This window comes from Paractinoplanes ovalisporus (assembly GCF_016834655.1).
Lineage (GTDB): Bacteria > Actinomycetota > Actinomycetes > Mycobacteriales > Micromonosporaceae > Actinoplanes > Actinoplanes ovalisporus.
On record NZ_JAENHP010000006.1, the window covers coordinates 1 to 56,701 of the forward strand.

Sequence of the window (56,701 nt, forward strand, 5' to 3'; positions counted from 1 at the left end):
GGAGGGGAAACGCCCGGTCTCATTCCGAACCCGGAAGCTAAGCCCTCCAGCGCCGATGGTACTGCACTCGGGAGGGTGTGGGAGAGTAGGACGCCGCCGGACTCAACGTGAACAGTAGGCCCACCCCACACGGGGTGGGCCTACTGCTTTTTGTGCCCAAAACGCGTTGCCGGGTTGATGCATGCGCGGGCTACCGTGGGTTGTTCAACCGGCGGTCATCCGCACGCCAGGTTTATCGGGGAGTGTCACTGGCTATGCGTCGTACCGTGGGGATCGTTGCCCTTGTCGCCTTGAGCACCGCCGTTGCCGCGCCTGCGCATGCTGGGGAGCGGCCCACCGAGAGCCAGCTGCTGGAGATCACGGCGTCGGTCGAGACGCCGGCGCTCTTCGACGACGAGGCCGGTGGGGATGCGGACGCCGACGATCCGGCGATCTGGGTCAACCGGGCCGACCGTGAACGCAGCCGGGTGATCGGCACGGCCAAGAACGGCGGGCTGCGGGTCTATGACCTGGCCGGCCGCGAAGTGCAGTCGATCTCGCCGCCTGAGGGTGGACGGTTCAACAACGTCGACCTGGTGACCGGGTTCGGGCGAGGGCGCCAGGACTACGCCGTCGTCACTGACCGCGGGCTCGACAAGCTTCGTATCTTCCGCATCGAGGCGTCGGGACGGCTCACGGACGTGACCGCGGTCGACGCACCGCTGCTGTTCTCGAAGGACGACGCCGAGGTCGAGACCCAGGCGACCGGGTACGGCCTGGCGACGTACGGGAAATATGCCATTGTCAGCCGTCGTCACACCACGCGTCTGGGAATCTTCCGGCTCGAGGAACGGAAGAACACCGTCTCCTACCGGATCACCGACACCCTCGACCTGCCCAAACAGTTCCCCCTCGCGAACGGCACGACCTGGACGCCGTGCCTCGAGCCGGGTGAGGAACCGCAGATCGAGGGCATGGTTGTCGACGCCGATGCCGGTGTGCTCTACACCGCGCAAGAAGACGTCGCGCTGTGGAAGATCCGGCTCGACCGGGATCAGTTCGCCGGCGTGCCGCGGATCGTCGAACGGGTCGCCGAGTTCGGGGCGAAGGGCACCTACGACCCGGAGACCGAGGAGTGCACGCTCGGCGAGCCCGCCCCCGAGGCCGGCCGCATCCGGGCCGACGTCGAGGGCGCCACGATCTATCCGACCGGCAAGCGGGACGGCTACCTCGTCGTGTCGAGCCAGGGCGACAGCAAGTTCTACGTCTACGACCGGCGCACCAACCGGCCGATCAAGAGCTTCCAGGTGATCGACGGCAAGCGGGCCGACGGTGTGCAGCACTCCGACGGCGCGGCCGCCACCAGCGTGGCGTTGCCCGGCTACCCCAACGGTCTGCTCGTGCTGCACGACGGCGAGAACAAGCCGGACGACGGCCGGGTCAGCACCAACTTCAAGTACATCGACTGGAAGAAGCTGGGCCTGAAAGGCTAGGAAGGCCCCGGCTGAGGAAGAAGAAGCTGGGCCGAAGGGCAGGGGCAGGGGCTGAAGGGGAAGCTGGGCCCGTGCGGCGGGGCTGAAGGGGAAGCTGGGTCGCCGGGGCCGGTCCCGCCCAGTCCCGCGTCGCCCAGCTGGAGGAAGCTGGACCCCGGGAAGGGCTATGCCCCGAGCAGAGACTTCCGCACCCGGCCCCGGGCTTGGTGGATGCGCGACTTCACGGTGCCCTCGGGCAAGTCGAGGTGGCCGGCGATCTCCCGGTAGTCGAGCTGGCAGATGTCCCGCAACACCAGCGGGGCCACCAACTCGGGCCGGTCGCTCTCCAGCAACTCCAGCGCGTCCAGCAGGTCGAGCCGGGAACCGGCGATCACGCTGGTCGTCCGCGGGTCGGCCACATCCACCGGCGGGAGCGCGTGGGCCTGCTCGGCCGCGCGGCGTTTCAACGACCGGTACGTCTGCCGGGAACAGTTCGCGATGATCACGTGCAGCCACGTCGAGAACTTGGACCGGCCCTCGAAGCGGCCGATGTTGCGGGCGACCTGGAGCAGAACGTCCTGTGTGGCCTCTTCGGCGTCCTGCCAGCAGGGCAGGAACCGCGAGCACCGCCGCAGCACGTTGGGCCGGATCTTGCCGAGCAACTGTTCGAGAGCCACGGCGTCGCCGCCCGCGGCCCGCAATGCGAGCTCTTCTTCCACGCTGCCCCCGTAAAGATCATCGACGGCCTCATAATGACGGTCGTGTCCATGCCCAGCAAGATCGGTCGATACCGCGTGGAACGGCGTCTCGGCGCCGGTGCCTTCGCCACGGTGTGGCTGGCCGAGGACGAGGCGCTGGAATCGTGGGTCGCGATCAAGGTGCTCGCCGACAACTGGTCGCACCACCCCGACGTACGGGCGCGTTTCGAGCAGGAGGCCCAGATCCTGCGCCGGGCCGACTCCGAACGGCTGGTGCGGGTGCTCGACATCGGGGAGCTGCCGGACGGGCGTCCCTATCTGGTGATGACGTATGCCGACGGGGGCACCCTGGCCGAGCGGATCGAGGCCGGTCCGCTGCCGATCACCGCCGCCGTGGCCATCGCCCTCGACATCACCCGGGCCGTGGCCGTGCTGCACGACTCCGGGGTGCTGCACCGTGATCTCAAGCCCTCCAACGTGCTGTTCCACACCGTGCGCGGCCGGCGCCGGGTGCTGGTGGCCGACCTGGGGCTGGCCAAGGAGATCGCGCACGCGTCGGGCTTCACCGTGGTGGCCGGCACGCCCGGCTACATGGCCCCCGAGCAGCAGGTTCCGGGCGGCGGGCTCGACGTGCGGGCCGACGTGCACGCGATCGGCGCCATGCTGTTCCAGATGCTCACCGGCCGTACGCCGAGAAAAGGCGGGACCGCGCCGGGAAAAGGCGGGACCGCACCGGGGAAAGGCGGCTCCGCGCCGTCGAAGCTGCGTCCCGGCGTACGGGGAAATCTTGATCGGGTTGTGCAGCGGGCGTTGGAGACTGATCCCGCCAGGCGCTGGCCCACCGCCGCGGCCCTGGCCGACGCGCTGGAGGGGGCCGCCGCGCCGCCGCCGGCACCGAGACGCTGGCCTCTTCGTGTCGTCGGAGTGGCCGTCGCGAGTGCCGCCGTCCTCGCGACCGGGAGTGCGGCCCTGGCCCAGCCGACCGCCGAGGGCTGGCAGCGGGTGACCGACGCCAGCGGTGTGCTCTCGGTCGCGGTGCCGGCCTCGTGGGCGCATCAGTTCGCCGACGGGGGCTGGGATCCGGCGGCCGTCGGCCTTCCGGCCGGACGATCACCGGGGCTCGCGGTGGGTGTCGACCTCACGGACTGGGCCAACCCTTCCGGTACGTCACCAGGTGTCTTCGCCGGCCTCAGCGACGCGGCGTCCGGGGCGGTGCTTCCCCCGCACAACGGCTGTGCCCGGGCCCCCGACCGCCGGATCGTCATCGACGGCCTGACCGGCCGGGTGCAGCGCTGGACGGGGTGCGGGGGCACGTCCACGTCGTACAGCGAAGTGGTGTTGTCGGCGTCCGGTGGCCGGGGTGTCTATCTGCAGATCAGGCAGGACGACCCCGGCGACCGCACGGACGAGGTGCTCCGCGGGGTGCGGATCATTCGTAGCAGCCGTACTTCTTCGACTGGAGCGCGACCGAGGTGACCTTCCCGTCACGGGAGATGTCGAGGCGGTAGACGGCGTCGTTGTTGCCGGGCACGTCCACCGTGCCGTGGCCGAACTTCACGCCCGGGTCGGCCGCGTTCTGCCAGTTGTTGTAGGCCATCATCACGTCGGCGTAGGTGCTGCCGATCCGGATCCCCTCCGGCGTGTGGATCGTGCCGTGCACGACGATGGCCGCGATGCCGCCGTCCTTGTTCCAGTAGACGTCGTTGACCGGGCTCGGGGTGCCGGTCACGGTCTGCTTGAGGCGCGCCCGCCACGGGCAGTTCGTGTCCGGCTGCGCCGCCCACCGCGTGATCAGGCCGGTCGCCGTGGCTTCGTCCCGGGTCATGCCGAGTTTCAGAGCGCCGTAGCCGGTCGGCCCGATCACCTTGGGGGTCGAGGGCTTCGACGACTTGGAGGTGGCGGGCGGGGCCGACGGAGACGACGGGGACGGGGACGACGACGGGGGCGGGGTGGTCGGCGCCGCGGAGGTGGCGGACGGCGGCACGGCCGGGGCGGCCACGCCGCTGACGTGCTCGACCCCCTTGGTGCATCCGGTCAGCAGGACGGCGCCGGCAACAGCAACGGCCAGGAGGGTGGTACGCATGATCGGGGTCCCCGTTCTCGTTCATCGCATGACGGTGTCGTTCAGTGCGATGCGGACCCCGGCAGACTAGTTCTCGAGATCAGGTCACGAAAATATAACGGCCTCAGAAGTGTTCGACCGTCATCGTTCCCACGCCCGACGTGGCGTCGACGTCGTAGCGTGCGGCCGCGCCGTCCCAGCCGTCCTGCACCCAGGACGACCCGCCGGCGACCCCGGTGTGGGTCTCCCCGTTGATCGTCACGCTGCCCGCACCCCCTCGGGCCGAGACCCGCACGGGCGCCTGGCCGGCCACCCGTACGGAAAGAAGGCTGGCACCGCCGCCCAGAGTGACCTTCTGGGTCCCGTCGGCGGCCGGCAGCACCACCGACGCGCGCGCCGTGCCGGCACTGAAGTTGACGTCGCCGCCACGCCCGCCGCTCAAGTCGACCGTCTCGTCCTGGGCGCCGCCCGCGAGCCGGACCTGCCACCGCACATCGTCGCTGAGCACGACGTCGAGAACCGCGGGACCACCCCGGCCGGTGTCGCGCAGGCCCGCCACCAGGTCGATCCCCTCGATCGCGGCCGTCGGCGCCACCTTCGAATCGTCCGGAGTGGACAATTCGTACAGATCGCCGCCGAGGTCGCCGAGCCGCACCCGGACGACGTCGGCGCCGCCGAAGAGCTGGAACGAGGACACGTCGCCGTCACCGCGGATGCGGTGCGAGGTGCCCTGGTGTTCACCCAGGACGTAGCCCGGCCGGTTCTCCGGGTTGCGGTCACGGCCGTCACCGCCCGCCCAGTCGCACCCACCGACCAGGCTGACCACCAGCACCAGCGCCACCGCCCGCGTCCTCACAGCGGGAAGGTACCCACCGCGTACAGCTCCTAGTCGTTTGACCAGCGTTCGGGATCCGGCCACGACTCGTACGGTGTGAAGGACATCGAAGACGCCCATCGTGACTGCATGCGAGTCGCTCTGGTCACGGAGTCGTTCCTCCCCGATGTGAACGGCGTCGCCAACTCGGTGGTGCGCACGGCCGAACACCTGCTTCGGCGCGGGCACCAGCCGATGGTGATCGCACCGCAACCACCCCCCGCGGTGCGCGATACTCCGGTCTCGGTCCCCTATCCGGTGGTCCGCATCGCTTCCCTGCCCATGCCCGGCTATCCCCAGATCCGGCTCGGCCTGCCCACCCCCACCCTCACCGGTGCCCTGCGGGCGTTCGGCGCCGACCTCGTGCACCTGGCCAGCCCGTTCGTGCTCGGCGCGTGGGGCATGCTGGCCGCCCGCACACTGCGCCTGCCCACGGTCGCGGTCTATCAGACCGACGTCGCCGCGTACGCCCGGGCCTACAAGGTCGGGATGACCGAGGGCGCCGCCTGGAAGTGGATCAAGACGGTCCACAACCTGGCCTCCCGCACCCTGGTGCCGTCGACCGAATCGGCCACCGCCCTGGACGCGCACGGCGTCGAGCGGGTGCATCTGTGGCGGCGCGGCGTCGACGACGAGCTGTTCCACCCGAGCCGGCGCAGCACCCAGGTCCGCCGCGAGCTCGCCCCGGACGGCGAGGTGGTGGTCGGATTCGTCGGCCGGCTCGCCGTCGAGAAGCAGATCGACCTGCTGGCCGACGTGAGCCGCCTGCCCGGCGTACGGCTGGTGATCGTCGGGGACGGACCGGCCGCGCCGCAGCTGCACAAGGCGCTTCCGGCCGCGACCTTCCTGGGTGTACGGCGCGGGGTCGAGCTGGCCGCGCTCTACGCCAGCTTCGACATCTTCGCCCACACCGGCCCGTACGAGACATTCGGTCAAGCCGTGCAGGAGGCCATGGCCAGCGGGCTGCCGGTGGTCGCGCCCCACGCGGGCGGGCCGGTCGACCTCGTCGACGACGACCGCACCGGCTTCCTGGTGCCGCCGTTCGTGGCCGAGGGCTTCACTTCCGCCGTACGGGATCTGGTCTCGGACCCGGGGAGGCGTGCGAGGTTCGGCGCCGCCGGACGGCAGGCGATCGAGGGTCGCAGTTGGTATGCGGTGGGCGAAGAACTGCTCGGCCACTACGGTGAGGCGTGCAATGTCGGTTACGTCGAGCGACGGGCGGTTGCCGCGTGAGAATTGTCCGGGTGGCGAACTTCGTGACGCCCCGGTCCGGAGGCCTTCGCACGGCATTACGCCACCTGGGCGCCGGTTATCTGGCTGCGGGACACGAACCCGTCCTGGTCGTTCCCGGTGCCGGCGAATCCGACGCGATGACCGATCAGGGCCGGGTGATCACGCTGCCCGGCCCGCTGGTTCCGGGCATGGGTGGTTACCGTGTGTTGCTTGACCGCGGCCGTCTAAGTTCGACGCTGAGTGAGCTGCGACCCGACCGCATCGAGGTGTCCGACCGGTCGACGCTGCGCTGGCTCGGGCGCTGGGCCAGGCGGCGCGGCATTCCGTCCATGATGGTCTCGCACGAGAGCCTCGACGGGCTGCTGCGGCTGTTCGGGCCCGGGATCAGCCGGCGCGCGGGTGACCTGATCAACGCGCGGACGGCGGCCGAGCACGACCAGATCGTCTGCACCACCCGGTGGGCGGCGTCGGAGTTCGCGCGTCTCGGCGTGACCAACCTGCGGCAGGTTCCCCTCGGTGTCGACCTCGACCGTTTCAGCCCCGCGAACCACGACGTGCGGATGCGTACGCTCTGGTCGGCCGCCGACGACGTGCTCATCCTGCACTGCGGGCGGCTCTCGCCCGAGAAGAAGCCACGCCGCTCCCTCGAGGCCGTGGCTGCCCTGCGCCGGTCGGGTGTCCCCGCCGTGCTCATCGTGGCCGGCGGTGGCCCGATGCGCAGCGCGCTCCAGTCCGAGGCAGCCGATCGGGGCCTTCCCGTACGGTTCCTGGGGCACCTCACCGACCAGGCGAAACTCTCCGCCCTGCTGGCCACTGTGGACGTGGCGATCGCACCCGGCCCGATCGAGACGTTCGGCCTGGCCGCCCTCGAGACGCTGGCCAGCGGCACCCCGGTGGTCGTCAGTGCCGAGAGTGCCCTGCCCGAAGTGATCGGCGACGCCGGCGTGGCCGCCCCCGGCGAGGGCCCGGCCTATGCCGAGGCCGTGCGCTCGCTGATGTCCCGCCCGGAGGCTGCCCGCCGGGCTGCGGCCCGCGCTCAGGCCGAGCTGTTTCCGTGGGCGCAATCGGTGGCCGGATTCCTGGCCGCACACGAAGCGCACCAACTACTTTTCCGTTTTCCGGCAAGCGAAACGTATTAGTGGCACTCGTCTTTTCGGCTATCAATCGTCCGGGTTACCCGGCGTGTTGAATGCCCTATTTCGCGGCTTCGGGATGCTTTCCTGATCATGCAACACGGAATCGGAAAGACATCCGCCCGGAAAGGGGAATCACCATGAACAAGATGACGCGAATCCTGATGACGGCCGGTCTGGGTCTGCTGGCCGGCGCGGCCTTCGGCGTCGGGCCGGCACAGGCGGCGGACGCCTCCTCCGCGGCTGCGGCCAAGTCTCAGCCGAGCCGGACGGCGCAGGCCGACCAGCACCGCGGCCGTGACGTGGTGGTCGGCTACTACCGCTCCTACCGCGCCTGTGAGCTGGCCGGACGCATCGGTGAGCGGTTCGGCCGGTGGAACGACTACGACTGCGACTACCAGCGCCGGGGCTTCAAGCGGGGCCTGTTCGCGCTCGAGGTCGAGCGGGGCTGGGGCTGGAACGACCGGGGTCACAACCGGGGTCACAACCGTGGCTGGGACCGCGGCCACCGCTGACAATTATTCCCCGCGCTTTGGTGAGCGACGCTGAGAAGGAGGCGCCCCGGAAGCCATTTCGCTGAGCACTCCCCGCAGGTCCCCGATCGTGGGCCGGACGCATTTGCGCCCGGCCCACGATTTGTTTTCGGGTCTTATTCCGGGAGGGGTTCGAGCATGGCCGCCTCGGCCGCGATCGCCTGCTGATAGAGCGTGTTCCACGCCGCGGCCTGAGCGGCCGCGTTCTCGCGCTCGCGCTGCCAGTCGGTGCGCGCGTCGAGCGAGGTCTCGGCGATCGTCAGCCAGTTGTCGCTGGTCGAGGTGGCCGCGGCCTGCGAGATCAGCAGCCAGGTGTCGGCCTGACGCAGGGCGACCTGCTCGGCGTCGGCCCACGCCACCTTGGCCGGACCGGTCTGCGCGCCCACCGCGTTCCAGGCGCGGGCCGCGGCGGCCCGCATCTGGGCCTGGGCCTCGCCGGCCGTCTCGCGCGCGGCCTTCTCGGCGGCCTGCGCCTCGATGACCAGCTTGGCCGACTGCACCCGCCAGCGGCGGTCCTCGTCGGCCAGCCGGGTGCGGAACATCTGCATGTCCAGGCCGGAGGCGCTGACCCAGCCGTAGCGGAAGAACTCGGCGACGTCGGCGTCGGTGGTGCCCGGCGCGACGGCCCGGCCGGCCCACGCGCGCACCTGGGCGCCCGGGTCTTCCGTGCTCAGCATGGTGACGTAGTCGCGGTCTTCCTGACGGATCAGCTCGGCCGCGTGGTTGTCGAACTCGATGTTGCGGCGGTCGAGATCGAGCGCGACCGCGTAACCGGTGCTGGAGAACTCGGCGAGCTCGGCGTCGGTGCCGATCAGTGCGTGCTTGGCCGCGGCGTTGACCCACGGGTAGGTCGTCGGCGGGTGGGTGTTGAGCATGCGGGTGGCGTAGGCCACGTTGCGGCTCCTGGTCGTGGCGGCCCGGGCGATGGCCGCCTCCCACCCGACGTTCAGGAAGTCGGTGATCGCCTGGGCGCCGGCGCTGGAGAGCAACGCGCTCCGGGCGGCGCTGCGGACCTCGAGGCGGGGCTCGTCGGTCGACAACCACTTGACGAAGAGGCGGTCGGCCTCGGCCGGGTCCCACTCGTCGGCCATGACCGACGCGCCGGACGGCACCGCGGCCCAGGACACCGCCGGGACGGCGACGACGCCCATCACCGCGGCCAGCGCGAGCGCTGCTGCACGCGTACGCATATTCAGTTCCCCCGTGGATACATTTCACTAGATCGATCGCTCTGCGGTCGCGCCATTGAAGCATGAAAGCCCGTGCCCCGGGGGTGCGGTCCAACGACGTTGGTCACAGCGTTGCGGCCTTGTGCCCGAGGGTGACCGGCGGCTAACGTACCCGCCGACATCGATCTCCATTGCTCTCGTGTGGCTGTCCCCTGCGTGCGAACGCCAGGTCGAAGGCTGCCCGGGGCCGGTGGAGCTTTCGAACTCACCACGGGGACTAATTTCATGACATCGATGCACCGCTCCACTTGGGCGCGGCCGTTGCTGGCTGCCGGTGTTGCGGTGGCCGCTCTCACCGTCACGACCACCGGCGCCGCGCAGGCCGCACCTCGCCTGTCCGCGCAAGCCCTCGCCCAGGCCGCGGCCACCTATGAGCAGAAGCTCGCCGTCGCGGTGAAGTTCGGCCGCGGCGACGACTTCGCCCTGCCCGAGCTCGCCGACCGCGACTTCGTCGTGGCGATCTGGAATCTGGTCAAGGACGACGCGGACCAGGCCGAGGTCCGCCTCGCCGCCGAGGCCGCGTTCAGCGCCGAGCCCGACTCCATCGACCAGGCCTGCCTCCAGTTCATCGTGACCGGGGTCTACGAGGCGTTCGACCGTGACCTGGCCCGCGAGAAGCGTGAGGCGGACGAGAAGCGCGCCAGCGACGTGGCCCGCAGTGCGGCCGCGGCCAGCATCGACGTGGTGGCCGACGCGGCGCTGCTCAACGGGAGCGACGCTGACTTCGTACGGCTGATCTGGGAAAGGGTCGCCGACGACGTCAAGTGGCCCAAGGTGAAGGCGGCGGCGCGGGCGGCTCGCGACGGCAGCGACTCGGACCGGACGGCGTTCATCGCGGCCGGCATGGCCGCCGCCGCCCGGCAGGACGTCGACGACCGGATCGCGGCCGACGAGGCCAAGACCGAGGCCGAGAAGGCGGCGGCCCGGGCCCGCGAGGCCAAGAAGGCGGCGGCCAACCGGATCGGCCTGACGGTCACCGAGGAACTGCTCAACCTGCCCGACCGTGACTTCGTCACCGTCGTCTGGAACTTCGCCACCGACGGCACCGAGGTGCAGGCCGCGGCCATCATCGCCGCCCGCAGCCTCGACCCGGCCGTGTGGAAGGCGTTCATCGACACCGGCATCCACGACGCCAAGAACGCCGACATCCGGATCGCCCTCGAGCGCGAGGAGGCCGAGGACCGGCGGCTCGTGCAGGCCATCGTCGACCGGGCCGTGGCCAGTTCGCAGCGCGGCCTCGCCGCCGCCGCCCGCGCCGCGTTGGCCGGCGACGCGGCGACGGTCGCCTACTTCCTGCGCGTCGGGCAGTACCAGGTCGGCCAGGACGTCACGCAGTTCGCGCTCACGACCACGCGACTCGGCATGCTCACCGCGGACGGCACCGCGTACGTCAAGGAGGGTGGTCTCGACGCCCCCTGGGTCAAGCAGTACACGAACGTCAAGCAGCTGGTGCTGACCAGCAACCGGATCGGCGTGCTCACCAACGCCGGCGTCGCCCTGGTCAAGCTGGGCGGCCTGAGCGCCGGTTGGACGCAGCAGCACACCGGGGTCAAGCAGCTTGTGATGTCGGCCGACCGGATCGGCGTGGTGCGCACCGACAACATCGCCTGGGTCAAGCAGGGCGCACTCAACGCGGGCTGGGTCAAGCAGTACGACACCGCCGTCACGCAGCTGGCCCTGTCCGGCACCCGGATCGGCATCCTGCGCCCCGACCTGGTCGCCCTGGTCAAGGACGGCACCACCGCCTCGACGAACTGGAGCGTGCAGCAGGGCGCGGTCAAGCAGCTCGTGCTCTCCGGGACCCGGATCGGCGTGCTGCGCACCGACAACGTCGCCTACGTCAAGGAAGGCGCACTCAACGCGAGCTGGGTGACCGAGCACAGCGCGGTCCGGCAGCTGACGCTGGCCGGCACCCGCATCGGCGTCGTGCACACCGACGGCATCGTGCGGGTCAAGGAGGGCGGGCTGTCCGCGCTCTGGACCCAGGTGCGCACCAACTCGTACACGATGGCGCTGGAGACCAACCGCATCGCGGTGATCGCCAACGACGGTGTCGGCTACGTCAACTCCGGGACGGTCGCGTCGGAGTTCACCACCTTCAAGATGGCGGCGAACCCCTCATGAAGAAGCTCGCCCTGGCCGCCGGAGTAGCGGTCTCCCTGGTTCTCGGTGTGCAGCCCGGGTCGGCTCTGGCCGCCCCCACCTCGGTTGTCCTCGCCGCCTCGCAGGCTTCCTGGGACCAGAAGCTCGCCGTCGCCGTGAAGTTCGGCCTCGGTGACGACTTCGCCCTGGTCGAGCTGCCCGACCGCGACTTCGTCATCGGCATCTGGGACCACGTCAAGGACGACCCCGAGCACGTCGAGGTGCGGGTGGCGGCCGAGACGGCGTTCGCCGCCGCGCCCGAGGACACCGACCAGCTCAGCTACGAGTTCATCATCACCGAGGTGTACGCCGCGTTCGACCGTGACGTCGAGCGCGAGCGGCAGGAGGCCGAGGCCAAGCGGCAGAGCGACCTGGCCCGCAGTGCGGCCGCGGCCAGCATCGACGTGGTGGCCGACGCGGCGCTGCTCAACGGGAGCGACGCTGACTTCGTACGGCTGATCTGGGAAAGGGTCGCCGACGACGCCAAGTGGCCCAAGGTGAAGGCGGCCGCGCGGGCCGCTCGCGACGGCGCCGACTCGGACCGCACGGCGTTCATCGCGGCCGGCATGGCCGCCGCCGCCCGCCAGGACATCGACGACCGGATCGCCGCCGACGAGGCCAAGACCGAGGCCGAGAAGGCCCTGGAGCGGGCCCGGGCGTCGAAGAAGCTGGCCGCCAACCGGATCGGGATGCCCGTCACCGACGAGCTGCTCAACCTGCCCGACCGTGACTTCATCATCCGGGTCTGGAACTTCACGCCCGACGGCTCGGAGGTCCAGGCGGCCGCGATCGCCGCGACCCGCAGCCTCGACCCGGTGGTGTGGAAGGCCTACATCGACACCGGCCTGCACGCGGCGGTCGAGCGGGACATCCAGATCGCGCTCGAGCGCAAATACCAGGCCGACCGGGCGCTGGCGCAGCAGATCAAGGCGACGGCCACCAAGAACAAGGACCTGAACCTGGTCTACTGGACCGACAAGGCGCTGGCCGGCACCCCGACCCAGCTCGACGACTTCCTGCGCGCCGGCCAGTACGACCTCGACCTGTCCACCAGCTTCGGCGCCGGCGAGGTGCTGCCCAGCTGGTCGAACACGGTGGCGTGGACCGGCGGCATCGTCAACGTGAAGCCGATCTGCTGCACCCTGACCGGGCCCGAGCTGGGCGTGCGGAACGAGCCCGGGCACACCGGCTCGACCTCGCTCATGTACTCCGGCCTGGACAACAACACGACCAAGTCGTACGCGTACCTGAAGTCGATGGCGCTGAGCCGGATCACGGTCAAGTCGTCGACCAGGCTCTCGTACTGGATCTATCCGCAGTCCAACACCGTGCGTCCCGAGGTGAAGCCCGCGAACAGCACCTGCGTGGCGATCGACCTTCTGTTCAGCGACGGGAAGAACCTGCGGGACAGCTTGCTGAAGGACACCAAGGGCAACCGGGCGCACCCGGCGTTCCAGTGCAACAAGGTGACGGTCGGCAAGTGGAACGAGATCGTCGTGCCGTTGGGCGCGCTGGCCGGCAAGAAGGTCACGACGCTGGTGGTGGGCTACGACCAGCCCGGCAACACGGGCGGTTACCGCGGCCTGATCGACGACATCAAGATCGCCGACTGACGTTCGCTTCACTGTGGAGGGCGCGGAGCTTCGGCTCCGCGCCCTCTCGCCGTCTCAGCTGATGGTCAGGGTGTCGGCGACGTGGCTGGTGACGAAACCCCAGGCCGTGCTGCTGGTGTCCACCCGGTTGGCGAGCCCCTGCCAGCCGGCCGCGGTGGGGTCGGTGGTGCTGCCACCCTGGACGTTCCGGGTTCCCATGGTGACCCCGACGAGGCCGTAGCTGCCGCTCGGGAACCGGAAGAGCACCGCGCCGCCGCTGTCACCGTTCGCGCCGCCGCCCCGGACGCTGGTCGTCACGAGAAGGCCGTTGTCCCAGGCGTTCGTGGCTTCGATCGAGCGCCGGACGTCCCGCGTCGGGTCGCCGCCGCCGCTGGGCGAGGTGGTGCCGAATCCCCACCGCTCGACCTGGTCGACCCCGAGGAAGCGGGAACCGCTGAGCACCGGCATCGGCGGCACGTTCTTGACCGGATTCCGCAGGTGCAGCAGGGCGACGTCACAACGGCCGCCGCGGCGGCGCTCAGAGCGGCGATTCGAGACTTCATGGTGGTCCTCCGAGGTGGTGGTCGCGCTGATTCACTGCCACCACGGGGCCCGGGCCAACCCGGTTCACGAGATCGCCCGGGAGTGTGAAACAAGCGGAACTACTCGGCCGTTCGGGTTGGAGGGCCGGACCCAGGGTGGGTCGGAATCGGCCTGGGAACTGCGGAGAACGACGCTCGGCGGCCGGGCGTCGGACGTTGAGCCCATGAACAGAGATCGACCCAAGCCACTACGGTGAGTGCGCCGAACCAGGGGACCGACGAAGGACGGTGGCTGCGGGTGGGCGTCTACACGAGCGTTCATGGATCGCCGTCGCCGTTGCCGGCCGTGCGGCTGGCCGGAGAACTGCGCGGCCTGATGCGTGGCCGGACGGTTGCCGACGTTGTGCTCGACTCCCGTGGTCGTGTGACGCGAGACGACATCGACCGCCTGCTCAACGGCGAACGGATGCCGGAACCGGTGGTGGAGTCGTTCCTGCTGGCATGCCGGGTTCCGACCCCCGAGCTCCGGCACTGGCTGCTCCGATATCGCGAGGTCCACGACGCGCCCGAACCGGCGGCGCCGGCCGAGCGGGCCGGCTTGGACGCGCCGGCCGAGCGGGCCGGTCTCCTCCATCGGATCGAACGGCGGCCCGGGCTGACTGCCCTGGTGGCTCTGGCGACATTCGCCGGGCTGGTGGTTGCGGTGCTGGCGGCCGTGCCGGACTGGCGGGACATGCTGCTGAAGGACGACGAGGCACAGGTCGGCCCGCCCAGCCCGCAACCGAGCACCGCCCCGGCCACGCCGGCGCCGGCGGTCAGCGTCAACAACGGCAACTTCTGCGTCTTCTACGGCGACAACAATCACGACAACTGCAATGCGCTGACCCTCGCGAGCGTCAAGCCCAGCGAGACGTCGGTGCTCTGGGTGTGGTTCAACGGGTCGCCGTCGGAGCTGCCCACGCCGCCCGCCTACACGTCGACGAACTATCCGTGCGGTGACTGGATCGACTGGCTGCGCGCGAATCCGAGGTTCTACTTTCCCGATCTCCACAAGGCGATCGTCCTCACCGGGGGCAGCAGCGAGATCGTCAGCATGAGCAACATGCGGGTCGACACCGTCGGACCGGTCGAGCCGGCCCGGGCCGGCACCTGGATCAAGTGCGGTTTCTTCGGCGGTTCCGACGACCGGTTCCATGTCCGGTACAGCACCCTCGACGGCACCACCCAGGTGCAGGAGGGCGAGGAGGACAACCCCGGCAGTTACGGCCCGTGGGAGCCGATGCCGGAACGCAAGATAACGCTCGACGGTGTGCAGGTCACCGACGTCGGCTTGCAGGTCGTGTCCCGGCCGGGCATGCGGTACAGCGGAACCGTCACGGTCAGCGTGCAACTCAACAAAGCCGGCCGTGCGGTGCAGATCGGCAACAACAAGCAGCCGCTGCGGTGGATCGGAATGGCGCCCGGCACGGGGCCGGACGAGAGCGAGATGTACGCGTACAACCAGACGAGCCAGGCGTGGGTGAAGGGCTACAACCCGATGTACGACACCGTCGAATGAGAGAGCGCGGCCGGGACGACCTTCGTCCCGGCCGCGCTTTCTGGTCAGGTGTTGATGGCGCCCAGCACGGCGGCGTTCGTGGTGCCGCTGGCTGCCCGGTCTCCGGCGGCCTTGGCCTGTTCCGGGGTGGCGCCGCGCGCCATTGCCTTGGCTACGGCCTCGGTACGCAGCTGTTCTCTTTTGTCGCTGCGCCTCTTCTTGAACCGGCTCCAGATAGACATCTTTGAGATCTTCCCGGGTGTGGGCGGCTCAAACCGGCACCGCCGGAGCCGAAGCCGCGGCGTTGCGGGCGCGACGGATGGGCCAGCTCACGCCGCCCAGCAGCACCAGAGCTCCGCCCAGGGAACCCCAGATGTACGGCGCGGCCTGCCTCACTTGAGTTGTGCGCCGCCCCGCTTCGCGGAGTCCCCGTGGCGCCGCCGGACGCTATCAGGATCTGGCTGGTGAAGGGCGACCCCGGCGACGACCAGGACCACGCCGGCGATGTCGCGGGCGGTGGGGATCTGGGTCAGCACGATCACGCCGATGACGGTGGCGGTGGCCGGAAGTAGCGCCACCATCAGGGCGTACGTGGCGCGGGGCAGGCGGGCCATGGCGAGCTGGTCACTGACGTACGGGATGACCGACGAGCAGACCCCGACGCCGGCGGCTGCGGCCAGCGCAACCGGGTCGGTGAAAGCCGGCGCGGCGGGGACGATGCCGAGCGGCAGGGCGATGACCGCGGCGATCAGCATCGACAGGGCCAGGCCGTCGATGCCGGCGACCTGCTCGCTGCGGGCGACCCGGTGGCCGAGCACGATGTAGAGCGCGAACAGCATGGCGTTGGCGGCGGCGAAGACGATGCCGAGCGGTTCGGCCACCAGCCGTACGTCAGTGAGCAGGTAGACCCCGGCCACCCCGGCGACCAGGGCAGCGATGTTGCGGCGGGTCCGGGCGGCGAACGCGGCCAGCACGATGACCGGCAGGAACTCGATGGCGGCGACCGTGCCCAGCGGGAGCCGGTCGATGGCCAGGTAGAACACGCTGTTCATGACGGCGAGGACGGCCGCCCAGCCGGTCAGCAGCCAGCGGGTCGGCCGGTCCAGCGACGCCCACAACCGCCACGGGCGTCGCCACACCGCGAACACCAGCGCGGCGGTCGCGATCCGCAGCCACGCCACGCCGAGCACGTCGATGCGGGCGAACAGCAGCACCGCCTGCGCCGGGCCGAGGTAGTGGAAAATCGCGCTGACCACGAAGTAGACGTGCGGCGGCAGACGGAGCCTGGTCATGCTGTCTATTGTCGAAAAGGCCACAGCTCGAACACCATGCGCGAACGAAGGCGGGACGGGCGCGAGATGGGTCAACGGGAAAGCTCCGGGCCGATCGGCCATCCTGCGGGAAACCCGCTGATCGACGACACCAACCGGCGGCTGCTCGACGCCCTCGGCGCCGACCCCCGGGCCACCGCGGCTGAGCTTGCCCGGCAGATCGGGATGTCCGCTCCGGCCGTACGGGAACGCTTGTCACGCCTCGAAGAGACCGGTGTCATCCGCGGTTACCGTCTCGACATCGACCCCGCGGCGGTCGGCCTGCCCGTCGCCGCGTGGGTGCGCGTGCGGCCCGGGCCGGGTCAGCTGTCCCGGATCGCCGAGCTGGCGGCCCGCACCCCGCAGGTCAGCGAATGCCACCGCATCTCGGGCGAGGACTGCTTTCTGCTCAAGGTGCACGTCCCCACGATCGAAGACCTCGAAGCCGTCCTCGACCAGTTCCTGCTCTTTGGGCAGACTCACAGCTCCTTCGTCGTGGCCACTCCGGTGCCGCCGAGAAACCCCAGGCGCGGGACGAGACGTACGTAGATCACCATGCCGATCACCTCGACCAGCGTCTGCGTGACGACGACCGCGGCGGTGATGCCGAGATGGTCGGGCAGGGCCAGGGCGAGCGGCAGTACGACCAGGGAGTTGCGCGTCGCGCCGGTGAAGACGATGGCCCGGCCGGCGGGGGCGTCGAGCCGGAACAGGCGGGCCACACCCGCGCCGCCGAGGGCCATGACGATCAGGAACAGCGCATAGAACGGGACCACGCCGGCGACCCGGCCGACGTCGCCGGTCAGCTTCGGCACCTGGGAGGCGACCACGACCAGCAGGGTGGCGACCATCAACGGCACCATCGTGGTGCTCATCGCCCGGCCGAACGACGGGCGGGCCCACGCCTGGGTGGCCCAGGCCAGGGCGAGCGGGATGACGATCAGAACCAGGAACGCCTCGAGGAACGGGCCCGCCTCGACCGTCTCGGCCAGGTCGGCGCCGAGGAACAGAAGCAGGTACAGAGGCAGCAGCAGCATCTGGGCGATCAGCAGCAGCGGGGTGGCGGCGAGCAACCGCCGGCTGCTGCCGCCGGCCAGGCCACTGAACACGATCACGTAGTCGACGCACGGGGTGAGCAGCACCAGCAGCACACCCATGCGGACGGCCCGGTCGGCGGGCAGGAACGCGAACATGGCGGCCACCACCAGCGGCACTACCACGAAGTTGACCACCAGCGCCGCCGCCAGGAACCGGCCGTCGCGCAGCGAGCGGAGCAGGTCGCGGGCCGGCACCTGCAGGAACGTCACATAGAGCAGCAGGCCGAGGACCGGGTTGATGACGTGTTCCAGGCCCGGGCCGGCGCCGGGAGCGGCCAGGCCGACGGCGGCGCCGGCGGCGATCGCCAACAGATAGAGGGCGACCTGGTGCCGTTCCATGAACTCAACCACGCCCTCCATTCTGATCATGGGATGAGGTGCCGATCGTCAGGTAGGGCAGCGGGCAGTCGGCGCAGGTGCAGTTGGTCAGACTGTCGCAGCGGGCGTCGACGACCTCGGTCAGGGTGGACCGGATGGCGGTGAGGTCGGCTATCTTCCGGTCGATCTCACTGATCTTGTCGATGGCCCGTTGCCGTAGGTCGGCGGTCGGGTGGCGGCGACGTCCGGCGTCGAGGAGCTCGGCCACCTCGTCGAGGCTGAACCCGAGCCGCTGCGCCGCCTTGATGACCTGGAGCAGCGCGACGGTGTCGGGCGGATAGATCCGGTGACCGCCGAGCGACCGGCCCGGCTCGCTGAGCAGCCCACGACGCTCGTAGTACCGCAGCGTCTGAATGTTCACGCCGGCCCGCTCGGCGACTTCCCCCGTACGCAGGCCGCTCATCCGGCGCGACCGATGAGAGCCGCCAGCACATTCGCGTACGCGGGTGGGACCTCGACGTCCAGCAGCACGCTCTCCTCGTCGGCGGAAGGGGTGGCGCTGACGGTGAACGTGAAGAAGGAGCAGCACTCGGTTTCGCGCGCGGTCAGGTCCCGTACGCGATCGGCCAGCCCAGCCGGCCCGGTCAGCCGCAGCCGTGCGTGTGTGGCGTCGATCCGCTCGGCCGTGGTGACAGTCGTGAACAACTCGTCGAACTCGGCCAGCCGCAGCGGCTGCTCCACCGTCGGCAGTGTGCAGGCCTCCGGAACTGTGAAAGACATGCTCGACCTCCCCAGATCGCTGTCCGTTCGACGGTAAGCCTGTACCTGGGTACCGGATGCAACCCCGCGGGCGCACGTATCGTCAGGCGCATGGACGAGCTCGCCCCGCATCCGGTGATCATCGACTGCGACCCGGGGCACGACGACGCCCTGGCCCTGCTGCTGGCCGTGGGCGATCCGCGGTTGCGGCTGCTCGGCGTCACAACCGTCGCCGGCAACCAGACACTCGACAAGACCACCCGCAACGCGTTGCGGATTCTGGCCCTGGCCGGGGTCACCGACGTTCCGGTGGCCGCGGGCTGCGACCGGCCCCTGGTCGGCGACCTGGTCGTGGCCGAGAACATCCACGGCGCGTCCGGGCTTGACGGACCCGACCTGGACGGTCCGACCGGCACGACCGTGGACGTGCACGCCGTCGAACTCATGCGGCGCCTGATCGTGGCCTCCGACGAGCCGGTCACGCTGATCGCGACGGGTCCGCTGACCAACGTCGCGCTGCTGCTGCGCCTGCATCCCGAGGTGCTGCCCCGGGTCGGCCGCGTCGTCTTCATGGGCGGTTCGACCGGGCGGGGCAACACGACCCCGTACGGGGAATTCAATATCGTCACCGACCCCGAGGCCGCCGGGATCGTGCTCAACTCGGGCCGGCCGACCACGATGATCGGCCTCAACGTGACCCATCAGGCCCTGGCCACCGCCGAGATCATCGACGGGTTCCGGGCTCTGGGCACCCGCCTGGGCACGGTCTGCGCCGAGTTGATGACGTTCTTCGCGTCCACCTACCGCCGCGAGTTCGGTTTTGACCACCCGCCGGTCCACGACCCGATCGCCGTGGCCGCCGTCATCGACCCGGCGCTGGTCGAGACGGTCGCCGCCCCGGTCGCGGTGGAGCTGACCGGCACCCTGACCCGCGGCGCCACCGTCGTCGACCTGCACCACCGTACGAGGGAAGCTCCGAACGCCGACGTCGCGGTGGGCCTGCAGGTCGACGCGTTCTGGAAGTTGCTGATGACCGCGGTCCGCAACCTCGGCTGAGGACTCAGTCGCGCTGCCGTCGTGGTGCCCTCTCAGGTCAGGCCCTGCTGCTGGGCATAGCTTGCCGCCTCCGTACGGTTCCGGGCACCGATCTTGGCGAAAGCGTTGTTGATGTGCGTCTTCACGGTCGTCTCGGCCACGAACAGGGCGGCCGCGATCTCCGCGTTCGTCCGGCCCTGAGCGATCTGCCCCAACACCTCGGCCTCGCGTTGCGTGAGCCCGTCGGGCAGACCGTCCCGGGCCGGCGCCGTCGCCGGGCGGGCCATCGCCTCGGCCACCCGCGCCGCCACCGCCGGGTCGAAAAGCGCGTGCCCCTTCGCCGCCGCCCGCAACGCCATCATGATCTCGGCCCGCCCCGCGTCCTTGGTGAGATATCCGCGAGCACCCGCGGCCAGCGCTCCGGCGATCGATTCATCATCGGCGTACGTGGTCAGCACCACCACTGCCACCTCGGGGAACTCCGCCCGTACGCGGGCCGTCGCGGCCGCACCGTCGAGCACGGGCATCTTCAGGTCCATCAGAACCACGTCGGGCCTGACCTCGGCCACCAGCTCGAGCGCCCGCGCACCGTCGCCGGCCGACCCGACCACCTCGACGCCGTCGGTCAGTTCCAGCAGAGCGGTCAGACCCTCCCGTACGAGCTGCTGGTCGTCCACCACCAGCACCCGCAGCGGCTGGTCGGTCATCCCGGCACCTCCGCGCTGACTCGCCACGCGCCGTCGACGACGCCCGCGTCCAGCGTGCCACCGACGAGGGCGATCCGTTCACGCGCGCCGATCAATCCGAACCCCGTTTCCCCCGTACGGCCGGAGCCCGCCGGATTGTCCACGACCAGCCGGACGGACGACCCCGTGAAGTCCAGCGTCATCGTGACCGGCGCACCCGGCGCGTGTTTGGCCGCGTTGGTCAGCGCCTCCCGCGCGGTGCGTTGCAGCGACACCTCGGCCCCCGACGGCAGAGCACGAGGCGTCCCGTCGATCCGCAGAGTCACCGTGTGCCCATGATTTTCCCGGTGTACGACCACCAGGTTGTCCAGGGCGCGGGCCAGCGACGGCACGTCGGACCGCAGGGCCGCGACCGCGGAACGGGCCTCGGTCATGCCGTCCGCCGCGAGCCGTCGGGCCCGCCGTACGCGCTCGGCTGCCGCCTCGATGTCCCGCTTCTCGGTGAGCTGAGCCTCGGCCACTTCCAGCTGCACCCCGAGCGCGCCCAGCGAATGGGCCAGCACATCGTGCAGTTCCCGGGCGATGCGCGCCCGCTCGTCCAGCGCCGCCGCCCGGGCCTGCGCCTCCTGCGCCCGCAAGGTCTGCTCGGTGCGCAGCCGATGTTCCCGCCGGTGCAGGCTGAACAGCACCACCACAACCACCACCCCCGGCTGCGTCAGCATCGCCGTCGGCCCGTTCCCGGCCAGCCGCAACGCGACGAGAAGGACCACGATCAGCGCGCCGGTCAGCGACAGGATCGCCCACAACGGCATGCGGGGCAGCAGCACAAAAGTGAAGAGAGCCCCGTAGAGGAAAAGGTGGGCGGCGCCGTTGTGCGGCATGGCCGAAACAGCCGCCGGCAGCAACGCCGCTACGGCCAGGGCAGCCCGCGCCGGCGCCGGAAACCGATTGTCGGCGGCCACCCAGAAAACCCAGGCGGCAAAACTCAGAGCGAGCACCGGCCGCACTTCCACACCCGGCCAGAAACCCAGCGCCCACACGAACAGCCCGGTCAGAACGATGCGCACCAGCCAGCCCGTCTCCGGGTCGTCCGCCCTGATCAGGCCCAGACCGCGACGAGCCAGCCGGCGCAGCATCAGTTCTGTTCCCGGATCACGGTCAGAATCAGGTCGAGCACGAGAAGACGGTAGGCGACAAACGCGAGCCCCACCACGGCGGCCACCACAAGAAACGCAACTACGACGCGTCCGGTCACTTTCCCACCCTCCTGATCGAGCACTTTGCCCACCACGGCCCCCGCGATACGCTCGGCACGGCTGCGGCGGTTTCCGCTGAGCAGATAGTTCGTCGCTTCGATTACGGCTTTGCTGCGCGAGTTCCGCTCGTCCATGCCTTCGAAGTTACGAAAATCCCGGGTGGAGCCGGCACCTTCAGAGGGTGGAGATCCAGGTGGAGAAGCCCCGGCCGTCCGGCCACGCCGCAGCCGCGAGTCATGCCGGGCCGATCCGCATCCGGTCGGGCCGTCCGGCCGCGCAAGTCGTCGCAGACGCGGAATTTCAGGGCGGCAAGATACGGAATCCAGGACCTGCAAGATACGGAAAACTCTGCCTGCAGATGCGGAAAAGCCACAAGACCCCTCTCGAAGCCGGGCAGGCGTTGACCGGCCGGGTCGAAATCCTGGAGGTGCTGCCGTTGACGCAGGCCGAGATCGAGGGGTCTACCGGCGGCTTCATGCCGCTCTGACGGAATAGGGCCACCTGGTGGAGACATTCGCGGTCGGCGAGATCCTCCGGCAGGTGACCTGGTCGGACGCGCCGGTCGCGGCCCGTCACTTCCGTACGCCGGAGGCCCAGGAAGTTGACCTGGTGCTCGAGCGCGATGACGCGCGGAACGGCTCGCATTTTCCGCGCGCAGGATCCGTCCGAACTGGTGGGCCGCCGGGGACTCGAACCCCGAACCTATGGATTAAAAGTCCACAGCTCTGCCATTGAGCTAGCGGCCCGCGATCATAGAGTACCTGTGGCCGATCGGGTTGCCTCGCAGGTATGCGGCTGTGGCCGTTTGCCGAGGTCCGGCGGGTCGGGCGGGTCATCTGCCCTCTTGCGCCTGGGTGGGTGAGCTGAGATGATCTAGGGCTTTGCGCTCGCCGGGGGCGGAGCCTGTTCATCCTGCGTATGACCTGGGTGTGGATGCGGTGGAACACGGCCGGTGCGCCAGATGGAGAAGTAAGCAGGTTATGAGTTTTGAGACGATCCGCGACACGCTTGTTGCGGCGGGTTTTGAGTTTGTTCAGCGGGAGCTCCGTGTCCCGGACGCTCGGACCAGCTGGCGTCCCGATGTTGTCGCCTGGGCCGCGGACGCCGACGGGATGCTTGTCCCCTGGGTCACGGTGGAAGCCAAGACGGCGAAGACCGGCAGCCGTCCTGAGGTCGGGTTGGCCGCGCTGGCGCGGGCCCGTGATCTGCTCGGCACCGCCGACCACTACGTCGTGGTCGACGGCACGGACTGGTATCGGGCCGACGCCGGCATCCAGCGTCTGGTGCGGGTCGACGGGCCGGAGCCACCGCCGTACGGAGGGCGCGGAGAGATCGCCGACGTCGATTTCGCGGTGGCGCTGCTCAGCGACGAGTTGTGGAAGGTGGCCGACCGTCATCGAGGCGGTGAGCGTCCCATCGACCCCGAGGAGTTCCTCAAGCTGGCCGGCTTCCGCACCCACACCGGCGCCTGGGTTCCGATCCGGAAGGAGACCCTGTGGCAGGCGCGCCGCCGCGCCCTGGTCGACTTCGAGCGCCGGGGGCGGGAGGGCGGACTCTTCACCAGCCACAAGACGATCGCCCGGGCGGTCGCCGAGCTGGCCGGCGCCAAACTCACCGAGGACCTGCTCGATCCGTTCTGTGGGGCGGGCTCGTTCCTCTGGGACGCCGTCGAACTCGCCCAGCGGAACGGCACCGGGCTGCGGGTCGCCCGAGGGTACGACCTCGACCGGCGGACCGTGGACGTGGCGCGGTCGATCGCCGAGGTCAGCCCGGTACCGGTCGAGGTTGTCGCGGCCGACGCTCTGGAGGCCGATCTGCCCCGGTCGGCCTGCGTGGTGTCCGGGCCGCCGTTCGGTCTGCGATTCTCCGAGCCCCACGAGCTGATGGACGGCTCGAAGACTCGCAACGGCGACAGTCTGCTGCTGGACCGGCTTCTGCGCCTCCTGAAACCGGGCGGCCGGGCCGTGCTGCATCTGTCGTTGAACATCACCTTCCGCGCCGATGTCGAGTCCTACCGGCGTTACCTGGCGACGCACTTCCGGGTGGCGGCCATCCTCGGCCTGCCCAACGGCGCCGTTCCCGGGGCCAACGTCCGGACCGTCCTGATGGTGGTCGACGCTTCTGAGCCGGGAGACACCTTCGTGGCTCAGCTCGGCGAGGACTGGGAGACCCAGCTCGCCCCGGACGGCGCCGCTCTGCAGGCCGCGCTCAAGCACATCGACGGGGAACGGCCATGATCTCGTCGACGGTGACGTCTTTGCGCGACGCTGCCACGTGGGACCCGGCCGCCCTGACCGCGGCCGCGCTGAGCTGGCCCGGCCCCGGCACGGCGTTGGCGCGGCTGCGAGATGTGACCTCGGCACTGCCGGCGGAGAGCTGGGTCGAGCGTGACGCGCCGGTCATCACCCCGGCGAGCCTCGATCCGGTCGGCGGCGGTGTGCGCCGGCGCAGCCTGAGATACCGGGGTGCCGCCTATCAGGTCCGAGACGCCGGTACGGGATTGCACCCCGGCGACGTGCTGGTGCCGACCTCCCCGGACCGGCCGTTGCTGCTGGTCGGAACCGAGCATGTCGGTGCCCTGGTTTCGTCCTCCTTCCTCGGGCTGCACGCCGCGGACGCCGACCTCGGACTGTGGATCTGGGCGGTGCTCAGCAGCAGTTCCGGCCGCATGTTCCGCACCCACATCGCGTCCGGCACGGCTCGAACCGCCACCACGAAGGCCGCCCTGCTTGACCTGGCCGTCCCGCTGCCGTCTCCCGCCGACCGGGCGCGGCTGCGCCGGCGGTTGAGCGACATCGAGCTCACCACCCGACGCGCCGAGGAGGAGGCCCGCGAGACCTGGTGGCGGATCACCGACCTCGCCGACGGCGACTGGCAGACCGCGCTCGCCACCCCGACCCCGCAGGCGCTGGACGACGGCGTCCCGCTGGGCGAACTCTGCCGTCAGATCGTCCGGGGAAGCAGCGCCGGGTACAGCACCGAACCCGGCCCGGATCTGCTGCCGGTGACCGACATCGGCGTGCTCGGTGGCCGGCCGGTCCGCCGGTGGACGCCGCCCGGGCCGAACACCGTGGTGGCCGAGCCGGGTGATGTGTTCGTGGCCGTGGCCGGCAACCGGCCGCACGCCGCGCCGGCCACGACGACGACCGTCGTCGACCGGAACCTCTTCGTGCTGCGCCTGCACGACCCGGCCATCGGGCCGGCTCTCGTGCGCTATCTCAACGGCCAGACCGGGTACGGCCTGCGCCAAGCTCTCCTGACCGGCAGCGTCATCCCGAATCTGACGAAGGCCGGCCTGGCCCGTCTGCCCGTGAACCTCGACAACGCCGTAGGCGATGAACCGCAGGCGCCCCTCGACGTCCGGTTGGAGCGCGCGCTGTGGGGCTGAACTGCGAACTGTCGCCGCTGGTCTTCGCCGAGCTCTACCGCATGCTGGCCGGGAGCTCTGCCCATGCCGATCTCCTCGAGGAACGACTCGACGAGATCGGGCAAGACCTGTCCTGGCTGACCGAAGCGGCCGACCGGTATGAGAAGACCTGGCAGCGGGACTTGGAGTTCACTACCGAACCGCTCGACGACGCGCACGCGCTTCTGGCCAGCTGGCTGCTCGCCCCGCTGCGGGCCGGCGGTTCGAGTTACGACTTCGGCGTCGATCTGCGTACCCGTGTGACCGAACGCGTCTTCGCGGAGGTGCCGCAAGCGCCGTCGCAGCTCCCCGCCATGTGGAAGCCGGTCGTGGTGGGCTGGACCCTCGGCATGGTGGTCGGCGACATCGACCAGAACCTTCCGGTTGCCCCGGCGATGCTTCCGCAGGACCCGAATGTTCGGACCGCCTACGAGGGGCTGGTCGAGCACGTCCTCCATCTTTCGAAGCTCACGCCGCCGTGGCCGGAGATGATGGGAACGTCCACCTTCTGGCGCGGAACCGGCCTGGCCGAGGGCATGCAACCCGAGGCGGAGAACGGCAGCAGCGCGGTCACCCAGCTTGTCGTCGCGGTGCGCCGAGGCCTGCCCGAACACGTCGGCAAGCAGATCGGCCGGCATTTCACCCAGTTCGCGGAACGCCGGAACACGCTCTCGCACATCGCCAACAAGGCCGGCCAGCGAAGTTTTGCCGAGGTCCGGGAGGATGCCCGCGAGTGGGAGCAGATCCGGCTCACGATCATGGGAATCACACAGTTCCTGTGTTCCCAGATCGCTGTCGACCTGACCGAGTCGGCGTCGCGGGCGGTCCGGGAGGAGACCTGGGAAGAGCTGATCTGGCAGCTCGCTCTGTGACGATGAGTCTTGGAACTGTCATGGTTATGAAGGGCTTCCGACAAGAGCGTCCGGCAAACAGGAAGCATGGACGTACGAAAACCCGTAGTGGTCGGGGTGGATGGGTCGGACGGGGCGGCCGCGGCTGTGCGGTGGGCGGCTCGGCATGCGCGGGAGACCGGCCTTCCGCTGCGGGTGATCTATGCGGCCGGCACGTCGGAGCCGGTGGCGGTCAGTGAGCGGGTGTTGAACGCCGCGGTTGTGGAAGCTGGGTCGGGGCTGGATTTTTCCGCGTACGAAGTTCCCGGTGACCGGGTTCCGGCGCTGGTCGGTGCTTCGAAGGACGCCTCGCTGCTCGTGCTGGGGGAAAGTGAGCGCGGGCGGCTTGCGACTGCTCTGACCGGGTCGGTTGCGGTTCGGGTGGTGGCCGAGGCCGAGTGTCCGGTGATTGTCGTGCGCGGGGACACCGATCCGGTCGGGCCGGTGGTGGTTGCGGTTGACGGGTCCCGCTCGAACGAACCCGCCCTGGCCTTTGCTTTCCGTGAAGCCGACCGGCGCGAGTGTGCGTTGTTCGCGGTGCACGCCTGGCAACAGCCGCTGGTGCCGACGGGTGCGGGCACGCTGGCGGCGGCCGCCACGGCGGGAGCTGCCTCGCGGGAGGAGTGGGCGGCCGCGGCCCAGCGACTGCTGACGGATGCTCTGGTGCCGTGGCGTGCCACGTTTCCGGCCGTGGCGGCGTACGAGCGCCTGGTCGAAGGGCCGGCCGAATCGGCGGTGACCCACGAGACCGCGGGGGCGGCCCTGGTCGTGGTGGGGTCGCGTGGGCGCGGTCAGCTCGCGGGGCTGCTGCTCGGCTCGACCAGCCAGGCCCTGATCCGCGACTCGGACTGCCCGGTGGCGGTGGTCCGGAGCACCGAACAAAGAGCCGAATAAAGCCGGACGAAGAACAGTCAGGGTCGGCGGCTGAAAAAGACGGCGCTTTCGACGGCCCTCTTCCAGTTCGCGTATTCGGAAGCGCGCCGGGATGCGTCCATGGCGGGCTTCCACCGGCCGGCGGAATGGCGGTTCTGCCGCAGGTCGCGCAGGTCGGACCAGTAACCGACGGCCAGCCCGGCGGCGTAGGCGGCCCCGACCGACACCGTCTCGGCGACCATCGGACGCACCACCGGCACGTCGAGGAAGTCGGCCACGGTCTGCATCAGCAGGTTGTCGGCGGTCATCCCGCCGTCGACGTTCAGGGCGGTCAGCGCGAGTCCGGAGTCGGCGTTCATGGCGTCGACCACGTCGCGCGTCTGCCACCCGGTGGCCTCGAGCACCGCCCGGGCGAGATGACCCTTGGTGATGTACGACGTGAGGCCGACGATCACCCCACGGGCCTCGCTCTCCCAGTACGGCGCGAACAGTCCCGAGAACGCCGGCACGATGTAACACCCGCCGTTGTCGCTGACCGTGCCCGCCAACGTCTCGATCTCGGAGGCGGTGCCGATCAGGCCGAGCCCGTCGCGTACCCACTGCACCAGCGAGCCCGCGATGGCGATCGACCCCTCCAGCGCGTACGCGACCTCACCCGCCCCGATCCGGTAACCGACCGTGGTGATCAGGCCATGGTTCGAGCGCACCGGTGTGGGTCCGGTGTTCATCAGCAGAAAACCGCCGGTCCCGTACGTGCATTTGGCGTCACCGGGCGCAAAACACGTCTGCCCGAACAGCGCGGCCTGCTGGTCGCCGATGGCCGCGGCGATCGGCACCCCGGGGAACGCCTCGCCGTAGATCTCGGACGACGACCGGATCTCGGGCAGCATCGCCGGCGGGATGCCGAACATGTCGAGCAGTTCCGGATCCCAGGACAGGGTCGTCAGGTCCATCAGCATCGTGCGGCCGGCGTTGGTCACGTCGGTCAGGTGCCGGCCGCCGGTCAGGTTCCAGATCAGCCAGCTGTCCATGGTCCCGAACAGCACCTCGCCCCGCTCGGCGCGCGCCCGCAGATCGGGTGAGCGGTCGAGCAGCCACTTCACCTTCGTGGCGGAGAAATAGGTGGCCGGCGGGAGGCCCGTACGGGCGCGGATCAACTCGCCGTCCAGGGAGTCGAGCATCGACGCCGTCCGGGTGTCCTGCCAGACGATGGCCGGCGCCACCGGCGTGCCCGAGGCCCGGTCCCAGAGCACGACGGTCTCGCGCTGGTTGGCGATGCCGATCGCCGCCACCTGCGACAACCCGATCCCGGCCTCGCGCAGCGCCCGCGGGATCAGCCGCTGCACGTCCCGCCAGATGCGGGCCGCGTCGTGCTCGACCCAGCCGGGCCGCGGATACGACTGCGGGTGCTCGCCGCGTGCCACCGCCACCACGGTCGCGCGCCGGTCGAAGAGGATGCACCGGGTCGACGTGGTTCCCTGGTCGATGGCCAGGACGTAACGCTCGGTCACGCGCGTGGCCCGGACAGGTCGCGGGTGACGGCGCGGGCGGTCGCGGTGACGTGGTCGACCAGCGCCGGTCGCGCCTGCCGCCGTGTGTCGCAGAGCCGTTCGACCGGCCCCGAGATGCCGATTGCGCCGACCACCAGTCCTCCGAAGCTGCGCACCGGCGCCGCTATCCCGCCCCGTCCGGCCTCCCACTCCTCGACCGACAGGCTCCAACCCCGGTTCCGGGTCTCGCCGAGCGCCCGCGCCAGATCACGGGGCGAGGTCAAGGTCCTTCGCGTGTACGCCTCCAGGCCCGCTCGCACCGCGACCTCGACTGCCGGGGCGTTGTACGCCAGCAGCACGTGACCCAGTGCCGTCGCGTGCGGGGGCAGCAGGCGGCCGGTGTCGAGCGACTGCATCGAGTCGTCCGGCCGGAAGACGTGGTGCACCACCACGACCCGGTCGTCGCGCAGGGCGCCGATGCGCACCTCTTCGCCGCTGCGGGCGGCCAGTGCGTCGGCCCAGTTGAGCGCCCGCCCGCGCAGTTCGTTGAGGTCGAGGCCGCCGTCGCCCAGCTCCAGCAGGCCGCGGCCGAGCCGGTAGCGGGCGCTCTGCGTGTCCTGCTCGACGAAGCCGATGTGTTCCAGCGTGCGCAGGATGCTGTGGGCGGTCGATTTGGGCAGGTCGAGCGCGTCGGCGATCTCCTTGACCCGCAGCCGGCCCGCGGCCAGCAGCCGGAGCACGGCCGACGACCGCTCGATGGACTGGATCAGGCCCGGCACGTGCGACATTGTCGCACGCTGACCGTTGTCGACGCCGGTGTTGCTTCCTAGTTTCGAGCACAGGACGGCCCGGGGAGGGAACCATGTACGTCGGCGCGATCGACCAGGGCACGACCAGCACCCGCTTCATGATCTTCGACCGCTCCGGCGCCGAGATCGCCCGGCACCAGCTCGAGCACCGGCAGATCTTCCCGGCCGCGGGCTGGGTCGAGCACGACGCCACCGAGATCTGGGAGAACACCCTCAAGACGATCGACGTGGCGCTCGGCGGCGCCGGGCTCGGCCCGTCCGACCTGGCCGCCATCGGCATCACCAACCAGCGCGAGACCGTCGTGCTCTGGGACAAGGACTCGGGCCGGCCGGTGGCCCCGGCGATCGTCTGGCAGGACACCCGCACCGAGCATCTGGTGCGCGACCTCGACGCCGCCCTGATCCGTTCGCGGACCGGCCTGACCCCGGCCACCTACTTCTCGGCGACCAAGGTGCGGTGGCTGCTCGACAACGTCGACGGCCTGCGGGCCCGCGCCGAGCGGGGCGAGATCCGGTTCGGCACGGTCGACAGCTGGCTGATCTGGAACCTGACCGGCGGCCGGCACCTGACCGACGTGACCAATGCCAGCCGCACGATGCTGATGAACCTCGAGACCCTCGACTGGGACGACGAGTTGCTGCGGCACTTCGTCATCCCGCGGGTGATGCTCCCGGAGATCCGCTCGTCGGGCGAGATCTATGGCGAGGCGTTCCCGGGGGTGCCGATCGCCGCGGCCATCGGCGACCAGCAGGCCGCGCTGTTCGGGCAGACGTGTTTTGCGCCCGGTGACGCCAAATGCACGTACGGGACCGGCGGTTTTCTGCTGATGAACACCGGCACCGAACCCGTGCGGTCGAACCACGGGCTGATCACCACGGTGGCCTACCGGTTCGGCGAGCAGAAACCCGTCTATGCCCTGGAAGGCTCGATCGCGGCGGCCGGCGCGGCCGTGCAGTGGCTGCGCGACCAGCTCGGCGTGCTCGACTCGGCCTCCGACAGCGAGACGCTGGCCGGGCAGGTCGAGGACACCGCGGGCGTCTCCTTCGTACCGGCCTTCTCGGGTCTGTTCGCGCCCTACTGGCGGCCCGACGCACGCGGCGCGATCGTCGGACTGTCCCGCTTCCACACCGCTGCGCACATCACCCGGGCCGCGCTCGAGGCCATCTGCTATCAGACCCGCGACGTCGTCGAGGCGATGGCGCAGGACAGCGGCACCACGCTGGAGAGCCTGCGCGTCGACGGCGGCGTCACGGCCAACGCGCTCTGCATGCAACTCCAGGCCGACATCCTCGGCGTGCCGGTCAGCCGGCCCGCGGTCGCCGAGACCACCGCGCTCGGGGCCGCCTACGCCGCGGGCCTGGCCGTCGGCTTCTGGACCTCCCTGGACGACCTGCGCGCCAACTGGCACCAGGACCGGCGCTGGCAGCCGGGCTGGACCGCCGAGCGCCGCGCGGACGGCGTCACCCGATGGCGAGCCGCCATCGACCGAACCCTCGACTGGATCTCGTGAGATGGGGACCCTCATGCAAACCGGACTGATCTCGCCTCAGACGCGCGCCGGCGCGCTGGCCGCCCTGTCGAGCGGCGACGAACTCGACGTGCTGGTCATCGGGGCCGGTGTGGTGGGCGCGGGCTCGGCCCTCGACGCGGCCACCCGGGGGCTCTCGGTCGGGCTGCTCGAGGCCCGCGACTTCGCCAGCGGCACGTCCAGCCGTTCCAGCAAGCTGATCCACGGCGGGCTGCGCTACCTCGAGATGCTCGACTTCTCGCTGGTCCGTGAGGCGCTGCGGGAGCGGGGACTGCTCATCCAGCGGCTCGCTCCGCACCTCGTACGGCCGGTGCCTTTCCTCTATCCGCTGCGGCATCGCGCGTGGGAGAGGCTGTATGCCGGAGCCGGTGTCGCCCTCTATGACACGCTCGCGCTCTCGGGCTGGGGTGCGGGGTTGCCGCGGCACCGCCACCTCAGCAAGACCGAGGCGTTGCGGGCGTTCCCGTCGCTGCGTCCCGACTCGCTGGTCGGCGCCATCCGCTACTACGACGCCCAGGTCGACGACGCGCGCCACACCATGTTCCTGGTGCGCACGGCGGTTGCGTACGGGGCTCAGGTGGCCAGCCGCACCGAGGTGATCGGTTTCCGGCGTGAGGACGGCCGGGTCGCCGGCGTGCGGGCCCGCGATCTCGAGACGGGCCGCGAGTTCGAGGTGCGGGCCAAGGTGGTGATCAACGCGACCGGGGTGTGGACCGGCGACAGCCAGGCGCTGCTGGCCGGCCTGGGCGCCGAGGACCAGTTCCGGGTGACCGCGAGCAAGGGCATCCACCTGGTGGTGCCGCGCGACCGCATCTCGGGCGGCACCGGCATGATCCTGCGCACCGTGACGAGTGTCCTGTTCGTCATCCCGTGGGACCGGCACTGGATCATCGGGACCACCGACACCGCCTGGACCCTGGACAAGGACGACCCGGCCGCCTCCGGACGCGACGTCGACTATCTGCTCGACGAGGTCAACAAGGCCCTGGCGACACCGCTGACCCGCGACGACGTGCAGGGCGTCTATGCCGGTCTGCGCCCGTTGCTGTCGGCCGCCGCCTCGACGACGGCCAAGCTCTCCCGCGAGCACGCGGTCGGCACCCCGGTGCCGGGGCTGGTCGTGGTGGCGGGCGGCAAATACACCACCTACCGGGTGATGGCCAAGGACGCCGTGGACGCGGCCGTCCGTGACCTCGCAACGCCGGTGCCGCCCTCGTGCACCGACCAGGTTCCGCTGCTCGGGGCCACCGGATACCAGGCCCTGTGGAACCGGCGCGCGACCCTGGCCCGCCAGGCCGGTCTGCAGGTGGCGCAGGTCGAGCACCTGCTGCGCCGCTACGGCACCCTGACCGGCGAGCTGCTGGCGCTGATCGCCGGCGACCCGGACCTGGGCGAGCCGGTCGCGGGGGCGCCCGACTATCTGCGGGCCGAGCTGGTCTATGCGGCCACTCACGAGGGCGCCCGGCACCTCGAGGACGTGCTTTCCCGGCGTACGCGGATCTCGATCGAAACCCCCGACCGCGGAGTGGCCGCCGCCCGCACCGCCGCGCCGCTGCTCGCCCCGGCGCTCGGCTGGACCGAGGCCGACGTGGCGCACGAGATCGCCGCCTACACCGCGCGGGTGGCCGCCGCCCGGGCCGCCCAGCAGCAGCCGGACGACGAGTCGGCCGACGCGACCAGCCGCACCACCCTGCTGGCGGCCGCGGCCTGACGGGTCAGCTCTCGCCGGGTTCGCCGGAACCGCCGAGGGCCCGGAGCACACGCTCCGCGGCCCTCCGCCGGCGTTCGTCCCGCGAATACACGGTGATGGCCGCCGCGCCCATGACGATGAGCGAACGGGTGGCGGGCCAGATGACCAGAGCGATTCCGAGTACGGTGGGATCGAGGTAATCGAGCACGAGGGTTCTCCTTGGCGAGGCCGGGCAACATCGCTCCCTCGAGGATTTCCGAGAAACGGCTCCGATCGGGATTGCTTGACCAGCCGCCAACGGGCCCTGACAACACTTCCGGCCGGGTCACACACGGCTTGACAGGATCTGTCGTTTCTCGACCCGCACCCATGGTCAGTTGTTCGGGCGGTGACCTCATGGAATCCTTAGTGGTCTGACATCGTGGATCTGCGACGCGGCTCGGAGCGTGCGGGGTGCCCATCGCTTTGCCAGGCCCGGAGGTGCCGGCGGGCCCTCGCCGCGATCTCCTGGAGCCACTGCACGATCTCTACAACCATGCCGGAAAGCCCGCGACGCGGATCATCAGCAAGCGCATCGACCTTGTGAAGCGCGCCGGCCCGCGAAACGAGAACGAGTGGGCCGACCTCGATCCGGTTTCGCACGAGACGATCAATTCCGTTCTCCGCGGAAAGACGGTGCCGAGCTGGGCCCGCCTCAAATCGATCATCGTGGCGCTCAACGACATGTCGGAACATTGGGCCGACGTTCACCAACTGCTTCGCGATTTTAATACCCTCTGGATTTCGGCCAGCGCGCCGGAACCCGCGGACGTGCCATTCTCGCTGCCCACCTCCACCGTTCGGCCGGCCCTGCCCGCACCGTCGGCGACGGTCGCGTTCCGGGTGCACGGCGAACTGCCGGCCCGTTCCCCCTTCTTCACCGGCCGGGAACACGTTCTCGACGAGATCGAGGCCCGGTTGCGGCGCTCGCCCGAGACGCCCCTCGTCCTCTTCGGCCCGATCGGATCCGGGAAGACGCAGCTCGCCGCGGAATACGTCCGGCAGCACGCGGGCGACTACGCGATCACGTGGTGGGTGCGGGCCGACAACGTCGAGCTGGCCCTGGAATCCCTGTTCCGGCTCGCGCGTGACCTCGGTCTGGTCGCCGTCGACGGCCAGCAGGCGTTGGAGGAGCTCTTCGCCCTGCTCGCCCGGTCGGGGCCCTACCTGCTGGTCTTCGACGGGGTGATCAGCGGTGACATCCAGAGACTGATCCGCATGCGGGGCGGCACCGTCGTCGTGACCACCCGCAACGCCACCTGGGCCCAGGAGAGCCGGCACGACCGGTTCGAGGTGCCCGACCTCGACGAGGCCGAGGCCGCCCAGCTGTTGCGCAAGCAGGACGCGCAGCTGACACCCGAACAGATCGTGCGGGTCAGTTCCGTGGCCGGCCGGTCGCCGCTGGGCCTGGCCGAGGTCGCCCGGCTGCGCGAGGAGGGCGCCGCGACCTGGGAAGACCTGGCCGGCCGCCTGGCCGATCCGGTCGAGCACATGCTGACCGGGCCCGGGGCCGAGTCGTCCGGGGTGGCCGCCGAGATGCAGTCGATCGTGCGGGGCCTGCTCTCCGCCGAACCCGAGCTTCTTCCCCTGCTCACCCTGCTGCTCGGGTTCGGGCCGAGCCGGGTTCCGCTGTGGATGCTCCGGGCGGGCGTGCGCGGCGAGCTCTCGGCCAACGCCCGGTCCGCCCTGGGCGACGTGGCCGTGCTCCGCGGTCAGCTGCAGGCGCTCACCCGCATCGGCCTGGCCCGCGGACCGGCCGACGGCGAATGGATCGAGATGCCGGCGATCGTCCGCCTCGTGCTGCGGGAACGGGTGCGCACGGCGTGGGGCGAGATCAACCGGCGCGACGTCGCCGACATCCTCACCCTGGCCGATCCGGCCCACCCCGAGGAACCGGCGACGGCGGACCGGCACGCCGCGATCGCGCCGCACGTGCGGCCGGCCGACCTGATCCGGTTCTTCCGGCGACCGGTCTATCGGACCCTGCACCACCAGATCCGCTTCCTGTTCCGTTCCGGCGATCTCGGCGCCGCGCAGCGGCTGGGCAACGACGTCATGGCCGCCCTGCGGGACCAGGACCAGCTGGCCCCCACGGACGAGCTGGTGCTGCAGATCCGGCGGGACCTGGCCAACGCGCTGCGGGCCGACGGCCGGTACGCCGAGGCCGAGCGGTTGACCGGCGAGTCCATGGAGCTGATCGAGGACGACCCGTCCCATCTGCCCGGCCACGTGATCACGCTCGATCTGGCTCGGAGCCGCGGGCACGACCTTCGCATCGCGGGGCGCTACCGGGAGGCGTACGAGCTCGACCGGTCGACCCACGCCCGGCACGTGAACGCCTTCGGCGCGGACGACCAGCGACGCCTGGCCAGCCGCTACAACCTGTCGGTCAGCCGGCGGTTCCTCGGCTTGTTCGAGGAGGCCGAGGCGGATGACCGGGAAGACCTCGACGCGCTGCCGGCCGACCGCGCCGGCGACGACCGCCACCGCCTGCGGCTGACGAACGCGCTGGCCGAGGACCTCTACGGGCTGGGCCGCCACGAGGAGGTGGGCAACCTGCTGGCTCCCCTGACCACGGGGGAGCGGGGACGGGAGCTGGTGCGGGCACGCCGCATGACGGCCGTCGCCTTCCGCCGCCTGGGCCGCCTCGCCCCGGCTGTCGACCAGCTCGGCGCCTGCTATCAGGCCTGCCTGCACCAGGAGGGGCCGCGGCGCGAGCTGACGCTGGCGGTCGGCATGAGTTACGGCAACGCTCTGCGGGCGCTGGGCCAGCACGAGACCGCGCTGCACTACTGCCGTCAGGCGGCCGAGGGCTACGCGGCGGCCATGGGCGAGCGGAATCCGCTCGTGTCCGTGGCCCGGGTCAACACGGCCGCCGTCCTTCTGGCCCAGGGCCGGGCGGCTGAGGCCGTGACGGTGCTCGACGAGGCGTACGACGCGCTGACCGGGCAGCTCGGCGAGCAGCATCCGTTCACTGTCGTGGCCGCGGTGAACCGGGCCGCCGCGACGGCGATGACCGATCCGGCCGAGGCCCGGTCGTGGTCGAGCCGGGCCTACACCCTGGCCTGGAAGGTTTTCGGGCCCGACCACCTCGACACCCTGCTGGCCGCCGCCGGTTTCGCGGCCGACCGGGCGGTGCGCGACGAGGGCGACGGGCCGGCGCCGAGCCTCGACCACATTCTGGCGGTGCTGCGGCGGCGTTTCGGGGCCGGTCATACGCTGGTGAGCCAGGTGGCCGGCGGGGTCAGAGTTCTGCTGGATGTCGAGGTTCCGTCTGCTTAAACCCCGTCCGAGGCAAGTTTTGTCAAGTCTTGTCAGGTGGCGTGGAAAGCGGGAATAACGGTCACGCCGACGCGATTAGATGAACTCCTGTGTCCATCTCCGGCAGGTTCCCTCCACTGCCCGGGCGGGGAGGTAAAAGTTGAAGGTCGAATCTGCTCCGGAAGCACCGGACGGCGAGCCATGGGCACCCCTCGTCGACCTTTCGAGGGTCCCTCTCGATCGCGCGGTCGGGGAGGATAACGAGATCATCGAACGTGCCCTGGGCCGCGTGCTGCGCAGCCTGCACGACCGCGACGGGGTGATCAGCTCGTTCGGTTCGTTCGTCTCCGACAGCTGATGCCCGTCGCCGACGATGTCCGGGCGGCGCACCGGAGAGCGGCGCCCTGGCCGTACGCCGAACTCGACATCGCCGCGCTGCGGGCCGGCGGGCACGAACCCGTCCCGTTCCGGGAACTGGTTCTCAAGATCCATCAGCGGTGCAATCTCGCCTGCGACTACTGCTACGTCTACGAGCACGCCGACCAGAGCTGGCGCGAGCGGCCCCGCACGATGCCGGACGAGGTGCGCGACGCGGCGCTGGACCGGTTCGCCGCCCACGCGCGGCGGCACCGGCTCGACCGCGTACGGATCGTGCTGCACGGCGGTGAGCCGCTGCTCTACGGCGCCGACCGCATCGCCGGGCTCGTCACCGCGGCGCGTGAGGTCTTCCCGGCCGGCTGTCAGGTCGAGTTCGGGATGCAGACCAACGGCGTCCTGCTCACCGAGGCCACGGTGGCGACGCTGGTGCGGCTGGGCGTCGCGGTCGGGGTCAGCGTCGACGGGACCCGGGCCGATCACGACCGGCACCGGCGCATGCCCAACGGGCGGGGCAGCTTCACCGCGGTCGAACGTGCCCTCGAACTGCTGCGTCGGCCGGGCAACCGGAGGGCGTACGCGGGCCTGCTCTGCACCGTCGCCGCCGAGACCGATCCGATCGCCTGCTACGAGCAGCTGATGAGCTTCGAGCCGCCGGCCGTCGACCTGCTGCTCCCGCACGCGAACTGGGACAACCCGCCGTCCCGGGCGCACGCCGGCTGGCTGATCGCCTTCTTCGACCGGTGGTACGCCGACCGGTCACCGACCCGGATCCGGCTCTTCGACGACACGATCAACCTGGTGCTCGGGGGCGCGAGCCGCAGCGAGCAGATCGGCCTGAGCCCCTCGGGTGTGCTGGTGGTCGAGTCGGACGGCGCGATCGAGCAGGTCGACGCGTTGAAGAGCGCCTATCCGGGCGCGTGCGCGACCGGGCTGAACGTCCGGACGGACTCCTTCGACGCCGCGCTCGACGACCCCGGCATCGTGGCCCGGCAGATCGGCCCGCTGGCGCTGAGCGACGAATGCCGGGCGTGCCCCGCCATGGCCTTCTGCGGTGGCGGCCACTACGTCCACCGTTATCGCGCCGGCGCCGGGTTCCGCGCTCCCTCGGTCTACTGCGCCGACCTGCGGGTGTTCGTCCGCCACGTCTACGACCGCATCCGCGCCGACCTCTTCTCGCGAACCGGGAGTCAGCCATGATCGACGTTCACCAGCTCCGCCGCGCCACGTTCGAGCAGCTCGCGACCGGTCTGGGCGGCCCCCAGGCGATCCATGACCTGCGGGAGGCCCAGGTCAGCAAGCACCTGCTGCTGATCCGGCTCGTCCTCGAACAGTTCCCCGACGGCGGGGCGGCGCTGCGCGAGCTGCTGGAACGGTCACGGGCGGTGGCGCCGGCCCGCTTCCGGACGGTCGTCGGCGCTCCGCTGGTGGGCGGCTGGAGCGCGATCGCGGGCCGCGCGGTGACCCAGGACGTGCTGGCCGAGGCCGACCGTGACCACCTGGCCGCCATCGCCGTCGTAGCCGCGGCCGCGGCCGGGGTGGACGGTTCCGTTCAGGTGCCGGTCCACGAGAGCGGGGCGGTGCTGCCCGGGCTGGGCGCGGTCGAGGCCGGTGACGCCCCGACCGTGACGGTGACCTCGTCGAACGGGCGGCTGCTGGCCACCACCGGCCGCGGGGGGCTGGAGGTGCCGGCCGACCCGTCGGACGAGGTGCCGGGCTGGCTGCCGGTCCGCCGGATGGCCGCCCCCGGGATCGACCTCGGCCTGGACGACCTGCACCCCTACCGGCACGGCTATCACGTCCCGCCCGCCACCCGGCTCTCCGCGGCCGAGGTGGAGCAGTGGAGGCAGATGTTCGCCGAGGCGTGGGCGCTGCTCACCGGCAACCTGCCGGAGCGGGCAGCGGAGATCGCGGCCGGTCTCGAGACGCTGGTGCCGCTGGCTCAGACGGATCCCCGCGCCGCCCGCAGCGCCACGCTCCGGCACGCCTTCGGGGTGTTCGGCCTGACCCTGCCGCCCACCCCGCACGACTTCGCGGTGACGCTGGTCCACGAGTTCCAGCACTCCAAGCTGAGCGCCCTGCTCGACCTGACCCGGCTCACCGACCCGGCCGACGAGGGCCGCTACTTCGCGCCCTGGCGCACCGACCCGCGGCCGCTGGCCGGCCTCCTGCAGGGCGTCTACGCCTTCGTCGGCGTCGCCGACACGTGGCGGGCGCTGCAGGGGCCGGTCGCGGTCGCCACGGCCCGTTTCGCCGAGGCCCGGCTGCAGGTCGACCGGGGCCTGACCGCCATCGAGGAGTCGGGTGCGCTGACCCGCGACGGCGAGGACTTCGTGGCGGGGTTGCGCCGGACCGCCGACCGGTTGCTGGCCGAGTCTGTTCCGGCCGAGGCCGACACGGCAGCGAAGGCGACGCTGGCCCACATCTACGACGCCTGGCGGGAGCACAACCGGGCGTAACCGCGGTCAGGTCGGCGGCGGCTCGATGTCGCCTTCCAGACGCCGGCCCGCCGCGACCAGCAGAACCTCGGGATGCTCGGCGCCCAGCAGTTCCCGCAGACGACGATGCGCGTCGTCGAACACCTCGGAGGCCCGCTCCGGCTCGCCGGTGGCTCGCAGGTCGTGGGCGAGATTGACGATCCGCATCAGCACGTAGGGGTGGTCGCCGGCCGCCTGGCTGAGCTCGACCACGCGTTTCGAGAGGGCAAGAGCTTCCTCCGTACGACCGGTGGCCGCGTAGTCGGTGGCCAGCGAGGTGCCCGCGCAGATCGTGTAGGCGTGGCCGGGGCCCAGCTTGTCCCGCAGACGCGCATAGGCCGTCTCGTCGATCCCGGTCGCGGCGCCGACCTCACCCTGGGCCCGCAGCAGGACGGCCTGGTTGACCTCGGCCGCCAGGGTCAGCGGGTGTTCGTGGCCGAAGTCGGTGCGGTAGCGGTCGAGCACCTTCTGCATCAGCTTGGCCGCCGGCTCGAGCTGCCCGGCCTGGCGGTAGGCGTTGGCCAGGCTCATCGCGGCCACCACGGAGTGCTCGTGCACCTCGTTCAGGGTGCGGACGGTGCGTTCGTGCGCCTCCCGCATCACCTGGACGGCGTCGTCGAGCCGGCCCAGCTTGCGCAGGGTGATCGCGTGGGTCCGCTGGGCCATGAGGGCGAGCGGGTGGGTGTCGCGGATCAGTGTCTTCTGCAGCGGCAGCCACTCCTCGAGCCGCTGCAGGGCCTTTTTGTACTGGCCGAGGCCGTAGTAGTTGCGGGCCACGTTGATGTTCATCCGGAAGGCCTCGACGTCGCGGCCACTGCCCGCGTAGTGCGAGGCGACCTCCTCGTCGAGGGCCCGCGCGGCGTCGAACTCGCCCATCAGCCGCTGGTCGACGGCGACGTTGCTGCGCACGCGGAGGGTGTAGACCTCGTCGTCGCCGAAGACGTCCTTGTGCAGGCGGGCACTCTGCTGGTCGAACTCCAGCGCGTCGCGGTATTGGCCGTCGATGCGCATGACGTGGCCGAGCTGGTTGCCGGTGATCAGCGTGAAGGCGTTGCGGGGGCCCAGATTCGGGTTGCGCACGAACCTCTCGTAGGTGTCCCGGATGATGTCGGCGGCCAGCTGGCTGTCGCCCAGCTGCCGGGTGGCGTTCGCGACCTGGGCCCGGGCCAGCAGAGTGGACTGGCCGTCCGGCCCGAGGTGGGGATCGGCCGGGTCCTCGGCGGCCCAGCCCTCGGAGGCGTCGGCGGCCAGCTGCCGGCTGCTGTCGAAGTCGCCGGTGATGTAGAGGAACCGGGCGTGGTCGAGGACCGTCTGGCGGCCCTGCGGCGTACCGGAGTGGATCATGTCGGCGGGACGCAGGTGCGGGCCCATCTCGCTCTGCAGGTCGAGCTCGCCGATCTCGTCGGGGTCGCCGGGGTTCGCGACGGCCAGAAGGTTCTGCACGTTGCGGAGGGCCTGGTCGCGCTCGGCGGGGTCGAGGGTGTCGCGGAGCACGCGCTGGACCAGGCGGTGCACCTGCAGACGGGGTGACTTGTCGGCGCTGGCCGGCGTGGTCGCCGACGGGGAGCGGCTCACGGTCTTGGCCAGGCCGTAGCGGCGCAGCTCGCGGACCATCTGACTGGTGCGCATGGAGTCTTGCAGGGCCCGGCTCAGCGGGGCGGACAACGCGGCGCTGCTGCCACGGCGCAGCAACGACTGGCGGATGCCGTCGCCGCCCAGGAACGCGAACATCGCGAACAGCTCGGCCAGCGTCTCGTCGAGGCCGCGCAGCTTTTCCATGGCGACCGCCACGAACGCGGCCACGGTCAGCGGATAGCCCGGCGGCTTGCCCTCGTTGAGCAGCTCGATGCGGTCGTCGAGCAGGTCGATGTACTCCCGGATCGGCATGAGGGTCGCGAGGTACCACGCCGCGGCCTGCTCGAGCGCCAGCGGCAGGTCGCCGAGCTTGTCGGCCAGCTCGTCGGCCTCGACATCGGTGATCATCGAATGGCCCGCGTCGTCGGTGGCCCGCTTGGTGAGCAGCTCGATGCTCTCCTTGCGCTGGAAGACGTCGACCTCGATCGCGATGCCGATCGTGCTCCACTCCTCGTTGCGGGTGGTCACGATGACGTGGCCGCCGGTCGACGGCAGCAGGGGAGTGAGGCGGGCCGGATCGTCGGCGTTGTCGTAGACCAGCAGCCATTCGCGGTCGCTGCCGGCCAGCCAGTTGAGCACCGTGCGGGCGGTCTCCTGCTGGTCGTCGGCGAGCGGCAGGTCGAGGCGCTGGGCGAGCTGGGTCAGCGAGGACAGCACGGTCGAGATCTGCTCGGCCGGGATCCACCAGATCAGGTCGTACTGGTCGAGGTGGCGATGCACGTATTCGTTGACCAGCTGGGTCTTGCCGACGCCGCCCATGCCGTTGAGCGCGGGCGGCAGCACCGAGGTCGTCGAGTCTTGTTCGAGGGCGCGGCTCAGGCGTTCGAGCAGCTCGATGCGGCCGGTGAAGTTGCGGTTGCGGATCGGGATGTCGCCGTTGATCCGCTCCTCGGGACGGTAGACGTGGCGGCGGGAGGAACGCGGGCGTACGACGGTGAGCTCGGCGAACCGCTGCGCCGCGTCACCGCGGTGCCGCGCGACGATGATGTCGCCGAACGCACGCAGGTCGGCCGGGGCGTCGAGCAGTTCGTCGAGCAGCGCGGCGAGATCTTCGGCGGCGTCGTCGGACCGGGCGAACATGAGATCACGAGTCAGCGCCTCGCTGAGCTCGGCGACGCGGCTGTCGCGGGTCAGCCGGCTCTCGAGACCCGGCACGCGTAGAAGAACCTCGATGAGGTGACTGCGGGAGATACCCAAGTCCGACACAGCTTCTCTTTCCGCAGCGCCGATAGTGCCCGGACGACAAGGATATCGGAAATGCCCTGGTGGGGGGTATCGGTGGAAACGCCGTATGGCGCGATTCGGCCGACCGGCTCAAGTGGACGCGGCGGTCAGGCGGGCCAGGCGGCGGGCCCGTTTGCCGGCCTCGGCCGAGCGCCGCCGGTGGCCGTTGGCCTCGTCCAGGGCGGTGGCCTCCTGCTCCAGTTCGGTGAGCAGGTCACGGGCGGCCCGGGGGTCGCCGCGGTCGAGGGCCACGTCGGTGGCGGCCCGCAGGGCGAAGAAGATGGCGTATGCGGAACCGAGGCGGCGGGCGGCGTCGAGCAGGCGGGCGGCGGTAGCGGTGGCGGCCTCGGTGTCGCGTGTGGCCCGCTGGGCCGCGACCAGGGCGTCCAGGGGGAGGCGGAGCGCCTCGTCGCCCAGGGGCTCGGCCTCGCGTACGGCCGCGGTGGCGTGCCGGACGGCGTCGTGCGGATGCCAGCGGCTCAGGGCACACCGGGACAGGCCGACACGGGCCCGGTAGCGACCGGTGGCCCCCGCGCCCGGGTCGTCGAGGACCGCCCGGAAGTGCGGCACGGCGTCGTAGTGGCGACCGGCGCCGACGAGGATGTCGCCCAGCCGGTAACGGATGGTCGTGAGCGTGGCGCCGGGGGCGCCGGGCACATAGGCCGCCAGCGCCTCCTCGGCGGCGGCGACCGCCTCGTCCCACTCGGCCAGCTCGCGGTGGGTGGCCGCGCGCTGGATCAGCAGGCCGCCGCGCCACTCGGGGCGGCCGATCGAATCGAGGTAGCGCTCGGCCGCGTCGAGCACCGGGAACAGCGAGCGCAGCGGCACGCCGGCGAAGCGGGCCGACTCGACCCAGTGCATGTGGGCGGCGGCCACCTCCCAGGGCGGCCGCGCCGGATTCCGGGCGGCCGAGGCGAGGACGCGGGTGTAGACGCCGAGGGCCGACCCGTGGTCGCCGGCCGCGGTCAGTGCCGCCGCCTCGGCGATCAGGTCGTCACCCACACCCTCAGTCTGGACCCTCAAGGATTAGCCGGTATCGGCAGAAGGGCTCCGGATGAACAGGCAAATCGGGCTCTGAAGGCATGTCGCCCCTGGTCGCCACGCCGTCGCGGGGTCACCATTCCGGTCGGGCCGCAGAAAGCGTCCCGGGGGAAGAGGGGGTCCGGTGACCGAGTACGACGCCGAGCAGATGACGGCGGGCTTTCGTTCCATGACCATGCTGACCGCGCTCGTCCGGCGCGGCGGGCGACCGGCGGCGGTGGCGCCGACCATCCCGTTGCGGGCGGCCGAGAAGCAGTACGGGTGGCTTCCCGTGACCGTCAACGGCGGCGAGCGCCGGATCGCGGTCGTGACCAACCTGCGCCTGATCGTCGGCGAGGAGATCCCGCTCTGGGCGATCACGGCCATCCGGCCCGGCGCCATGCCGTGGTCGGTCGCCCTCGAGGTGCGCGGGCGGGCCGAACCGCTGACGCTGAGCGGCCCGTGGGTGCCGTGGATGAGCGTGGTGCTCTGCGCCGAGCTCTACCGGACGGCCTGGCCTCCCGCGTTCGCGCCGGTCGCCGCGGTGCCGGCGCCCCGGCGTACGAGGGAAGGGGTCTGTGTGGCGGGAGGTAAATAGACCATGAAAAAAGAATCGGACTCGGTGGACCGGACGGCCTCGCACTGCAACGCTAAGCAATGTGTATGACTACGACCTGTTGGTGCTGGGCTCCGGACCCAGCGGTCAGAAGGCCGCGATTGCTGCCTCCAAGCTCGGACGACGGGTCGGCATAGTCGACCGGCGGGACATGATCGGCGGCGTGTGCATCAACACCGGCACCGTGCCCTCGAAAACGCTCCGTGAAGCCGTCCTCTATCTCACCGGCCTCAGCCAGCGTGATCTGTACGGCAGCAGCTACCGCGTCAAGGACGAGATCACGGTGAGTGACCTCGCGGCCCGCACGCAGCACGTGATCAGCCGCCAGACGGACGTGATCCGCAACCAGCTGGCCCGCAACAAGGTCACCATGATCACCGGCACCGGCCGGTTCGCCGACGCCAACTCGATCTGGGTCGACGGCGGCAGCGGCCGCGAGAGCAAGGTCAGCGCCGAAAAGATCATCATTGCGGCCGGCACCCGGCCCGCGCGGCCCGACAGCGTCGACTTCGACGACCGGACGATCGTCGACTCCGACGGCGTGATCAACCTGCAGTCCGTGCCGCGCAGCATGGTCGTGGTCGGGGCCGGGGTCATCGGCATGGAGTACGCGTCGATGTTCGCCGCGCTCGGCACCAAGGTGACCGTGGTCGAGCGGCGCGATCAGATGCTCGACTTCTGCGACGACGAAATCATCGAATCGCTGAAATACCACCTGCGCGACCTGAGCGTCACGTTCCGTTTCGGCGAGGAAGTGGCCGCCGTCGAGCGTCACCAGACCGCCGCGCTGTGCATTCTCAAGAGCGGAAAGAAAATCGTCGCCGACACGGTCATGTATTCGGCCGGCCGGCAGGGCCAGACCGACGACCTGGCCCTCGAAGCGGCCGGACTCCAGGCCGACCGGCGTGGCCGCATCGAGGTCGACAACAATTACCGTACGGCGGTCGACAACATCTACGCCGTGGGCGACGTGATCGGTTTCCCGGCGCTGGCCTCGACCTCGATGGAACAGGGACGCCTCGCCGCCCACCACGCCTGCGGCGAACCGGCCCGCGAGATGCACCAGCTCCAGCCGATCGGCATCTACACGATCCCCGAGATCAGCTTCGTCGGGAAGACCGAGGACGAGCTGACCGACTCGGCGACACCGTTCGAGGTGGGCATCGCGCGCTACCGCGAGCTGGCGCGCGGGCAGATCGTCGGTGACTCGTACGGAATGCTCAAGCTCCTGGTCGCCCCCGACACCGGAAAGTTGCTCGGTGTGCACGTCTTCGGCACGGGCGCCACCGAGATCGTCCACATCGGGCAGGCCGTGATGGGCTGCGGAGGCACGGTCGACTACCTGGTCGACACGGTCTTCAACTATCCGACCCTGTCCGAGGCGTACAAGGTGGCGGCTCTCGACGCCGCCAACAAGATCCGCAACATCACCCGGATCGACGGCTGACCAGGTGGGGCGCCCGCTGCCGGCGGGCGCCGCTCCCGCCCGTTGAGATGATCATTACTGCGAAATTTTTGTTACTTACCTCGAAGTGACCGTCAGCAGTGTGGCGAATCGGCATAAGTGGGCCACCCCCCAACGTTGGAAATCCGATCTCTTAAGGGGAACCAAAGCCGAGGTGGGAGCGGTCGTGAAAAAGAATCAAGTACGCTTCGGCTATGTCATGGATGGCCAGTGCGCGGCACGGCGTACGGGAGGCGCCCGCCGGTCTGGCGCTTCTTCAGGAGCTGCTGAACACCCGCGCGCCCATGTCCTACGGCACCGACCTGCTGCTCAGTGCCGATGACGCCCAGCGATGGCTGACCGAGGCGCTGGCCACGTGGTCCCGGGTCTCCGGCCTGCCGGCGCCGACGCTGCTGATCTCGTCGTCCGACCTGCGCTCGCTGCGACGCCTGCGCAACACCTTCGAGAACGTGCTGCTCACGACCGTCAACTCCGGTCCCGAGGGCGCGCTCCCGCCGGCCGACGTGCCGGTGAGCCTGGTCCCCGACACCGACGGCTGGGTCCGCATCGTCCCCACCGGGCGGGGGACCCGCTGGCTGGCGTCGGCGCTGTGGGCCGAGGCCCTGCTGGCCCAGCAGGGTGGCATCTGGCCCCGGCTCAAGCTCTGCAACAACTTCGAGTGCCGGGCCGCGTTCTTCGACACGTCCCGCAACAACAGCGGCGTCTGGCACGACGTGAGCACGTGCGGCAACACGGCCAACCTGCGGGCCTTCCGTGAGCGTCGCCGTCTGATGGGCGGGAGCGGCGCCCTGCCGCCCCGGCCCACCGTGCAGGGCCCGCCCAGCCTGATCTGACTTCACCCTGGCCCATCGGGCAGGGCCCGCCCGGCCTGATCTGACCTTTTTCCCGTCCGGCCGGGTGGGAACTCTGGGGCCGGTCCGCGCGACTATGTATTCATGGCTTGTGAGCGGTGGCGCGAGATGCTTTCGGCCCAGCTGGACGGCGAAGACGATCCGGCTGGGCGGCCCGCGGTCGACGCGCATCTGGCGGGGTGCGCCGGATGCCGGGAATGGCTGGATGGGGCCACGTCGGTCAACCGGCTGACCAGCATGAGCATGGCCGCTCCGCCCGACCTGACGGCGTCGATCCTCGCCGCGCTGCCCGGATCGGCCGGCGGCCTCGCCGTGGTCCCGTCCGCGGCCGGCGATTCCGGTCCCGCGGGTGACAGCTCCGCGGCGGTCACCGGGCCGCGGCGCTGGGGCGGGCTGGTCGCGCCGGCGGGTCTCCGGGGGGTGCTGCGGCGTTTTCCGGTCGCCACCGTGCTGCTCGTGATGCTGGCCGCGGTGGGGGCCGTGCAGCTGATCCTCGGGCTCGACCAGATCGGCGGCGGGGTCGTGGGCGCCCACGTGCACACCGGGCTCGACGCCACGCCGGGGCACCTCTGGCACGAGTCGGCGGCCTGGAACGTCGCCGTGGGTGCCGGCTACCTGTTCATCGCGCTCCGGCGGACCCGGCCCTCGGGGCTGGTCCCGATGCTCACGGCCTTCGTCGGGATGCTCCTGCTGCTCTCGGTCAACGATCTCACCGCGGCCCGGGTCGACGCGGCCCGGCTGATCAGCCACGGGTTCGTGATCCTGGGATACCTGCTGATCGTCGCGCTGTCGCGGATCCCGGGCGGGTTCGTGAGCACCCCGCCGGGGGCCCGGGTGGGCGGCGGCGCCTGGCGGGCCAGCTTCACCGCCGACGACGAGCAGATCGCCGAGCCGGTGCGGCCGGGGCTGCGGCTCGTGTCGCGGGGCCCGATGACCGCCGAGCACGAGGAGCGCCGGGCGGCCTGAGCGCCGTGTCCGAGTGTTGGGCCCGGGCGGCGGCCTGAGCGCCGGGCCCGGGCGGCTGAGCGTCGGGCGGCGGCGGGCAACGGCGGGCGGCGGGCAGCGGCAGAGGCGGCTTAGCGGGACGGCGGCCGGACGGAAAGCTCGCGCCAGTCGCCGGGGGCGGCGAGCAACGCGCGGACCGTGTCGAGGGCCGCCTCCTCACTGTCGTACTCGAAGAAGTGGGAGACACCCTCGGCGCCACCCGCGCGCTGCTCCACGTACCACTGGTCGCCGCTCACCCGCAAGTAGACGTCCTTGCGGGCGACGCGGCCCCACTTGCCGTTCCACCAGTGCTTACGCTGTTCCATCCCGGCAGCGTATCGAACATCTGTTCGAGCAGCGCCGAGCGGGGATGATCTTTTTGGGGAAAGTCAGCGCGGGGGTTCCTGCTGGTGACGCCCCGGAGTGTCGCCGTAACCGCGGGTCGGCGACGACTGGGCCACCAGGGCGTCACGGATCTGGGTGAGCAGCACGATGTCTTCGGCGGGGGCCTTCGGCGGCGGCTCCTCACCGCGGCGGCGGCGCTCGGCCAGGATGTTCAGCGGCAGGACGACGAAGAAGTAGAGCACCGCGGCGGTGATCAGGAAGGTGATCAGCGAGTTGATGAACGTGGCCCAGTCGAACGGCACGCCATTGATCTTGAAGGTGCCCTTCTCCAGGCCCTTGCCGCCACCCATGAGCTGGATCAGCGGCTTGATGAAGCCGTTCGTGAAGCCCGTCACGACTCCCGTGAACGCGGCACCTATGACGACACCGACCGCGAGGTCGACGACGTTGCCGCGCATGATGAAGTCTTTGAAGCCTTGGAACATCTTGTTCACGAAGCTCTCCTGCGCACCGAGTGATCGTTTCGGCCGCAGGTTCCCACGACCGGTCGGCGACAAACTACGCCGATCGGGACGAGGTCGAAAGAGTCGGAGAGGGCGTGGTCAGTCGAGCGCCGGCTCCTGGGCGCTGACCGCCTCGTCGACCGTGGGGTAGGTGCGCAGCACCTCGACCAGACCGCTGACCTCGAGGATGCGCAGCACGCCCCGTTGCGGGGCGGCCAGGCGGACCGTGCCGCCGGCATCGTCGGTGCTGTTCTTGGCTCGGACGAAGACCGACAGCCCGGTGGAGTCGCAGAACGACACCTCGGCCAGGTCGAAGACCAGACGGGTGCGCCCCTTCTCCAGCAGGTCGCTGATCTGGTCCTGAAGCTGGGGCGCCGTGGCCATGTCGAGCTCACCCGCGACCGACACGACGACCATGTCGGCGCGCTGTTCCGTTTGTACCGTCAGAGACATTCAGGACCTCCAGTTATGAGCAGAACGGTACTCCAACACGTGTGCTCCGTGCAGAACGGGGAACCCCAACCCGTTATTTGGCTGACAGCAAGTACCGGAGCCCGCGATGGTAAAGTCCCGCCCGTTGTAGGAGCAGGTCAGGCAGTACTGAGGGAGGCAGCGGTGACGCTGAACGCGGATGAGGCGGCCCGCTTCGCCGCTCTGCTCGAGGAGAACCAGGATGCCCTGGTGTCGGCCTGGACCGACCGGGTGACCACTTCGTTGCGGGGACGGTTGAGCCACGCCGAGCTGCAGCGGCAGACCTCCGAGCTGCGGCGCGGCTTCCAGCAGGCGTTGGCCGGCACAGCTCAGGGGATCAGTGACGCCGCCGCCGCCGAGCTGCGCGCCCAGCTGTCCGAGCTCTCCGCGAGCCGGGCCCGGCAGGGGTTCAGCGCCACCGAGACCGCGGTCAGCGTGTTCGCGTTCAAGGAGGCCGTGCTGGCCACCCTCGACAGCAGCGGCCGCAACGACGCCACCACCCTGCGGGACTATGTCGCCTTCTCCTCGTTCGTGGACGACGCGGCGCTCTTCACCTTCGACAGCTACGTGCGCGTCCGCGAGGAGCTGATCGCCGACCAGGCCGAGCAGTTGCTCGAGCTCTCCACCCCGGTGGTGAAGCTCTGGGAGGGCGTCGTCGCCGTCCCGCTGGTCGGCACGCTCGACTCGGCCCGGGCCCAGGTGGTCATGGAGCGGCTGCTGCAGACCCTGGTCGACACCGGATCCCCGTACGCGATCATCGACATCACCGGTGTGCCGGCCGTCGACACCCAGGTCGCGCAGCACATCCTCAAGACCGTGGTGGCCGCCCGGCTGATGGGCGCCGACTGCATCATCTCGGGCATCCGCCCGCAGATCGCGCAGACCATCGTCGCGCTGGGCATCGAGTTCGGCGACATCGCGACCAAGGCCTCGCTGGCCGACGCCCTGCGCTACGTGCTGGCGCAGACCGGCAAGAAGGGGCGCTGACGTGGAGCGCGTGCCGATCCTCAAGATCGGTGACATCCTCCTCGTCTCGATCCAGATCGACATGGAGGACCAGGTCGCCCTGCAGCTGCAGGAGGACCTGGCCGACCGGATCGTCGCCACCGGCTGCCACGGCGTGATCATCGACATCAGCGCGCTCGACATCGTCGACTCGTTCGTCGGCCGCACCCTGGCCACGATCGCCGCCATCTCCAAGGTGCTCGACGCCGACACCGTCGTGGTCGGCATGCGCCCGGCCGTCGCGATCACGCTGGTCGAGCTGGGCCTGTCGCTGCCCGGCATCCGGACCGCCCTCAACGTCGAGCTCGGCATGGAGATGCTCGCCCGCGAACGTGCCACGGACGGCGAGGACGACGACGAGGACGGCGTGGAGGACACCGAGACGCCTGCGGTGCCCACGCCGTGAACGACCAGGGCGAGCGGGTCGAGGTCACCTCCGATCGGGATGTCGTCCGGGTCCGCCAGCTCGTGCGTACGGCCGCGGTGGCGGTGAAGCTGTCTCTGGTCGACCAGACCAAGCTGGTGACCGCGGCGAGCGAGCTGGCCCGCAACACGCTGGTCTACGGCGGGGGCGGCTGGGTCGAGGTGGCCCCGGTCGACAGCGGCCGGCGCAAGGGCATCCGGATCGTCTTCGCCGACCAGGGCCCGGGCATCGCCGACCTCGACCTGGCTCTCACCGACGGCTACACCACCGGCGGCGGGCTCGGCCTGGGGCTGAGCGGCGCCCGGCGACTCGTCGACGAATTCGACATCGCCACCGCGGTCGGCGAGGGTACGACCATTACCGTGACCAAGTGGTGCCGATGAGCGGAGGCGCGGTGGCGTCGCTACCCGAGGGGCTTCTCGACGGGGGAGCCTGGTTCCGGGTGGAGGCCGCCCCGAACGCGTCCACCGTCCGCCGGTCGGCCGAGCGCCTCGCCGTCGAGCTGGGCATGCCCGAGCGCCGGATCAACGACCTCTCGATCGTGGCCGCCGAGGCCGCCGGCAACCTGGCCAAGCACGCCGACGAGGGCGTCCTGCTGGTGCGCGCGGTGCGCCGCGGCGGGCAGGCCGGCGTCGAGCTGATCGCCCTGGACCGGGGGCCCGGCATGGCCGACCTGGCCCACTCGTTCGGCGACGGCCACTCCACCGCGGGCACGCTGGGCATCGGACTGGGCGCGATCGTCCGTCAGGCCACCTGGTGCGACATGCATTCCGTGCCCGGCAAAGGCACCGTGCTCGCCGTCCAGGTGTGGCCGGGCGAGCCGCCGACGACCCCGTGGGCGGCCGGAATCACCCGGCCCATCACCGGTGAGCCGATCAGTGGGGACGCCTTCGCGGTCCGCGACGCCGACGGCCGTCGTCAGGTGATGATGTGCGACGGCCTGGGGCATGGCGGGCCGGCCGCGGCCGCCGCGCACGAGGCGGTCCGCGCGTTCATCGACGCCCCGGCCGCACCGCCCGCGGCCGTGCTCGAGCACCTGCACCGCCGGATCAGCCACACCCGGGGTGCCGCCGTCGCCGTCGCCGAGCTGGACGCCGGCGCGGGCCTGGTCCGCTACGCCGGGCTCGGCAACATCGCCGGCACTGTGCTCACGCCCGGTCTGCCCCGCAAAGGCATGGTCTCGCTGCCCGGCATCACCGGCCATCAGCGCCGGCAGATCCGCGAGTTCGACTATCCGATCACCCGCGACGCGATCGTGCTGATGCACTCCGACGGTGTCGTCGACCGGTGGGATCCGGCTGACTACCCGGGCCTGCTCGTCCGTTCGCCGCTGGTGATCGCGGCGACGGTGCTGCGCGACGCGGGGGTGCGCCGCGACGACGCCGGCGTGCTCGTGGCGCGGTTGCCGTGACCGGCCCGGCCGACGTGTCCACGCCGCTGCTGCGCCTGCGTCTGCGGGTCGAACAGGACGTCTTCCTGGTGCGCCAGCTGGGCCGTGAGGTGGCCCGCGAGGTCGGCCTGGAGCAGCAGGACCAGACCCGGCTGGCGACCGCCCTGAGCGAGGTGAGCCGGGTGTTCCTGGCCGGGGGCACCGATGCCGATGTGACGTTCACGGTCCGGGCCGACGGGGTAACAACCGCCTTGTGGGTGTCGGTCGAGCGGTCGGTGCCCGGTGGCGAGGAGCAACTGCGGGCCGAACTGGGACAGGTCGGCCGCCTGGTGGACAAGATGGAGGTCGGGCAGGGTGAAACCGGTACGGTCGTCTGGATGGCCCGACGTCTGCCGGTGACTGCGCCAAGGCTGACCCCGGAACGGCTGGAGGAAATCCGTGCCGGGTTGGCCCGTCATGTCCCGGGAAGTCCGCTGGACGAACTGAACGTGCAGAATCAGCAGCTCATCGCCGCCCTCGACGAGGTGCGGGCGCAACGCGACGAGTTGGCCCGGCTCAACGAGGAGCTCGAGGAGACCAACCGCGGCGTCATGGCGCTCTACAACCAGCTCTCCGAGGAGCTGGAAGAGACCAATCGCGGCGTGGTGGCGCTCTATGCCGAGCTGGACGAGAAGTCCGAGCAGCTCGCCGCGGCCAGCGAGGCCAAGAGCCGGTTCCTGGCCAACGTCAGCCATGAGCTGCGGGCCCCGGTCACCGCCGTCATCGGGCTGAGCCGGCTGCTGGGCGACGAGGGCTCCGACCCGTTGACCGTCGAGCAGCGCCGCCAGGTCGACCTCATCCGCAGCTCCGCCAGCGATCTGCTCTCCCTGGTCAACGACCTGCTCGACCTGGCCAAGGCCGAGGCCGGCCGGGTCGAGCCGAACTGGGAGCGGGTCGACCTCAAGGCGATGTTCGGCCAGTTGCGGGGCACGCTGCGGCCGCTGGCGACCCGGCCCGAGGTCGACTTCACGATCGACGAGCCGGCCGTGGCGTCGATCCGTTCCGATGAGGTGCTGCTGGCCCGGGTGCTGCGCAACCTGCTCACCAACGCGCTCAAGTTCACCGCGGAGGGTGAGGTGCGACTGACCGTGCACACGGTCGGTGACGACCTCGAGTTCACCGTCAGCGACACCGGCACGGGCATCCCGGCCGAGCTGCACGATCGGGTCTTCGAGGAGTTCTATCAGGTTCCGGGGAGCCGGGCGCTCAGCGGCAAGGGGACCGGCCTCGGTCTTCCCTATGCGCGGAGGCTGGCCGGGATCCTGGGCGGCGCCCTGCGGGTCGATTCCACTCCCGGAGAGGGCAGCACTTTCACGTTGAGATTGCCGGCCTCATGACGAACCCGGCCACCGTCCTCGTCGTCGATGACAGCGCGACCAAGCGCTATCTGCTGGTTAGCTGGCTGACCCGGGCCGGTTTCACGGTACGGCAGGCCGAGACCGGCCGGGAGGCGCTCGAGGTGCTGCCCGGCTCCGGCGTCGATCTGGTCGTCCTCGACGTCAAGCTGCCCGACATGAGCGGCTTCGACGTCTGCGAGAAGATCAAGACCGATCCCGCGTACGGGGCCCTGCCCGTGGTGCACGTGTCGGCCCACGCCGTCGACGTCGTCGACCGCACCCAGGGCCTCAACCGCGGGGCCGACGCCTATCTGGTGGAGCCGATCGAGCCCGACGAGCTGATCGCCACCGTCCACGCCGTGCTGCGCTACTACTCGGCCCGGCGCCGCGCGGAGTCGCTGGCCGCGCGGATGGTCCGGCTTGCCGAGGCCACGCTCGCCATCAACACGACAGCGACCCTGCCCGCCCTGCTCGAGGCGGCCGCGGCGGGCGCGCTCGAGATCTTCGGTGGGCCCGTGGTGGTGCTGGCCGAGGGCGCCGACGGCGAGGGCATCGCCGCGGCGGGTTCACCTCCGGTCGTAAGGGAATGGCCTCTGCCGGCCGAGATGGTCGCCACCGGATCGCTGGTCCGCACCGATGACGTCGCCGACTGGGCCGGAGTCGACTGGCCCGAGGGTGAATCGGTGGCGGTGGCCACGGCCCGGCTGCGCAACGACCGTCCGCCGATCTATGTGGCCGTGCCCGCCAGCAGCCAGAACCCCGGCTTCCCGGTGCTGCGGCAGCTCTCCCAGACGGTGGCGGCGGCGGTCGAGGCACAACGCACCTACGACGAGGAGCACCGGATCGCGGTCACCCTGCAGCGCAGCCTGCTGCAGTCGCACCTGCCCGAGGTGCCCGGCATCGAACTGGCCATGCGTTACGAGCCGGCCGCCGCGCAGACCGAGGTGGGCGGTGACTTCTACGAGATCACCATGCTCGACGGCCGGCTGCTGGTGGCGATCGGTGACGTCGCCGGCCACTCGTTGCACGCCGCCACAGTCATGGCCGAGGTGCGGCACGCCGTCCGCGCGTACGCCGTCGAAGGTCATCCGCCGGGCGAGGTGCTGCGGCTCGTCAACAACTTCATGCGGACCGTGCTGCCCACCGACTCGGCCACCATCTGCCTGCTCACGCTCGAACCCGAGACGGGGAAGGTGCGGATGGCCAGCGCCGGTCATCTGCCGCCGCTGATGCACACCGGCGACGGCCCCCGCTTCCTGGAGCCGCACGGGCCGCTGCTGGGCATCAACGCGCCCCGCCCCGGCGACCTCGAGTTCGTGCTGCCGCCGGGCGGGACGCTGGTGCTCTACACCGACGGCCTGGTCGAGCGCCGGGACGCTGACATCGACGTCGGTCTGGCGGCGCTGGCGCACGCGTCCGGCACGGTCGAGCCGAGCCTGGACGCGTACTGCCGCCGCCTGATGGTCCAGCTCGGCGGAGCCGGGCAACAGGCCGACGACATCGCGATCGTCGCCCTGCGCCGCCGATAGATCCTCAGTAGATCCCGGAGTACTGCTGGTATCCGGTGCCGATCTGGACCCGGTCGCCGAAGGTGCCCTGCCCGGTGCCGTAACGCCGGAACAGGTTGCCCGAGGTGTCCCGGAGGACCAGGTCGTTCTTGCCGTCCTGGTTGAGGTCGCCGGCCCCGATGACGGCGTTGTAGCCGAGCCAGCCGGTCCCGACGACGCGCAGTCCGGATTGGAAGGTGCCGTCGCCGTTGCCGAGCATGGCGTACATGGTGCTGGTGGGGTCGTACTGCATCATCAGGTCGGCTTTGCCGTCGCCGTTGATGTCGCCGTTGCCGACGAACCGGCTGTAGCCCTTGTAGCCGCCGTCGATCCGGCTGGCGGTGTTGAAGCCACCTTTGCCGTTGCCGGTGAACAGCAGGAGGGACCCGCTCTCGCGGTCGCGGGCGATCAGGTCGGACTGGGCGTCGCCGTTGAGGTCGCCGGTGTGGATCAGGGCGTCGTAGACGTTCCAGTTGCCGGGGATCACCAGCGAGGTGTTGCTGCCGATCGGCGGGCTGTCGCCGCCCAGGTAGACACGCAGGCTGCCGTCGGAGCGGCGGACCAGCAGGTCGTTCTTGTAGTCCTTGCTGATGTCGCCGAACGGCACGAGACCGTTGAGCGCGCCCAGCGACTCGGTGCTGCCGTCGGTCACGGTGACGGTGTCGCCGGCCCCGAGCTGGGTGGTCTTCCAGCGGCCTTGACCGGTCGTAGCGCTGGTGAGCGCGAGCAGGGTCGGCTGGCCCGAGCAGTCGTAGTTGTGCAGCACCGGCTTGCCGCCGCAGTACACGCCGAACAACCCGGTCGCCAGGTCGGAGGGACCGCTCTTCAGGGTCCAGCGGTATTGGCCCCGGCTCGCCCGGTCGCCTTCGAACTGACCGTCCCAGGCGACGGACGCGTTCATCCGGACGGCGCCCCCGGCGACCTCGACGGTGCGGCCCGAGCGCAGCTGGGTGATGGCCAGCGTCGTCGTCTCGACCGGCTGGGTCAGCGACGCGGTCACCGTGAACAAGCCCGGGACCGTGGTGCTCTCGGGCGCCGACGACACCCCGGCCGCCGGGGCCGAGGGGGTGACGCCGGGGTCGACGATGTGTACCGCGTTGTCGGCGTCGACCCAGGCCACGTCGCCCCCGAACTTGTCGACGGCCCACGTGATGTTGCGGTCGTCGGCCAGGTCGCCGCGGGGGAAGGTGGCCATCGTGACGGCCGCGCCGAGCGTGCCGCCGGTCAGGTCGAGGCGGACCAGGGCGCCGTTGGCGTCGTGCCGCACCAGGTAGTTGTCGCCGAGCAGGTACTGCCCGGACGGCACCTCGATGAGCTTGCGGGTCGCCAGCTCGACAACGCCCGACGTGCCGTCGGCGCAGCTCCAGAGCAGGTGCTTGCCGGTCACCTGCAGGTCGGTCTTGATGCAGGTCGCGCCCGTCGGCAGCGGCTGGGCGCCGGGCGTGCCGGTCCGTAGGTTCCACGGCTCGACCTGGCCGCCCGCGTGGGCCCGGTACAGCGTGTCGTACCAGAGGGCGGCGGCGGGCGTTCCCTCGAAGGGGATCGGTGCGACCTGGGTGAAGACGGTCTGTGAGATCGCCGAACTCACCAGGCGGTAGTTGGGGGAAGCGTCAACTACCTTGGCGGTCGCCGCGACCTCCTGCAGCCGGGCGTTCGGGTCGGACGACCGCAGCATGTAGGACGTCGCGGTGTTGCGGCTGACGTAGGCCGAGCCGTTGTTCGCTCCGTCGGCCATCCGGACGCAGACGACCCCGGTCTCGCAGGGCACCGGTGTGGTCAGGGCGACGTCGGCGACCGGCGAACCGGTGCCGGCCGCGCCGGGCCCGATCTGCTGGGCGAACATCCGGTAGTCGGTCGAGTCGGCCGGCCCGGGCAGGGCCGCGACGTGCCGCACGACGCCCGAGGAGAGCGTGACACCCGCGTTGACCATCGTGTTGCCCAGCGGCAGCACCACCGACTCGTCGCTCGTGGTCGCCTTGCGGACCGACCAGTCGGCGGGCCCGGAGCCACCGGTGAAGAACACACCGTCGGGGCCCTGCAGCGGGATACTGCCGCCGCGCGCCACGACCTGGGCCGGCTCGGCGGCTCCCAGGCGATAGCGCAGCACCGGCTGGTTCTCGCCGTCGACCGTCGGCTGGACCCGGATCACGGTGTTGCCGGCCAGCCCGAGGTACTGCACGGGGGTCGAGGCGGGCAGCGGGATCAGGTCGGGCTCGGTCGCCGTGCCGTCGAGGATCGAGGCGCGGGTGAAGCTGCGTACGGCGTCGGCGTAGAACAGCCCGACGCGGTCGCCGGTGAGAACGACCCGGCTGGCGGCCGGGACGACGGGCAGCAGGGAAACCTCGCCCGAGGCGGCGTCGAGCAGCCCGTAACGGCCGTCGGCGGGCACGCCGAGCCGCAGCACGGCGTGGGTGTCGTCGCCCGCCACGATGCTGATGGTCAGCGCCGTCTCGGGGACGCCGGTGACGGGCGCCGACGTCCACGAGCCGTCCGGGGCCAGCCGCCGCAGCCGGGCGACGTTCGGCGAGCCGGTCTCGATCACCAGCACGGTGTCACCGATCAACCGGTTGTAGACCAGGGACGGGCCGGACGGGATCGCGCGCCAGGTCATCGTGCTCAGGTCGAGCGACTGGCGGGTGGTCTCGGTGACCGGGTGGCCGGGCGTCGAAGCGAAGAGCTCGACCGTGTCGCCGCCGACCGGGACGATCGAGGCCGGGGCCAGACCCAGCAGCTCGGTGACGGTCGTGCTGCGGCGGTCGGCGTACGTGGTCCAGACGTACGGCGAGATGGTGTTGCGCCGGTGCAGGAAGCCGGTCTTGCCGGCGACGACCTGGGTGTCGTTGACGTTGATCGGGTAGGCGGGTGCGGGTATGACCCTGATCTCGGACGGCGCGACGGCCGCCTGAGCGATGCCGGGAACGGCCAGGCCGGCGGCGACGATGACGCCGCCGGCGGCTGCCGCGAGGATTCTGTTCACGTTTCCCCGTGTCAGTAGATGCTGGAGTACTGCTGGTATCCGGTGCCGATCAGGGCCCGGTCGCCGAAGGTGCCCTGTCCGGTGCCGAGGCGCTGGAAGAGGTTGCCGGCGGTGTCGCGCAGGACGAGGTCGTTCTTGCCGTCCTCGTTGAGGTCGCCGGCGCCGATGACGGCGTTGTAGCCGAGCCAGCCGGTCCCGACGACGCGCAGTCCGGATTGGAAGGTGCCGTCGCCGTTGCCGAGCATGGCGTACATGGTGCTGGTGGGGTCGTACTGCATCATCAGGTCGGCTTTGCCGTCGCCGTTGATGTCGCCGTTGCCGACGAACCGGCTGTAACCCTTGTACCCGCCCGCGATCTTGATGCTGGCGGTGAAGCCACCGGTGCCGTTGCCGCTGAACAGGAACAGTGCACCTGACTCACGGTCACGGGCGACGAGGTCGGACTGGCCGTCGTCGTTGAGGTCACCGGTGTGGATCAGGGCGTCGTAGACGTTCCAGTTGCCCGGGATCAGCAGGGAGGTCTTGTTGCCGAACGGCGGTTC

At 70.6% G+C, this 56,701-nt stretch carries 54 protein-coding genes, 1 tRNA gene, 1 rRNA gene and 1 pseudogene (1 of these 57 cut by a window edge); 33 read left to right on the plus strand and 24 right to left on the minus strand.

All coding sequences use genetic code 11. From position 1 onward, the window contains the following. Positions 1–102: ribosomal RNA gene (gene rrf, locus JIG36_RS20085) — 5S ribosomal RNA — on the plus strand; the annotation flags it as partial. Between the two features lie 188 nt (positions 103–290). Further along, positions 291–1,472, plus strand: coding sequence for a phytase (locus JIG36_RS20090; protein ID WP_236047819.1), 1,182 nt, complete (start codon positions 291–293; stop codon positions 1,470–1,472). A 164-nt stretch (positions 1,473–1,636) separates the two neighbouring features. Here JIG36_RS20090 and JIG36_RS20095 read toward each other — a convergent pair whose 3' ends face one another. Further along, positions 1,637–2,170 (minus strand): RNA polymerase sigma factor, encoded by a 534-nt coding sequence (locus JIG36_RS20095; RefSeq protein ID WP_203377893.1) that lies wholly within the window; start codon positions 2,168–2,170, stop codon positions 1,637–1,639. A gap of 48 nt (positions 2,171–2,218) precedes the next feature. Here JIG36_RS20095 and JIG36_RS20100 point away from each other — a divergent pair, with 48 nt between their 5' ends. After that, positions 2,219–3,625 (plus strand): serine/threonine-protein kinase, encoded by a 1,407-nt coding sequence (locus JIG36_RS20100; protein WP_236047867.1) that lies wholly within the window; start codon positions 2,219–2,221, stop codon positions 3,623–3,625. Here the strand turns inward: JIG36_RS20100 and JIG36_RS20105 are convergent. Together JIG36_RS20105 and JIG36_RS20110 are read right to left on the minus strand one after the other, a co-directional pair. Further along, positions 3,579–4,232, minus strand: a complete 654-nt coding sequence (locus tag JIG36_RS20105; RefSeq protein WP_203377895.1) for a hypothetical protein — start codon at positions 4,230–4,232, stop codon at positions 3,579–3,581. The genes JIG36_RS20100 and JIG36_RS20105 overlap by 47 nt on opposite strands. Before the next feature lie 103 nt (positions 4,233–4,335). Beyond that, positions 4,336–5,067: a hypothetical protein gene (locus tag JIG36_RS20110; protein WP_203377896.1), complete on the minus strand. Its 732-nt coding sequence runs from the start codon at positions 5,065–5,067 to the stop codon at positions 4,336–4,338. 108 nt (positions 5,068–5,175) lie between these two features. On the opposite strand from JIG36_RS20110, the gene JIG36_RS20115 reads away from it, so the two are divergent. From JIG36_RS20115 to JIG36_RS20125, 3 genes are all read left to right on the plus strand, one after another. Continuing rightward, entirely contained in the window at positions 5,176–6,318 is a 1,143-nt protein-coding gene (locus JIG36_RS20115) for a glycosyltransferase family 4 protein (protein WP_203377897.1), read from the plus strand. 11 nt (positions 6,319–6,329) lie between these two features. Further along, positions 6,330–7,457 (plus strand): glycosyltransferase, encoded by a 1,128-nt coding sequence (locus JIG36_RS20120; protein WP_307872811.1) that lies wholly within the window; start codon positions 6,330–6,332, stop codon positions 7,455–7,457. 143 nt (positions 7,458–7,600) lie between these two features. Beyond that, positions 7,601–7,966, plus strand: a complete 366-nt coding sequence (locus tag JIG36_RS20125) for a hypothetical protein (RefSeq protein ID WP_203377899.1) — start codon at positions 7,601–7,603, stop codon at positions 7,964–7,966. 134 nt (positions 7,967–8,100) lie between these two features. Here the strand turns inward: JIG36_RS20125 and JIG36_RS20130 are convergent, their stop codons facing one another. Next, positions 8,101–9,174 carry a hypothetical protein gene (locus JIG36_RS20130; protein ID WP_203377900.1) on the minus strand — a complete coding sequence of 358 codons (1,074 nt, stop codon included), beginning with the start codon at positions 9,172–9,174 and terminating at the stop codon, positions 8,101–8,103. A 273-nt stretch (positions 9,175–9,447) separates the two neighbouring features. On the opposite strand from JIG36_RS20130, the gene JIG36_RS20135 reads away from it, so the two are divergent. Together JIG36_RS20135 and JIG36_RS20140 are read left to right on the plus strand one after the other, a co-directional pair. Further along, entirely contained in the window at positions 9,448–11,337 is a 1,890-nt protein-coding gene (locus tag JIG36_RS20135) for a hypothetical protein (protein ID WP_203377901.1), read from the plus strand. Beyond that, positions 11,334–12,968: a hypothetical protein gene (locus JIG36_RS20140; protein WP_203377902.1), complete on the plus strand. Its 1,635-nt coding sequence runs from the start codon at positions 11,334–11,336 to the stop codon at positions 12,966–12,968. The genes JIG36_RS20135 and JIG36_RS20140 overlap by 4 nt, the downstream gene beginning before the upstream one ends. Positions 12,969–13,022: 54 nt before the next feature. Here the strand turns inward: JIG36_RS20140 and JIG36_RS53290 are convergent, their stop codons facing one another. Next, a complete protein-coding gene (locus tag JIG36_RS53290; protein WP_203377903.1) occupies positions 13,023–13,415 on the minus strand; it encodes a hypothetical protein in 393 nt (130 codons plus the stop codon). A 327-nt stretch (positions 13,416–13,742) separates the two neighbouring features. Between JIG36_RS53290 and JIG36_RS20150 the strand changes: the two genes are divergently transcribed. Next, positions 13,743–15,047, plus strand: a complete 1,305-nt coding sequence (locus JIG36_RS20150) for a helix-turn-helix domain-containing protein (RefSeq protein WP_203377904.1) — start codon at positions 13,743–13,745, stop codon at positions 15,045–15,047. Between the two features lie 44 nt (positions 15,048–15,091). On the opposite strand, the gene JIG36_RS20155 is transcribed toward JIG36_RS20150, so the two are convergent. Both JIG36_RS20155 and JIG36_RS20160 read right to left on the minus strand, forming a co-directional pair. After that, complete coding sequence (locus JIG36_RS20155) at positions 15,092–15,268, minus strand: hypothetical protein (protein ID WP_203377905.1); 177 nt, start codon at positions 15,266–15,268, stop codon at positions 15,092–15,094. 150 nt (positions 15,269–15,418) lie between these two features. Beyond that, positions 15,419–16,318, minus strand: a complete 900-nt coding sequence (locus tag JIG36_RS20160) for an EamA family transporter (protein WP_203377906.1) — start codon at positions 16,316–16,318, stop codon at positions 15,419–15,421. 66 nt (positions 16,319–16,384) lie between these two features. On the opposite strand from JIG36_RS20160, the gene JIG36_RS20165 reads away from it, so the two are divergent. Then, positions 16,385–16,885, plus strand: coding sequence for an Lrp/AsnC family transcriptional regulator (locus JIG36_RS20165; RefSeq protein WP_203378240.1), 501 nt, complete (start codon positions 16,385–16,387; stop codon positions 16,883–16,885). Here JIG36_RS20165 and JIG36_RS20170 read toward each other — a convergent pair. The 3 genes from JIG36_RS20170 to JIG36_RS20180 are packed head-to-tail and all read right to left on the minus strand — an operon-like array spanning position 16,816 to position 18,531. Continuing rightward, a complete protein-coding gene (locus JIG36_RS20170; RefSeq protein ID WP_307872812.1) occupies positions 16,816–17,784 on the minus strand; it encodes an arsenic resistance protein in 969 nt (322 codons plus the stop codon). The two genes, JIG36_RS20165 and JIG36_RS20170, sit on opposite strands and share 70 nt — an antisense overlap. Then, on the minus strand, positions 17,777–18,214 hold the full coding sequence (locus tag JIG36_RS20175) for a MerR family transcriptional regulator (protein WP_203377908.1): 438 nt from the start codon (positions 18,212–18,214) through the stop codon (positions 17,777–17,779). The genes JIG36_RS20170 and JIG36_RS20175 overlap by 8 nt, the downstream gene beginning before the upstream one ends. Next, entirely contained in the window at positions 18,211–18,531 is a 321-nt protein-coding gene (locus JIG36_RS20180; RefSeq protein WP_203377909.1) for a hypothetical protein, read from the minus strand. The genes JIG36_RS20175 and JIG36_RS20180 overlap by 4 nt, the downstream gene beginning before the upstream one ends. A 90-nt stretch (positions 18,532–18,621) precedes the next feature. Between JIG36_RS20180 and JIG36_RS20185 the strand changes: the two genes are divergently transcribed. Then, entirely contained in the window at positions 18,622–19,566 is a 945-nt protein-coding gene (locus JIG36_RS20185; protein ID WP_236047821.1) for a nucleoside hydrolase, read from the plus strand. Between the two features lie 32 nt (positions 19,567–19,598). On the opposite strand, the gene JIG36_RS20190 is transcribed toward JIG36_RS20185, so the two are convergent. The 3 genes from JIG36_RS20190 to JIG36_RS20200 are packed head-to-tail and all read right to left on the minus strand — an operon-like array spanning position 19,599 to position 21,621. Beyond that, complete coding sequence (locus tag JIG36_RS20190; RefSeq protein ID WP_203377910.1) at positions 19,599–20,252, minus strand: response regulator transcription factor; 654 nt, start codon at positions 20,250–20,252, stop codon at positions 19,599–19,601. Further along, entirely contained in the window at positions 20,249–21,367 is a 1,119-nt protein-coding gene (locus tag JIG36_RS20195; protein WP_203377911.1) for a sensor histidine kinase, read from the minus strand. The genes JIG36_RS20190 and JIG36_RS20195 overlap by 4 nt, the downstream gene beginning before the upstream one ends. Continuing rightward, on the minus strand, positions 21,367–21,621 hold the full coding sequence (locus JIG36_RS20200) for a hypothetical protein (protein ID WP_203377912.1): 255 nt from the start codon (positions 21,619–21,621) through the stop codon (positions 21,367–21,369). Before JIG36_RS20200 ends, JIG36_RS20195 begins: the two co-directional genes overlap by 1 nt. A gap of 47 nt (positions 21,622–21,668) precedes the next feature. Here JIG36_RS20200 and JIG36_RS20205 point away from each other — a divergent pair, with 47 nt between their 5' ends. After that, the gene (locus JIG36_RS20205) at positions 21,669–21,974 is read left to right on the plus strand and encodes a hypothetical protein (RefSeq protein ID WP_203377913.1); all 306 of its coding nucleotides are present in this window, start codon (positions 21,669–21,671) and stop codon (positions 21,972–21,974) included. A gap of 17 nt (positions 21,975–21,991) precedes the next feature. Next, positions 21,992–22,102: pseudogene (locus JIG36_RS54885) on the plus strand (hypothetical protein); the annotation flags it as partial. A gap of 56 nt (positions 22,103–22,158) precedes the next feature. On the opposite strand, the gene JIG36_RS20210 reads toward JIG36_RS54885, so the two are convergent. Beyond that, a tRNA-Lys gene (locus JIG36_RS20210) sits at positions 22,159–22,233 on the minus strand. 387 nt (positions 22,234–22,620) lie between these two features. Between JIG36_RS20210 and JIG36_RS20215 the strand changes: the two genes are divergently transcribed. The 4 genes from JIG36_RS20215 to JIG36_RS20230 all read left to right on the plus strand — a co-directional run bounded on the left by JIG36_RS20215 (position 22,621) and on the right by JIG36_RS20230 (position 26,677). Further along, the gene (locus JIG36_RS20215) at positions 22,621–23,724 is read left to right on the plus strand and encodes an N-6 DNA methylase (RefSeq protein WP_203377914.1); all 1,104 of its coding nucleotides are present in this window, start codon (positions 22,621–22,623) and stop codon (positions 23,722–23,724) included. Further along, positions 23,721–24,875, plus strand: a complete 1,155-nt coding sequence (locus tag JIG36_RS20220) for a hypothetical protein (protein WP_203377915.1) — start codon at positions 23,721–23,723, stop codon at positions 24,873–24,875. Before JIG36_RS20215 ends, JIG36_RS20220 begins: the two co-directional genes overlap by 4 nt. After that, positions 24,866–25,765 (plus strand): hypothetical protein, encoded by a 900-nt coding sequence (locus tag JIG36_RS20225; RefSeq protein WP_203377916.1) that lies wholly within the window; start codon positions 24,866–24,868, stop codon positions 25,763–25,765. Before JIG36_RS20220 ends, JIG36_RS20225 begins: the two co-directional genes overlap by 10 nt. A gap of 66 nt (positions 25,766–25,831) precedes the next feature. Then, complete coding sequence (locus JIG36_RS20230; protein WP_203377917.1) at positions 25,832–26,677, plus strand: universal stress protein; 846 nt, start codon at positions 25,832–25,834, stop codon at positions 26,675–26,677. Positions 26,678–26,694: 17 nt separating this feature from the next. On the opposite strand, the gene glpK (JIG36_RS20235) is transcribed toward JIG36_RS20230, so the two are convergent. Both glpK (JIG36_RS20235) and JIG36_RS20240 read right to left on the minus strand, forming a co-directional pair. After that, positions 26,695–28,167, minus strand: a complete 1,473-nt coding sequence (gene glpK, locus JIG36_RS20235; protein ID WP_203377918.1) for a glycerol kinase GlpK — start codon at positions 28,165–28,167, stop codon at positions 26,695–26,697. Next, a complete protein-coding gene (locus JIG36_RS20240; RefSeq protein WP_203378242.1) occupies positions 28,164–28,925 on the minus strand; it encodes an IclR family transcriptional regulator in 762 nt (253 codons plus the stop codon). Before JIG36_RS20240 ends, glpK (JIG36_RS20235) begins: the two co-directional genes overlap by 4 nt. 83 nt (positions 28,926–29,008) lie before the next feature. Between JIG36_RS20240 and glpK (JIG36_RS20245) the strand changes: the two genes are divergently transcribed. Both glpK (JIG36_RS20245) and JIG36_RS20250 read left to right on the plus strand, forming a co-directional pair. Further along, positions 29,009–30,466, plus strand: a complete 1,458-nt coding sequence (gene glpK / locus JIG36_RS20245; protein ID WP_203377919.1) for a glycerol kinase GlpK — start codon at positions 29,009–29,011, stop codon at positions 30,464–30,466. 13 nt (positions 30,467–30,479) lie between these two features. Continuing rightward, positions 30,480–32,195 carry a glycerol-3-phosphate dehydrogenase/oxidase gene (locus tag JIG36_RS20250; RefSeq protein WP_203377920.1) on the plus strand — a complete coding sequence of 572 codons (1,716 nt, stop codon included), beginning with the start codon at positions 30,480–30,482 and terminating at the stop codon, positions 32,193–32,195. Between the two features lie 4 nt (positions 32,196–32,199). Here the strand turns inward: JIG36_RS20250 and JIG36_RS20255 are convergent, their stop codons facing one another. Continuing rightward, positions 32,200–32,382, minus strand: coding sequence for a hypothetical protein (locus tag JIG36_RS20255; RefSeq protein WP_203377921.1), 183 nt, complete (start codon positions 32,380–32,382; stop codon positions 32,200–32,202). Positions 32,383–32,984: 602 nt separating this feature from the next. Between JIG36_RS20255 and fxsT (JIG36_RS20260) the strand changes: the two genes are divergently transcribed. The 4 genes from fxsT (JIG36_RS20260) (at position 32,985) to JIG36_RS20275 (ending at position 38,308) form a co-directional block, all read left to right on the plus strand. After that, the gene (gene fxsT, locus JIG36_RS20260) at positions 32,985–35,495 is read left to right on the plus strand and encodes an FxSxx-COOH system tetratricopeptide repeat protein (protein WP_203377922.1); all 2,511 of its coding nucleotides are present in this window, start codon (positions 32,985–32,987) and stop codon (positions 35,493–35,495) included. A 139-nt stretch (positions 35,496–35,634) separates the two neighbouring features. Next, positions 35,635–35,832 (plus strand): hypothetical protein, encoded by a 198-nt coding sequence (locus JIG36_RS20265; RefSeq protein WP_203377923.1) that lies wholly within the window; start codon positions 35,635–35,637, stop codon positions 35,830–35,832. Further along, entirely contained in the window at positions 35,832–37,049 is a 1,218-nt protein-coding gene (locus JIG36_RS20270) for an FxsB family cyclophane-forming radical SAM/SPASM peptide maturase (protein WP_203377924.1), read from the plus strand. Before JIG36_RS20265 ends, JIG36_RS20270 begins: the two co-directional genes overlap by 1 nt. Continuing rightward, a complete protein-coding gene (locus tag JIG36_RS20275) occupies positions 37,046–38,308 on the plus strand; it encodes an HEXXH motif domain-containing protein (RefSeq protein ID WP_203377925.1) in 1,263 nt (420 codons plus the stop codon). The genes JIG36_RS20270 and JIG36_RS20275 overlap by 4 nt, the downstream gene beginning before the upstream one ends. A gap of 6 nt (positions 38,309–38,314) precedes the next feature. Here the strand turns inward: JIG36_RS20275 and fxsT (JIG36_RS20280) are convergent, their stop codons facing one another. Beyond that, on the minus strand, positions 38,315–41,167 hold the full coding sequence (gene fxsT, locus JIG36_RS20280) for an FxSxx-COOH system tetratricopeptide repeat protein (protein ID WP_203377926.1): 2,853 nt from the start codon (positions 41,165–41,167) through the stop codon (positions 38,315–38,317). Positions 41,168–41,275: 108 nt separating this feature from the next. Then, the gene (locus JIG36_RS20285) at positions 41,276–42,187 is read right to left on the minus strand and encodes a hypothetical protein (protein WP_203377927.1); all 912 of its coding nucleotides are present in this window, start codon (positions 42,185–42,187) and stop codon (positions 41,276–41,278) included. 163 nt (positions 42,188–42,350) lie between these two features. Between JIG36_RS20285 and JIG36_RS20290 the strand changes: the two genes are divergently transcribed. The 4 genes from JIG36_RS20290 (at position 42,351) to JIG36_RS20305 (ending at position 46,103) form a co-directional block, all read left to right on the plus strand. Beyond that, positions 42,351–42,803, plus strand: coding sequence for a hypothetical protein (locus JIG36_RS20290; RefSeq protein WP_203377928.1), 453 nt, complete (start codon positions 42,351–42,353; stop codon positions 42,801–42,803). Between the two features lie 61 nt (positions 42,804–42,864). Next, positions 42,865–44,268: a Si-specific NAD(P)(+) transhydrogenase gene (gene sthA, locus JIG36_RS20295; RefSeq protein ID WP_203377929.1), complete on the plus strand. Its 1,404-nt coding sequence runs from the start codon at positions 42,865–42,867 to the stop codon at positions 44,266–44,268. Positions 44,269–44,480: 212 nt separating this feature from the next. After that, positions 44,481–45,119 (plus strand): CGNR zinc finger domain-containing protein, encoded by a 639-nt coding sequence (locus JIG36_RS20300; protein ID WP_236047826.1) that lies wholly within the window; start codon positions 44,481–44,483, stop codon positions 45,117–45,119. A gap of 102 nt (positions 45,120–45,221) precedes the next feature. Next, positions 45,222–46,103: a zf-HC2 domain-containing protein gene (locus JIG36_RS20305; RefSeq protein ID WP_203377930.1), complete on the plus strand. Its 882-nt coding sequence runs from the start codon at positions 45,222–45,224 to the stop codon at positions 46,101–46,103. A 110-nt stretch (positions 46,104–46,213) separates the two neighbouring features. Here JIG36_RS20305 and JIG36_RS20310 read toward each other — a convergent pair whose 3' ends face one another. The 3 genes from JIG36_RS20310 to JIG36_RS20320 form a co-directional block, all read right to left on the minus strand. Next, the gene (locus JIG36_RS20310; RefSeq protein ID WP_203377931.1) at positions 46,214–46,447 is read right to left on the minus strand and encodes a hypothetical protein; all 234 of its coding nucleotides are present in this window, start codon (positions 46,445–46,447) and stop codon (positions 46,214–46,216) included. A gap of 63 nt (positions 46,448–46,510) precedes the next feature. Further along, complete coding sequence (gene mscL, locus JIG36_RS20315; RefSeq protein WP_203378244.1) at positions 46,511–46,951, minus strand: large conductance mechanosensitive channel protein MscL; 441 nt, start codon at positions 46,949–46,951, stop codon at positions 46,511–46,513. Between the two features lie 117 nt (positions 46,952–47,068). Beyond that, positions 47,069–47,422 carry an STAS domain-containing protein gene (locus tag JIG36_RS20320; RefSeq protein WP_202997596.1) on the minus strand — a complete coding sequence of 118 codons (354 nt, stop codon included), beginning with the start codon at positions 47,420–47,422 and terminating at the stop codon, positions 47,069–47,071. Positions 47,423–47,584: 162 nt separating this feature from the next. Between JIG36_RS20320 and JIG36_RS20325 the strand changes: the two genes are divergently transcribed. The 6 genes from JIG36_RS20325 to JIG36_RS20350 are packed head-to-tail and all read left to right on the plus strand — an operon-like array spanning position 47,585 to position 53,164. Then, on the plus strand, positions 47,585–48,427 hold the full coding sequence (locus tag JIG36_RS20325) for an STAS domain-containing protein (RefSeq protein WP_203377932.1): 843 nt from the start codon (positions 47,585–47,587) through the stop codon (positions 48,425–48,427). A gap of 1 nt (position 48,428) precedes the next feature. After that, entirely contained in the window at positions 48,429–48,851 is a 423-nt protein-coding gene (locus JIG36_RS20330; protein ID WP_203377933.1) for an STAS domain-containing protein, read from the plus strand. Further along, positions 48,848–49,252 (plus strand): ATP-binding protein, encoded by a 405-nt coding sequence (locus JIG36_RS20335; protein ID WP_203377934.1) that lies wholly within the window; start codon positions 48,848–48,850, stop codon positions 49,250–49,252. Before JIG36_RS20330 ends, JIG36_RS20335 begins: the two co-directional genes overlap by 4 nt. After that, positions 49,249–50,280: an ATP-binding SpoIIE family protein phosphatase gene (locus tag JIG36_RS20340; protein ID WP_203378245.1), complete on the plus strand. Its 1,032-nt coding sequence runs from the start codon at positions 49,249–49,251 to the stop codon at positions 50,278–50,280. The genes JIG36_RS20335 and JIG36_RS20340 overlap by 4 nt, the downstream gene beginning before the upstream one ends. Then, positions 50,277–51,635 (plus strand): ATP-binding protein, encoded by a 1,359-nt coding sequence (locus JIG36_RS20345; protein WP_307872813.1) that lies wholly within the window; start codon positions 50,277–50,279, stop codon positions 51,633–51,635. The genes JIG36_RS20340 and JIG36_RS20345 overlap by 4 nt, the downstream gene beginning before the upstream one ends. Next, positions 51,632–53,164, plus strand: a complete 1,533-nt coding sequence (locus JIG36_RS20350) for a SpoIIE family protein phosphatase (protein ID WP_203377935.1) — start codon at positions 51,632–51,634, stop codon at positions 53,162–53,164. Before JIG36_RS20345 ends, JIG36_RS20350 begins: the two co-directional genes overlap by 4 nt. A 4-nt stretch (positions 53,165–53,168) precedes the next feature. Here JIG36_RS20350 and JIG36_RS54085 read toward each other — a convergent pair whose 3' ends face one another. Continuing rightward, positions 53,169–56,159 (minus strand): FG-GAP repeat domain-containing protein, encoded by a 2,991-nt coding sequence (locus JIG36_RS54085; protein ID WP_203377936.1) that lies wholly within the window; start codon positions 56,157–56,159, stop codon positions 53,169–53,171. An 11-nt stretch (positions 56,160–56,170) separates the two neighbouring features. Beyond that, positions 56,171–56,701: the end of an FG-GAP repeat domain-containing protein gene (locus tag JIG36_RS54090; protein ID WP_203377937.1), read on the minus strand. Its footprint extends 2,466 nt past the window's final position; 531 of the gene's 2,997 nt are visible here — the last part of the coding sequence; its start codon lies beyond the right edge, outside the window; its stop codon occupies positions 56,171–56,173.

Coding starts and splice junctions, on each gene's coding strand:
- JIG36_RS20100 (WP_236047867.1), top strand. CDS start 2,219: ATGCCCAGCAAGATCGGTCGATACCGCGTGGAACGGCGTCTCGGCGCC.
- JIG36_RS20105 (WP_203377895.1), bottom strand. CDS start 4,232: ATGCGTACCACCCTCCTGGCCGTTGCTGTTGCCGGCGCCGTCCTGCTG.
- JIG36_RS20115 (WP_203377897.1), top strand. CDS start 5,176: ATGCGAGTCGCTCTGGTCACGGAGTCGTTCCTCCCCGATGTGAACGGC.
- JIG36_RS20125 (WP_203377899.1), top strand. CDS start 7,601: ATGACGCGAATCCTGATGACGGCCGGTCTGGGTCTGCTGGCCGGCGCG.
- JIG36_RS20130 (WP_203377900.1), bottom strand. CDS start 9,174: ATGCGTACGCGTGCAGCAGCGCTCGCGCTGGCCGCGGTGATGGGCGTC.
- JIG36_RS20135 (WP_203377901.1), top strand. CDS start 9,448: ATGCACCGCTCCACTTGGGCGCGGCCGTTGCTGGCTGCCGGTGTTGCG.
- JIG36_RS20140 (WP_203377902.1), top strand. CDS start 11,334: ATGAAGAAGCTCGCCCTGGCCGCCGGAGTAGCGGTCTCCCTGGTTCTC.
- JIG36_RS53290 (WP_203377903.1), bottom strand. CDS start 13,415: ATGCCGGTGCTCAGCGGTTCCCGCTTCCTCGGGGTCGACCAGGTCGAG.
- JIG36_RS20155 (WP_203377905.1), bottom strand. CDS start 15,268: ATGTCTATCTGGAGCCGGTTCAAGAAGAGGCGCAGCGACAAAAGAGAA.
- JIG36_RS20160 (WP_203377906.1), bottom strand. CDS start 16,318: ATGACCAGGCTCCGTCTGCCGCCGCACGTCTACTTCGTGGTCAGCGCG.
- JIG36_RS20165 (WP_203378240.1), top strand. CDS start 16,385: ATGGGTCAACGGGAAAGCTCCGGGCCGATCGGCCATCCTGCGGGAAAC.
- JIG36_RS20175 (WP_203377908.1), bottom strand. CDS start 18,214: ATGAGCGGCCTGCGTACGGGGGAAGTCGCCGAGCGGGCCGGCGTGAAC.
- JIG36_RS20180 (WP_203377909.1), bottom strand. CDS start 18,531: ATGTCTTTCACAGTTCCGGAGGCCTGCACACTGCCGACGGTGGAGCAG.
- JIG36_RS20185 (WP_236047821.1), top strand. CDS start 18,622: ATGGACGAGCTCGCCCCGCATCCGGTGATCATCGACTGCGACCCGGGG.
- JIG36_RS20190 (WP_203377910.1), bottom strand. CDS start 20,252: ATGACCGACCAGCCGCTGCGGGTGCTGGTGGTGGACGACCAGCAGCTC.
- JIG36_RS20195 (WP_203377911.1), bottom strand. CDS start 21,367: ATGCTGCGCCGGCTGGCTCGTCGCGGTCTGGGCCTGATCAGGGCGGAC.
- JIG36_RS20200 (WP_203377912.1), bottom strand. CDS start 21,621: ATGGACGAGCGGAACTCGCGCAGCAAAGCCGTAATCGAAGCGACGAAC.
- JIG36_RS20220 (WP_203377915.1), top strand. CDS start 23,721: ATGATCTCGTCGACGGTGACGTCTTTGCGCGACGCTGCCACGTGGGAC.
- JIG36_RS20230 (WP_203377917.1), top strand. CDS start 25,832: ATGGACGTACGAAAACCCGTAGTGGTCGGGGTGGATGGGTCGGACGGG.
- glpK (WP_203377919.1), top strand. CDS start 29,009: ATGTACGTCGGCGCGATCGACCAGGGCACGACCAGCACCCGCTTCATG.
- JIG36_RS20250 (WP_203377920.1), top strand. CDS start 30,480: ATGCAAACCGGACTGATCTCGCCTCAGACGCGCGCCGGCGCGCTGGCC.
- JIG36_RS20270 (WP_203377924.1), top strand. CDS start 35,832: ATGCCCGTCGCCGACGATGTCCGGGCGGCGCACCGGAGAGCGGCGCCC.
- JIG36_RS20275 (WP_203377925.1), top strand. CDS start 37,046: ATGATCGACGTTCACCAGCTCCGCCGCGCCACGTTCGAGCAGCTCGCG.
- JIG36_RS20300 (WP_236047826.1), top strand. CDS start 44,481: ATGTCATGGATGGCCAGTGCGCGGCACGGCGTACGGGAGGCGCCCGCC.
- JIG36_RS20305 (WP_203377930.1), top strand. CDS start 45,222: ATGGCTTGTGAGCGGTGGCGCGAGATGCTTTCGGCCCAGCTGGACGGC.
- JIG36_RS20310 (WP_203377931.1), bottom strand. CDS start 46,447: ATGGAACAGCGTAAGCACTGGTGGAACGGCAAGTGGGGCCGCGTCGCC.
- mscL (WP_203378244.1), bottom strand. CDS start 46,951: ATGTTCCAAGGCTTCAAAGACTTCATCATGCGCGGCAACGTCGTCGAC.
- JIG36_RS20320 (WP_202997596.1), bottom strand. CDS start 47,422: ATGTCTCTGACGGTACAAACGGAACAGCGCGCCGACATGGTCGTCGTG.
- JIG36_RS20340 (WP_203378245.1), top strand. CDS start 49,249: ATGAGCGGAGGCGCGGTGGCGTCGCTACCCGAGGGGCTTCTCGACGGG.
- JIG36_RS20350 (WP_203377935.1), top strand. CDS start 51,632: ATGACGAACCCGGCCACCGTCCTCGTCGTCGATGACAGCGCGACCAAG.